Here is a 57,671-nt window from a genome sequence, read left to right on the forward strand (position 1 = left end):
GGGGTTCCGAATACGTCGGAACCCCCGCTTTTCATAAGTCGGGAAAATTTATTGAACTTTTTTGTAATTTAGTCTTGACATTTGGCAAAAAGTCTCCCATAGGCGGTTTCGAGCGGAGCCATCTGAAAGCATAGGGGGCCATGCCGCCCGCAAAACCGAAAACGGCCGCCGGAAGTCGGAGGCCGCTTTTCCATCTCTGTCTGGAGCTATACCCGCGTTTTTCCGGCCAGGATGTTTTTATAATCCGCCAGGTTCTCTTTCAGCAAAGTAGGCGTATCCAGCTCATAGGGGCACCGGCCCTTGCACTGGCCGCATTCCAGGCAGTTTTCAATATTCAGCATCATCTTCTGGGCATCCGGAGTCAGCCAGTTGGCGGAGGGGCTGCGGCGGATGAGCTGGCTCATTCGGGCGCACTGGGGGATGTTGATCCCAGCCGGGCAGGGCAGGCAGTAGCCGCAGGACCGGCAGAAATTCCCGATGAGCTCCGCGCGGTCTTTCTCAATGGCCGCCTTCACGTCCGGGTCCTTCATAGTGGGGGGATTCTCTGTGTAAGAGAGGAACTGGTCCAGCTCCTCCTCCCGCTGGACGCCCCAGATGGGCAGGGCGTTCTCAAACTGGGCTTGCCAGGCGTAGGCTGCGGCGGCGTTGGTGATGAGCCCGCCGGAAAGGCCTTTCATGGAGATGAAGCCCACGTTGTTCTCTCGGCACAGGTTCACCAGGTCGATGTCCCTCTGGGTGGCCAGATAGCAGAAGGGGAACTGGAGGGTCTCGTAGAGGCCGGAGCGCACGGCCTCCTCCGCCACGCCCAGGCGGTGGTTGGTGATGCCGATGTGGCGGATCTTCCCCTGGGCCTTGGCCTCCTCCATGGCCTCATACAGGCCGGTGCCGTCCCCGGGCTTGGGGCAGAAGGCGGGGTTGTGGAATTGGTAGAGGTCGATGTAGTCGGTTTTCAGAAGGCGCAAGCTGGTCTCCAGGTCCTTCCAGAAGCCCTCTGCGGTGGTGGAGGGGGTCTTAGTGGCGATGAAGATTTTCTCCCGCACGTCGGAGAGGGCGAGGCCCATTTTCTCCTCGCTGTCGCTATAGGAGCGGGCGGTGTCGAAGAAATTCACTCCCGCGTCGTAGGCCTTGCGCAGGAGCTTTCCGGCGTACTCCGCGCTGACCCGCTGGATGGGCAGAGCGCCGAAGCCGTTTTTGCAGGCCACAATTCCCGTGCGGCCCAGGGTTACCGTTTTCATGGATATTCCTCCTTGTGGTTGAGATATGGGTCAAAGGGTTGACATTCTCAGAATAGCTGGTATAATAGAGAAAGAAGGGGTGCCACAGCAAGCGGCCAGCTCCGGATGTGAAACAGTTTCAGAAAGAAAACCGTCACTTGTGGGAGTGGCGGTTTTGCTTTTCAAAATTCCGCCTATTGAGCGCAGGCGCACCTAGCCAATCAGGGTAAAAGTTTTGTCCACTTTTTCAAAAGTGGTGGGGTTCTTAGGGGCAACGCCCCTAAGCCGCCGGAGGCCACTCCGTATCACTTCCCCAAAAGTATACCATATGAACCCCGCTCCAAGTCAAGGCGTTTCAAAAAATTTCCCCCAAAATGAGATATTTTTCCCCCAAAAGGGGTATTATGTGTGAAAGGCCTTTTAAAGCACAGCAAAGGGGGCACGAGCTCGATGACAGCCGAGGAATTCTCCGGCTACGTCCGGGAATACGGGGACATGGTGTACCGGGTGGCGCTGAACGCCTGCAAAAATCCCGCCGATGCCGAGGATATCCTCCAGACCGCCCTGCTCAAGCTCTACCGGGAAAAATCCCCCTTCGAGAGCCCAGAGCACGTCCGCCGCTGGCTCATCCGCGTGGCGGTGAACGAGGCCAAAAAACTGGCCCGGTCCGCCTGGTTGCGGAAAACCCTCCCCCTGGAGGACTACGCCGCGACACTGGAATTTCAGGCCCCGGAGGAGAGCGAACTCTTCCTCCAGGTGATGGCCCTGCCCGCCAAGTACCGGACGCCCCTGTACCTCTACTACTACGAGGGCTACCCGGTGAGGGAGGTGGCCGCCCTGTGCGGGCTGAAGGAATCCACCGTGCAGACCCGGCTGCAGAGAGCCCGGCAAGCCCTGAAACAAGCCCTGACCCAAATGGAGGAGGAATCCTGATGGAATTTTACACAGATCTCTATAAGCGCGCGTTTTCCAAGGTGAAGGCCTCCCCGGAAAAAATGCAGGAGGTAATCGCCATGACAGAGAACAAGAGAAAGCCCAGGAGGACCGCCCGGCGGATGCTGGCAGTGGCGGCCATCGCGGCCCTGGCCGTGCTGACGGCCGTGGGGGCCAGCGCGGCCCCGGGAGGGAATATCTTCACCCACGTCACCGCCTTTATGGGGTCCCCCCAGCAGATGCCCGAGACCCAGGGAGCGAAATGCCTGATCCGCATGGAAAACGGCCTGGGGGAAGAAGTGGAGTTCCTGGCGAACCGGGTGGAGTACAACCCGGAGGCCAACACACTGAAGGTCTGGGAGAATACGGTGGATGGAGACGAGATCTGGGTGACCCTCCCCCTGGACGAGAGCTTCCGCCAGTATGACAGCTTCGAGGAGATGCTCCGACGGGAGGGCGCGGTCACCGGCTCCGACCCGGACGGCTCCCGGTATGAGATCACCCCCGAATAGCCCGCAAAAAACCGCCGCTTGGGAAAAGCGGCGGCTTTTCTATACTTTTCTAGAGTGATACTGTGTGGCCTTCGTACGCACAGGTCGCGTCCCACCAACTTGACCTTAAATACCTGAGAAGCGGATTTTTTGAAGTGGTGAACTACCCCGCCTTTTCCAAATCCTTGCGCAGGCGAGTGATGATGCGTTTTTCTAGCCGGGATATGTAAGATTGGGAAATACCCAGTTCGTCGGCTACCTCCTTCTGAGTATGCTCTTTGGTGGACTCCAGCCCAAAGCGCAGCTGCATGATCTTTTTCTCCCGGGGGGACAGGCGGCTGACAGCGCTTAAAAGCATATCCCGTTCCGCTTCCTGCTCAATATCCCGGTTTACCGCATCGGGATCGCTGCCCAGAAGGTCCGAGAGCAGAAGCTCGTTGCCATCCCAGTCTACGTTGAGAGGGTCATCGATGGAGACTTCATTGCGCAGTTGAGAGCTTTTCCTCAGATGCATCAGGATTTCGTTTTCAATGCATCGGGAGGCGTAGGTGGCCAGCTTGATGTTTTTTTCCACCCGGAAGGTGTTTACCGCTTTGATGAGCCCGATGGTGCCAATGGAGATCAGGTCCTCCACGCTGGCGCCTGGGCTCTCAAATTTTTTGGCGATGTAGACCACCAGTCTCAGGTTGTGAGTGATGAGAGGCTCCCGGGCTCCGGGAACATTGTTGCGGATATTTTCCATCACCCGGCGCTCCTCCTCCTTGGTCAAGGGGGGCGGAAGGGTGTCCGGGCCGTTGATATAATGACAGGGGCCAGCCCCCCAATAGAGGAAAAAACGGCGGCAGATAGTTTGAACAAGGAGGATCACGGAAGAGACAAGGGAAGAGAGTATCATTATAGGTCATCCTTTCTCGGGAAGCCGCAGGAAAAAGGCATTCCCATCAGTAAATCATGAGGAGGGCAACAAGACGGTTTTGGGGAGTCTCAAGACAGGTTCTCGTCCGGAAAAAGCTCCGGATTGTACAGCGCGGAAAATTCTCCGGCGGAAAGAGGCGTGTCGGTAACGGCCAGATAGCACTCCAACTCCCGGCCGGTCGGGCACTGGATGATCCTGTCGGGTTTGAAGGCGGGCAGCAGGCCCCGGCCCCCCAGACTTTCGAAGGGTACCAGCCGCAAGCCGGATGGCAGAGGATTGCAAGCCGACAGCTCCCACAGAGAAGGGGGAGAAAGGTCTCCCAGGATCTTCTTTTGACAAACCACTACGGGCAATCCGGAAAAGGGCTCCCGCAGAGCGTTGCCGGTATCAGCTTTGGCAAAGAAGGACACCGTTTTTCCCTGGTGCTCGATCTGAAATTTCGATAGAGGAGGGGAGGAGTCCCTGAGGAAGAACCGTCCCAAAGCCCAGAAGAGAAAATAGGCCAGGCAGGTGGCGAAAAACAGCAGGGGCAGAGAGAGGTTAAGGTAGACGGAGCCGCCTACCAGCGCGAAATATCCGGGCGGGGCGAACTGCGTCACGAACAGCAGAAAGCCCGCCAGCAGGAAGGAAAACAGCCACATACACAGCCAGCACCGGAAAAAAAGACGGGGCTTTGCGGGAGAAAACGCCGCCCCTGCCGCAGCCAGGGCGCAGATCCCGCCCAGTATAGGTCCGGCAAAGCCTGGCAGGGGCAAAAGTCCCGAGAGAGAGCAGAAGGCCCCGGCCAAAGCCCCCAGCACCAGCCTTATCCCTGTGGTTTGCAGCCGGAGAAAGCGGCGGACGCAGCAGAGCAGGATATAGTCTATGTAGAGATTGACAATCACCAAAATGTCCGCGTAAACCGTCATGGCGCTCCCTCCCTGCCCTTCTATTATAGGACGTGCAGAGGGCTTGATTCTGTCATTTTCTGGCAGGCAATAAAAATTCTGTCAAAGAAAAAAGAGGCAGGGTTCTCAAGAACCGGCCTCTCTTTCGATTTCCGCCACAATGATGGACATGGGCACGCCCAAAGCGCCGCTAATGCGGAAAAGGGTTTCCAGAGTAGGCTTTCGTTCGCCGTTTTCGATGGCGCTGAGATGGGTGCGGCCGATGTCGGAAAGGCCGCTGAGCACCTCCTGGGTAAGCCCTTTTTCCCGGCGAAACCGGGCGATCACCTGTCCCACCAGCACCGGATCTAGCTGTGCCGCGCCCATGGCTATCACATTCCTTTCCCGATGTTTCCAGGGAATCCCCCCATTCAAATTGTAGTATACCTGGTGGAGAGGAATGAATACATATGTTGACAAATGAACACAAATGTTGTATATTTAGAAAAAAGACGAAAGGAATGGGAAAATGGATAACTGGCCGGCTTTATGGATGTTGGCAATGGCTTACCGGGGAGCCTTGGGGATTTTTCTGGGCTTTGGGGTCATGTGGCTGGCAAGGCAGGAGGAAAAAGAAAAAGCCGCAGGTCAAATCCGCGACCTGCGGCAAAAAGACGATAGACTGAAATAGAGCGGCGCTTGAAGTTAGAAACTACACCAATAGGCGTTTGTATTCCCCTTTCCAGCAAATTCAGCCGGGGAGAGGCGTTTTGAAAACTTGCCAATCACGAGATTGACGGCACGCAATCTGCACTGTCTGGCAAAAAATCTAACCGTGCCACTCTGCATATGTCCAGAGACGGAACAGGCGACAAGAAATTCAGCCTTTGTGCTCGCCTGTCACTTTCTTCAGGCACAGGACCCAGTCCTCCAGAGCAGAGGGGTCCTGCAGGGCGCGGGTATATCGGGCGAAGGTCTGGGGATAGGCGGTTTCCATCCATTTCAGGGACTTTTTTGGCCCCCAAAAGGGCTGGCCCACACTGTCGCAAAAGATTTCCAAACTGTCCACCAGCAGCCAATGCAGGCGGAACATTCCCTCCGGGTCACCCCGACGGGCGCGCAGTAGCATTTTTTCACACCAGGCAATTTCCTCCCGGACCTGCTCCGGATTTTTTGGGGGCAGATCCGCCGCGTAGGCCCGGATGCCCTCCATCAGCCTTGCGCCCAGTCCCTCCGGGTCGTAAAGCACTCGGCCGTGGAGGATAGGAAGAATCTCTTCCCAGTCCGGCTCCTCCCCGAAATGCTCCTTTGGATATACGAACAGGTCCAGCTGAACCCCGTTCACAAAGCCGGTGTCATGGCCGGCGGGCCCGGCTTCCGTCACCGCCAGGGCGTCGAAATCGCTGTGGATGCCGTAGGTACCGTCCGCGTAAGAGCCGTAGGCGATCACGGCGAGAGGCCGGTATGTTTCCTTAATATAGGCGAGGATTTCTTCCATTGCCGCTCAGAAAGTATAGCTTCCGGCGGTGAGCTTCTCCACCCGCCCGTCTGGCAGGATCAGGTCGGCGATGCAGTCAAAGGGCACGGTGACCGCGTAATGGAGGTCCTCCCCGTCATACCGCCAGCTCACCTCATAGAGCCCGGCGGCGGTGTCCATCTCCATCTCTACGCTGCGGATCCGGGGGTCCGGCATGGGGCAGATGGTGGCCCGCTTGTAGCCGGGGGCCTCCTCGGAGGGGTTCAGACCCGCCATGTTCCGGTACATCCAGTCCACAATGGAGCCGTAGGCGTAGTGGTTCAGGCTGTTCATGCCCGTGCCGCTGATGGAGCCGTCCGGCAGCAGGGAGTTCCACCGCTCCCACACCGTGGTGGCCCCCAGCTTCACCTCGTTGAGCCAGCTGGGGTAGTCGTCGTTGAGGAAGAGGGTGTAGGCCGTGGCGTTGGCGCCGTTGTCAGAGAGGGCCCGGCACAGGAAGGGCGTGCCGCAGAAGCCGGTGTCCAGGTGCCAGTTTTTGGCCTCCAGCCGGGCCATCAGCTGCCGGAGCACCGCATCCTTTTTGCCCTCAGGGTAGATGCCGAAGAACAGGCTGAGCACGCAGGCGGTCTGGGTGCCCTCGATCTTGAAGCTGCCGTCCGGGTTGAAGTATTCTTTTACAATCGCGCCCCGAATCTTCTTCGAGAGGGCGGCGTAATCGCCCGCGTCGCCGGCATAGCCCAGGGCCCTGGCGGCCTTCCCCGTGAGCTCTGTGGAGTAGAAGTAGAAGCAGCTGGCGGTGTACTCCAGGTCCGTGGCCCCGAAGGGATTCTCCGCGTCCTTGGGGTCCGGCTTGTCCAGGGCCAGCCAGTCTCCCAGCTGACGCCCCCGCAGCCAGAGGCCCCGGCCTCCGTCCAGCTCGTCGTCCTGGCGCATCCGCTCCACCCAGGCCTTCATCACCGGATACTCGGCCCGCAGCAGGTTCCGGTCGCCGTAGTTCTCGTAGACCGCCCAGGGCATCATGGTGGCCACGTCGCTCCAGATGGCCGCGCCCTTCCTGTTGCCGTGCTCAAAGCTGAAGTTCTCGCTGATCACCTTCACCGCGAAATCGTTCCGCTCCCCCTCGGGCAGGGCCTCCATGGCGGCCTGGAACTCCGGGTACTTGGCTACAGCGGCGGCAAACGCCTCCATATCCCCCTCCGGCAGGCTGACGAAGTCCGCCGGGTCCACATCAATGCCGGTGGAGCCGGGCTTGGCCTTTTTGGGGGCGGGCACATAGAAGGGCACGGCCCCGTCGTGGTATTCCTGCTCCTCCCGCACGTTCTCCATAAAGTGGTGGAAGAAGGCGGGCATATAGATGTTTTTGCAGGCCGTGGCGGAGATGATGGCCGCGTCGCCGGTCCAGCCCAGGCGCTCGTCCCGCTGGGGGCAGTCCGTGGGCAGATCCAGGAAATTGTCGAACTGGCCCCACATGGCGTTGTGGAACAGCTGATTCACCCGGGGGTTGTCCGTCTCGATGTGGCCGATGGGGTCGATGTCCGAGCGGATGTGGCAGGCGGCGAAGTCCCCGGGGCGCACGACCTCCAGGCCCTCCACCTTCACAAAGCGGAAGCCGTAGAAGGTGAAATGGGGCCGGACCCGCTGTGGTGTCCCATCGGAAACATAGATGTACTCGGCCTTGGCGGTGCGCAGGTTGTCCCGGTAGAAGCAGCCGTTCTGCATCACCTCGCCGTAGGTGAGGGTCACGGTCTGCCCGGCAGGGGCATCCACGGAGAACTCCACCCAGCCGGTCATGTTCTGGCCGAAGTCCAGCACGGTCTCGCCCTTGGGGGTATGGATCACCTCTATGGGGGCGAACTCCTTCTTCTTCACGATCTTGGGGCCCCGCCGCTCCACCAGAGGGGTGGCCTCTTTGCGAACCACCGTCCCGAAGCTCCGGGCGGCGCAGCCAGGGGCGGACCAGCCGGGAACCATCCGGTTGGCGTCGAAGTGCTCGCCGTCGTAGATATTGCTGAAGGTGACGGGGGAGGGGTAGGCCATCCAGGAGCCGTCCGAGGAGATCACCTCTTCGCCCCCATTGGCATAGGTGATGTGCAGCTCGCAGATGGCCTGCATGGTGTCGCCGTACAGGTCGTGGTAGCGGTCAAAGATCATGTCCCCCTTGTACCAGCCGGGGCCCAGGGCCAGGCCCATGGTGTTCTCTCCGGCGCGCAGCAGGTCCGTCACGTCGAAGGTCTGGTATTCCAGGGCGAAGTCGTAGCAGTGGTAGCCGGGCAGCAGGTATTCGTCCCCGGCCTTTTTTCCGTTGACCTCCAGCTCGTAGATGCCCAGGCCGCACACATAGGCCCGGGCGCTGGCGACCTCCCCCCGGAGGGAGAAATCCTTAGCCAGCAGGGGCTGGACCTCCTTGTCGCCGAAGGGGGCCTGGGCGGGGTCCGCGGCGATCCACTCCGCCTGCCAGGGCTCGTCCCGTTTGCCGGTCTCGAACCAGGAGGAGGCGCTGGCGGTGTCTCCGCCGTCTCCCCACACGATGACGGTCCAATCGTAGCGGGTGCGGGGGAGAAGGTCCAGGGGGGCCTCGAAGCCCAGGGAGGAGAGATCCTCCCTGCGGCCGCTGTCGTAGACGGTTTCGTCCCCAACGGAGACGGTGATCTGGGCGGCGGCCTGGACCTTGTCCGGGGTATCGGAGGCGGTCCAGGAGAACACGGGGCGGTCCATGGCGAGTCCCAGGGGCTGGACAACGTGGTTGGTGCGCAGATGGGTGAGTTTCATGGCTATCGTCCTTTCTTGGAGGAGACTTTCTTATAGTTTACACGAAACTGACGGAAAAGGGAAGAGCTTTTTTGGGGGATAGGAGGCTTTTTGGGAACGTGTTTTTTGAGTATGGGAAGGCCTTCGGCACACCGCGCCAAGCGAGGCGAAATGAGTAGGCTGGGTTTCGCGGTGGTGTCAAAAAGATAGACGCTCGCGCGGCTCGGTCTATCTTTCCGTTTCCGCCCCAGCCGTGAGACAGCTGTCTTTTGCTGCGCAAAAGTGCGGCGAAAACTCGGCCAAGCTGGGTGCGAACGCTCGCCGCTGGCTGGTTCCGGTACTAGGGGTGCTTTTTATTCTTGCAAAAAGCACCCCTCTTGGCGGACTCCGTCCGCCAATTCACCCTGCAAAAATTGCGCTTCTCAGGTGTTTAAGGTCAAGACCTTGGAGGCGCTGCCTCCAAACCACCGCACCCTTTGAAAAGGTTGACGAAACTTTTACGGTGGTTCGGTTAGCTCGTCAAAAAAACGTAAAACGTTCACGACGAACGAAGTGAGGAGTGGGTAAAAGTTTGCGGGGTGTGGGGCGGCGCCCCACGCTCTTAGCGCTGGCCGGTTTTCCGCTTCTGGATGCGCACGTCCCGCCCCCTGAACTCCAGCTTGCCGTAGCTCCCGGCGATCCGGGAGGCGAAGCGGGGGGAGTAGCGCCCCTCCAGCTCCTTGAGGGTCAGGTTGGTGGAAATGATGGTGGGGCACCCCGCTAGCATCCGGCTGTTCACCACGTCATAGAGGGCGGCGTTCACATAGGCCGAGGGGAACTCGGTGCCCAGGTCGTCCAGAATCAGCAGGTCGCAGGACTTCATCTGGTCCCCGGCGCCCTCCCCCTCCTGGCGGAAGCGCTCCTTCTCCAGGGCCATGGCAAAGCTCTGGGCGGAGCCGTAGACCACGCCGAAGCCCTTCTCCAGGGCCTCGTTGGCAATAGCCAGGGAGAGATGGGTTTTCCCCAGGCCCGTGCCCCCCTTGAAGAGCAGGCTGGGGGAGTCTCCCCGGAAGCGCTGGGCGTAGGTCTGGCAGGCCCGCAGAATCTCCGTCATCTGCCGGAGGGCCTCCGGGTCCTCCCGGTAATAGCCCAGGGAGAAGCTCTCAAAGGTGCTCTCCGCCAGGGGCAGCTTGCCGCTGAGCTGGCGGTAGGCCAGATTCTTCCGCAGCTGCTTGAGGCACCGGCACATGCGGCCGTCCACAAAGCCGGTGTCCTTGCAGTCTGGGCAGGCGTATCTGGGGGCCACGTCCTGGGGGGTGAGGCCGCAGGAGGCCAGAAGCTCCTCATATTCCCGGCTAAGGGTCAGCCCCCGCTCCTTGCGCTTCTCCAGGGCGGCGCGCACGTCCCCGCCGGAGACCACGTCCCGGCCCGCCTGGGCGGCGTTGGAGGCCATCTGGCGCTTCACCTCCAGGGCCCGGGGGCACCGGGCGTAGAAATCCTCCAAAGCGGCGGCGGCGGCGCTTTCCGCGGACTGCCTGCGCTGCTCTAGCTGGGCCCATGCCGCCTCGTTCACTTTTTTGTCGTATCCCATCCTTCGGCCTCCTTACAGATTCTCGGGAATGTCCAGCACGCTCATGCGCTCCAGCTCGTCAATGTCATAGCTCTGCTGGGAGGAAGCGGCCTTTTCCTTTTCCGCAGCGGCTTTCTGTCGGTGCGTTTCCAGGTCCTGCAGATTGCTGATCCCCAGGCTGTGCCAGCCGGAGAGGACCTTGTCCATATAGGAGGCGCTGAACTTCCCGGTATGGTCCGCGCAGGCCTCGTAGGCGGCCCCCAACATGTCCTGGCTGAACTCCCATTCGTACACCCAGCGGCAGGCCTTTTCCCCCTCGGACTTGCTGGGAGAGCGCTTGATGAGCCCGGCGGCGGCGGAAACCTTTCCCCAGGCCAGACGGCGGCGGCTGAGCTCCTGGAGCTTTTCCTCGGCGGCTTCAATGGAGAAAATCCCGCTTTCGGCCCAGTCCCGGGCCACGGAATCGATGTAGCTGGTGCCGGTGCGGCCCGCCTCCTGGGCGTAGTGCAGAAGCATGACGGTGACCTCCGGGGGCAGGCCATAGTCGTCGGTAATGGTGAGCAGCAGGGCGCTCATGGCGGGGGAGAGAGTCTTGCCCAGGGTGGCCTCCGCCTCCTGAAAGAGAAAACGGACCCCTTCCGACTCTTCCAGCCGGGCGGTGAGGTGGCCGCTGTCCGGGCGGAGGAGGCGCTGCCGGGGGGGCAGGGGCCTGGGCTCCGGATTCCCGCCGTTGGGGGCGGCGGGCTCCCCTTCTTGCATTTTTATAGGGGGGACGGGAGGCTCCCCTGGGCTCTGTAGGGGCTCCGGGAGCTTTCCGGCCTCTGGAGGCTGGAGCGCCGGCCCCTGGGGTTCCGGCTGGGGCATGGGGCGCAGGTCGCCCCCGCTGGCGGAGAGCAGGCCCCTGTCGCACCAGTAGTCCAGGGCGTCCAGGGCCCGGTCCAGGGGCATGTCCAGGCTTCCCGCGAGCTCTTCGGGGGAGAAGCCCTGACCGGCGTGGCGCAGGATCCAGAGGATGGCCTGCAGCTGCTCCTTGCCCGCCAATTTGATATGCTGGTCCACCAGCGCGCAGGGCACGGCGAACACCTGATTCCACATGCCCACGTCCAAACGATACTCCATCCTGGCTCCTCCATCCATTTCCTTTGCCTCCATTATAGTCAGATTGCGGGAGAATGTCAAATGGGGAAAAGGGGGGCAAAAGCCTTCCTTCCAGAAGCGAAACACCGTCAAAAAAGACATGCGGTTTGGATACTCTCTAAAATTTCTATTGCATTTTGAACAGAAAAGAGATATAATGATATTGTACAAAAATCTTCTGACTGTGAGGAGGGAAGTCCGGTGGAAATGATGGAGTATGTCTGGCTGGGCGTGACCATAGTGGCCGCTGTTGTGGAGGCCGCAGTGCCCGCGCTGGTGTCTATCTGGTTTGTGCCGGGAGGAATTCTGGCTCTGATTGCCAGCCTCTGCGGAGGTTCGGTTTTGCTCCAGTGCCTGCTGTTTTTAGGAGGTTCGGTGGCGGCCCTGGCCGTTACCAGGCCCCTGGCCAGGCGGCTGCATAAAGGCGGCGGAACCTCTACCAACGCGGACCGGGTGCTGGGCGAGGTGGCCGTGGTCACCGAAGAGGTGGATAACCTGCGGGAGGCCGGCCGGGTGTCCGTCCTGGGCAACAGCTGGGCTGCTCGCAGTCAAACTCCCGAGGAGGTCATTCCCTTGGGAGAAAAGGTAACCGTGGCGCGGATCGAGGGTGTAAAGCTCATCGTCGCGCCCCAAACAGAGGAGGGGAAATAGAATGAACATGCTGATGACTTTGGATATGCTCGCTGGAGGGTTCGACTTTGCCGCTTTGGGCGGAGCCCTGGTAGGGATTATTTTGATTGTGTTCTTGCTGCTTGTGGTGATTTCCAATATCAAAATCGTGCCTCAGGCCAACGCATACGTAGTGGAGCGGTTGGGGGCTTTCCATGCGGCCTGGAGCACGGGCCTGCACTTTAAGGTTCCCTTTATCGACCGCATTGCCAAAAAGGTTAGCCTGAAGGAGCAGGTAATCGACTTCCCGCCCCAGCCGGTGATCACCAAGGACAACGTGACCATGCAGATCGACACGGTGGTGTATTTTCAGATCACCGACCCCAAGCTCTATGCCTACGGGGTGGAGAAGCCTATCTCTGCCATTGAGAACCTATCCGCTACCACCCTCCGGAACATCATCGGCGACATGGAGCTGGACCACACTCTCACCTCCCGGGACGTGATCAACTCCAAGATCCGGGTGATCCTGGACGAGGCCACCGACGCCTGGGGCATCAAGGTAAACCGGGTGGAGCTGAAAAACATCATCCCTCCGGCGGAGATTCAGGACTCCATGGAGAAGCAGATGAAGGCCGAGCGGGAACGCCGGGCCAAGATTCTGGACGCCGAGGGCGAGAAGCGCAGTGCCATCCTGATCGCCGAGGGCCAGAAGGAGTCGGCGGTGCTTCGGGCAGACGCGGTGAAGGAGACCAAAATCCGGGAGGCCCAGGGCGAGGCGGAGGCCATCCTCTCCGTGCAGCGGGCCCTGGCGGACGCCATCAAGCTGATGAACGAGGCCAACCCCAGCGAGCGGGTCATCGCCCTGAAGAGCCTGGAGGCCTTCCAGGCGGCGGCGGACGGCCAGGCCACCAAGATCATCATCCCCTCCAATATCCAGGGCTTGGCGGGCTTAGCTGCTTCCATGAAGGAGATGTTCACAGACTTGCCTCAAGACCAAGACTAATCTAGGAAATCCCCGGTTCGCCGGGGATTTTTGCCTTTCCTGCCAAATCTTGACTTTCCCCGCGCCCTGTGCTATAGTTGAGGGCATTGGGACTCCGAGGTGCCCGCAGTACCGCTGCGGCCGAACACAGGAACAGGAGGACGCAGGTCCTCGGCCGGGGAATATCATAATCGCGTTGGCGGCTTGGCAGATGCCGGGCCGGCAGCAGGGATCGACTTGCCTGCGCGGTAATGACGCCCGCTTTCCCCGGCAGGTGAAAATCCCTGGCGAACCCGTCGCCGTGATGACGGAGCCCGTCCCCGCATCAGTAGCACAGCGCAAGACAATTCCATGATTCTTTGGGGCTGTTTTGAAGCTCAGGTCTTGAAATTCGGCTTTGTCGGATTCAAGGGTGCTTACGACAATCCACTGGCAGGGGCAGTATCTTTTTGCCGGGAAGGAGGGGACAGGCGCAGGGCCGTTTTTTGTGAAGCGCGCCCCTATGTCTAAGCCGAAAGACTTGCCCGGAGGGCCGGAGGATAGCTGCGGGTTCTCAGCGATTCCTCCAAGGGTCGGATTCGCCGGCCCCTTTGTCCGCCCCTTATCGGCGGACAGGCCGCCCCTAAAAATTTTTTAGGAGGCATTCTAGTATGGAGAAAACGCAAAAACCACAGATTCGGACCCTGGCCCTGCTGCTTGCTCTGCTGTTCAGCGCCGTGGTATTCGCGGGCTGCGGCAACGACGCAAAGTCCGGCCAGGAGTCCTCCGGCAGTGTTGGTTCCGCCGGAAAAACCATTGCCCTGACGGTTACCCACAAGGACGGCTCCACCAAGGAGTTCAACCTGGAAACCACAGAGGAAAACCTGGGCGCGGCCTTGCTGAACGAAGGCATCATCTCCGGCAGCGACGGCGAATACGGGCTGTTTGTCACCACCGTGGACGGGGAAACCGCCGATGAGGGCAATCAGGAGTGGTGGTGCTTGACTATCGCGGGGGAAACCGCTACCAGCGGCGTGGATTCCACCCCCATTGAGGACGGCGGAGTCTATGAACTCACTTTGACGGTGGGCTACTGATGAAACGGCTTCGGGGCCTGTGCGCCATGGCGATGATGGGCGTGGTGCTGGCTGTGTCCAAAGAGGCCCTGGCAGCTCTGCCCAATTTTGAGGCGGTAAGCCTCTTGACGGTCCTTTTCACCTTGAGTTTTGGCGGATGGGTGGTGGGGGCCCTGGGTGTGTTTCTGCTGCTGGAGGGCCTGCTCTACGGCTTTGGCATGTGGTGGATCATGTACCTGTATATTTGGCCCCTGTTGGCGGCGCTTACCTGGCTGCTTCGCCGGATGGACCGGGCATGGCAGTGGGCGATTTTCTCCGGGCTGTACGGCCTGGCCTTTGGAAGCCTCTGCTCGCTGGTCTATCTGCCGGTGGGGGGGGTGAAAATGATGTTCGCCTGGGTGGCAAGCGGGCTTCCCTTTGACCTGCTCCATGGGGGTGGCAACTTCCTGCTGATGCTGGTGCTGTACCGGCCCCTGCGCACGGCGCTGGGCAGACTGGACAGATTGATCTGATTTTATGGGGGCGTGGGCTCGCGGGCGGGCTTGCGCCCCCTTCTTTTTACTTGCAGGGCGTTGAAGCGGTCCGCCCGGGCGGGGCCGGGGCTTTCCGGCTTTTGGACGCTTTCTCCAAAAGTTTGGCTTTACAAATTTAGGAATATCATGTACAATGGGGATAATCACAGGGAAGGAGGGACCGGCGGAATGCATTCCTATTGCGGCATCGACTGCGGCCAGTGCTGGCGCGCGGACCAGTGTGCGGGCTGCCTCGCCACAGAGGGGAAGCCCTTTGCGGACGCGGGGGTCTGTCCCCTGGCGGCCTGCTGCCGGGAGAAGGGACAGGAGCGCTGCGGCCAGTGCGACGCCTGCCAGCTCAAGGACCGGCTGATCCGGGAGTTCAACGATCTAGGCATCCAGGATATGGAGGTGATCACCGGGCTGAACACCCTGCCCGGCAGCTACATCAACCTGGAATACACCCTGCCCGGCGGGCAGAAAGTAAAGCTCTTGGATGATAGCAAGGTCTATATGGGAAACCAGGTCTGTAAAGCGGGCAGCAAACGATGCTATGGCCTGGCGGCAGACGAGGACCATCTCCTGGTCTGTGAGTACGGCGAAAACGGTTCCGATCCCGAGATCATTATTTATAAGAAACGGAGTGTGGTAGGATGGCGCTGAAATACAAGCGGGTGCTCCTGAAGCTTAGCGGGGAGGCCCTGGCCGGGGACGCGGGCCACGGCATTGACTTCGACACTGTGGTGGAGATCTGCCGCCCGGTCAAGGCCCTCTGCGACATGGGCGCGCAGGTAGCCATTGTGGTGGGCGGCGGCAACTTCTGGCGGGGCCGCAGCAGCGGCAATATGGACCGCACTCGGGCCGACCATATGGGGATGCTGGCCACGGTGATCAACGCCCTGGGAGTGGCTGACGGGCTGGAGCAGCTGGGTCTCAGCGTGCGGGTGCAGACGGCTATCGCCATGCAGGAGCTGGCGGAGCCCTATATCCGCAACCGGGCGGTGCGCCACCTGGAGAAGGGCCGGGTAGTGGTGTTCGGCTGCGGCACGGGGAACCCCTTCTTCTCCACGGACACCGGCGCGGCCCTGCGGGCGGCGGAGATCGAGGCGGATATCATCCTGAAGGCTACCATGGTGGATGGCGTCTACGACCGGGACCCCAAGAAATACAACAACGCCCACAAGTATGAGACTCTGACCTTTATGGAGGTTCTGAACCAGAATCTTGCGGTGATGGACATGACCGCCGCCTCCTTCTGCAAGGACCGGGGGATCCCTTGGCTGGTGTTCAGCATAGAGGACCCGGAGAACATCGTGCGGGCCGTCACCGGAGAAGCCGTAGGCACACTGGTGCGGTAAGGTCGTGGGACGTAAGGTCTTGGGGACTCTGTCTCGCCTGCCGGCTCGGTCGGCTCGCAGCATGTCTGCCACTGGCAGACGCTCACCCCCAAACCCCTGCAACCTTTGATAAAGGTAAGACTTCGTAGAACGAAGTCTACGAAACTTTTACCCACTCCTCGCTTTGCTCGTCGTGAACGTTTTAAATGTTTTGACGAGCTAACCTAACAACCGTAAAAGTTTTGGCCGAGCTTTTTCAAAAGCTCGCAGGGTGTGGGACGGAGTCCCACGGTGTTGCCCTTGACCTTAACGCCTGAGAAGCGCATTTTTTGAAGGTGAATTGGCGCGCAGCGCCAAGAGGGAACTTTTTGCAAGAAAAAAAGTTCCCTAGTTCCGGAGTAAGCCAGCGGCAAACGTTCGCACCCAGCTTTGCAGAGTTTTGCGGAGCAAAACTCATGTCACACGGCGAAAACCGGCTAGCTCCTTACGCCAATGGTCGCGCCGTGTGCCCCGCTCGCATTTTGCGGCTCGCCGCAAAATGGCCGTGGGCAAACGGGCCTTGCCCGTTTGCCCGGCGGTTCGTCCTACGGACGAACCCGAGCGGGGTGGATGCGGAGAAAGCCATCTGAGCGCACGGGCGTACCAGACTTGGCAGAGTTTTCCGTAGGAAAACTCATGACACACCGAGAAACCCAGCTTGTGCCTCGCACATATTAGGCGCGGTGTGCTGAAATCTGGACGCACTAGTGCGCCCCAAAAACCCCCATATAAAATAATTAAAAGGAAAATAAATATAAAGAAAGGAAGAGAACCATGCCGGAAATGAAAGAAGTATTCGAGAAAGCGGAGAGCAAGATGAAGAAGGCCATCGGCCATTTGCAGGAGGAGTACGCGGCCATTCGGGCGGGGCGGGCCAATCCCGCCGTGCTGGACCGGATTATGGTGAACTACTACGACACCCCCACGCCCATCAACCAGCTGGCCGCCGTAGCGGTGACGGAGGCCCGGGTGCTCACCATCCAGCCCTGGGACGCCTCTGTGCTGCGAGGCATCGAGAAGGCTATCCAGACCTCCGACCTGGGTGTGAACCCCCAGAATGACGGCAAAATCATCCGCCTGGTGTTCCCCCCGCTGAATGAGGAGCGCCGCCGGGAGCTGGTGAAGGAGACCAGCAAGCTGGCCGAGGAGGCCAAGGTCGCGGTGCGCTCCATCCGCCGGGACGCCATTGAGAAGCTGAAGGATATGAAGAAAAAGTCCGAGATTACGGAGGATGACCTGAAACAGGCGGAGAAAAAGACCCAGGATCTTACGGATAAATACGTGAAGAACGCCGACGCCTGCGCTGCGGACAAGGAAAAGGAAATTCTGGAAATCTGACCGGAAAGGGCGGAAACCACCATGCCAGAGAGAGAAATCCCCGCCCATGTGGGAATCATCATGGACGGAAACGGCCGCTGGGCCAAAAAGCATTTTCAGCCCCGGTCCATGGGCCACCGGGCGGGAGCCCAAAATTTCCGCACCATCACCCGCTACGCCTCCAAGATCGGGGTGAAGCACCTGACCCTCTACGCCTTCTCCACGGAGAACTGGTCCCGTCCGGCGGAAGAGGTGGGGGCCCTGATGGGCCTCTTCAAGGACTACCTGCGGGAGGCCCTGCGGGATTTTATGGACGAGAACATCCGGGTGCGGTTCATCGGGGACGTGGAGGGCTTCGCCCCGGACCTTCAGGAGCTGATCCGGGAGGTGGAGGAGGCCTCGGCCCCCAAAACGGGCATGGTGCTGAACCTGGCAATGAATTATGGGGGCCGGGCGGAGATCGTGCGGGCGGCGGCCGCCTTCGCCCGAGATGCCCAGGCTGGCCGGGTAGCTCCCAGCCAGCTGGACGAGGGCCTCTTCTCCCGATACCTGTACACGGCGGGCCAGCCGGACCCGGACCTGATCATCCGCCCCAGCGGAGAGCAGCGGATTTCTAATTTTCTGCTGTGGCAGTGCGCCTACGCGGAATTCGTTTATTTTGACATTCTCTGGCCAGATTTCAAGCCCCAGGACCTGGACCGGGCCATTGACATCTATAACTCCCGCCAGCGGCGGTTCGGCGGGGTGTAGCTGGTTTGGGAAGAAAGGAGGAATTCGCTTGAAAAATCAGTCCTTGCTGCAGCGGGTTCTGTCCGGCATTGTGCTGGGCCTGTTCGCGGTGGCTGTCATTGTCTTTGACCGGATCTTTCCCCTGGCGCTGAATATTGCCGTGGCATTGATTTCCCTGGCGGCGGTGGAGGAGCTGGCAAGGGCCCTGGGCCTGCAACGCAAGTGGTTTTTGTATTTGCCCTCTTTGGCGGCATCGGCGGTAGTTCCTTTTTGCAGCGATGAAATCCAGTTCCTCGTGTACGCGATTTATACTCTGATTCTGTTCTCCGCTATGATCGTGTATCACAGCGAGACTTCTTTCAAGGAGGTCGCCGTGCTCTACAGCATGGCGGTGATGATCCCCTGCGCCCTGAACACTCTGGTGGCCCTGCGGGAGTTGAACCGGGCCCACGGTATGTTCTATGTGCTCATCGCGGTGCTGGCGGCCTGGGTGGCGGACATGGGGGCCTTCTTCGCCGGAAGCCTCTTCGGAAAGCACAAGCTCTGCCCGGAGATCAGCCCCAAAAAGACGGTGGAGGGGGCCGTCGGCGGCATGGCGGCGGACGTGGCGGTGATGCTGCTGTGCGGGGTCTGGTTTTCCATGGTGTTCTACCAGGGCCAGGTGGGGGTGAACTATCTGGCGCTGTTTATCATCGGCTTCTTTGGCTCGGTGATCTCCATTTTGGGGGACCTGAGCTTTTCCCTCATCAAGCGCAGCTGCCATATCAAGGATTTCGGCCAGGTGATCCCCGGCCACGGAGGCATTCTGGACCGGTTCGACAGCGTCATATTCACCGCGCCTTTCGTATATCTATTGGTGAGCTTCCTGCCCTTGGCAGGGGCTTAGAGAGAAATAACCATGGATATTAAGGCCCTGGTTCCCGGCATGGCGGGGGAGTTCTTCCGGTATTTCGAGGAGAGCGCGTTCCTGCCAGGGGACCCTCGGGCCAACTGCTATTGCCTGGAGAGCCATCTTTCCGACGAGGCCCGGTATGTGGAGGTCTTTGAGCGGCGCTGGGCGGCGAAACAGCTGATCGATTCCGGGCGGATGACCGGCTACCTCCTGTACGACGGGGAGCGGCCCGTGGGCTGGTGCAACGGGGGAGACAAGATGGACTACCGGCCCATCCGGGAGAACCCGGCCTTTTTTACCGGCGGACAGGGGCGGGGCCGGATCAGGATCCTCTACTGCCTGGATATCGCGGAGGGATATCAGGGAAAGGGCCTGGCCGGTCTTGTCATGGAGCGGTTTCTGATGGACGCCGAAGCCCAGGGCTACCGCTGGGCCGAGGGCTATCCCTTTGTCAACCGGGATTACCCCTGGCAGTACCGGGGGCCTGTGGGTTTGTACGAGAAATTCGGCTTCACCCGCTTTCAGGAGCGGCCGGGGTTTTACGTATACCGAAAGGAATTGGGCAGAAGGGAAGGGGACGCGGAATGAAAATGATTTCGATTTTAGGCTCCACAGGCTCTATCGGCACCCAGGCTCTGGAGGTGCTGGAGGGGTTGAAGGGCACGGAATGGGAGTGCCGGGTCGCCGTGCTGGCGGCTCATTCCAATGTGGAGCTTTTAGAGCGGCAGATCCGAGCGGTCCGGCCGCAGGCCGCGGCCCTTTTTGACCCCGCCGCCGCTAAGGACCTCCGGGAACGCACCCGGGACCTGGGCCTGCCGGTGCTCTCCGGGATGGAAGGGCTCTGCCAGGCGGCTTCTTGGGAAGGGGCGGACCTGGTGCTGAACGCCGTGGTGGGCATGGTGGGCCTGGAACCCACATTGAACGCTATCGCCGCAGGAAAGGACGTGGCTCTGGCCAATAAGGAGACGCTGGTGGCGGGGGGCGCGCTGGTAATGGAAGCGGCGCGGAAGCATTCCGTGTCCATTCTGCCGGTGGACAGCGAGCACTCGGCCATATTTCAGTGCCTGCGGGGGAACAATGAAAATCAGGTGGAGAAAATTCTGCTCACCGCCTCGGGCGGACCCTTCTTTGGCCGTAGCCGCAGGGAGCTGGAATCGGTGACGCCCAAAGAGGCCCTGGCCCACCCCAACTGGTCCATGGGGGCCAAGGTGACCATCGATTCCGCCACCATGATGAACAAGGGCCTGGAGGTCATGGAGGCTTCCTGGCTTTTTGCCGTACCGCCGGAGAAAATCCAGGTGGTGGTCCACCGGGAGAGCATCGTCCACTCCATGGTGGAATTTCTGGACCACGGGATCATTGCCCAGCTGGGCACGCCGGATATGCGCCTGCCCATCCAGTACGCCCTGACCTATCCCCGCCGGGTCCCCGGCCCTATGAAGGAGCTGGACCTGTTCGCCCTGGGAAAGCTCACCTTCTATCCCCCGGAGCGGGAGGCGTTCCCCTGCCTGGACATCGCGGTGGAGGCATTGAAGCGGGGCGGGCTGGTCCCTGCCGCCGTGAACGGGGCCAACGAGCAGGCCGTGGGGGCGTTCCTGCGGGGGGAGATCGGATTTTTGGAGATCCCGGCTCTGGTAGAGGAGGCCTCGGTGCGCCAGAAGGCGGATTCCCCTGTTAGTCTGGAGGCAGTCCTAGAGGCGGACCGGGCTGCACGAGAATTTGTGGATTCGAAACGAAGGAGATGATTGCTTGCAGGTGTTAAGCACAGCCCTATTGATAGTCATTGCCGTTCTGCTCTTTGGATTTCTGATCTTTTTTCACGAGTTGGGCCATTTCTTATTGGCGAAGCTCTCCGGAATCCGGGTAAACGAATTTGCTCTGGGTATGGGGCCAAGGCTGTTTGGATTCCGCCGGGGTGAGACGGAGTATGCCCTGCGTCTTTTGCCTATCGGCGGCTTCTGCGCCATGGAGGGGGAGGACGAGGCCAGCGGAGACGAACGGGCCTTTGGCAATAAGCCCGTGTGGAAGCGGATTTTGGTTGTGGCGGCGGGAGGAATTTTTAATATTTTCTTGGGTTTTGTGCTGATGCTTGGGGTGCTAGCTCCTCAAAAAATTTATGCTACCACCGTCATTTCCCAGTTTACAGAGGATTCGGCCACATCCGCCGCCGGGGCTCAGGCCGGGGACCGGATCGTGGAGATCGATGGTTACGCCATCTACACCGACCGGGATCTGTCCTTCGCTATGGCCTTGGCCGACCCGAAAGCCATTGGCATGGTGGTGGAGCGGGACGGCCGGCGGATTGGTCTGGGGCAGTTTGCCATGAACACCCAGACCCTGGAGGACGGCACGGAGGTGGTGGCCCTGGACTTTTACGTCCGGCCGGAGGAGCGGAGCTTTTTCGGCTTGCTGGGCCGGGCCGGGGCGGACACCTTCTCCATGGCTCGGATGGTGGTGGAGAGCCTGAAGGGGCTGCTCACCGGGCGCTTTGGGCTCAATGAGGTGGCAGGCCCGGTAGGAACGGCCCAGGCAATTTCCCAGGTGGCGGGAGCGGGGCTCAGCCAGGGCTTCGGCCAGGCTGTGAGCAATATTGTGGTAATGATGATTATGATTACGGTTAATCTGGGGATCATCAACCTGCTCCCCCTGCCCGCTCTGGACGGGGGGCGGCTGCTCTTCCTCATCTGGGAGGGCTTAACCCGTAAGCCGGTGCCCCCCAAATACGAAGGATACGTCCACGCGGCGGGATTTGCCCTGTTGTTGGGGCTGATGGTGCTGGTCACTTTCCATGATGTTTGGAGGATTATTACAGGGTAACGTGGATTCTACCTGGCCCCGCCCCGTCTGGCAGGAAATTTTTCCTGCCAGACCAAGGAGCGGACAGGCCGGCTTGCCGGTCCGTTCGCTCCTTGCAAACGCTTTGCGTTTGGGGGCGGGGAAAGGGATGTATTCCCACAGAAAGGAACATGCAGATGGATAGAAGAAATTCCCGGCAGATAATAGCTGGCGGGGTGAGAATCGGAGGCGGCGCGCCGGTGACGGTCCAGTCTATGCTTAGTACTCCCTCCACGGATCTTCCGGGCAGCGTGGCCCAGGCCAAGGCCCTGGAGCGGGCTGGGTGCCAGATCCTGCGTATCGCCATCCCGGACATGGCGGCGGTACGGGAGCTGATCCCCGCCGTGAAGGAGGCCGTGAACATTCCCGTGGTGGCGGACATCCACTTTGACTATAAGCTAGCCCTGGAGTCCGCTGCGGCGGGCATCGACAAGATCCGCATCAACCCAGGCAATATCGGGGATGACAGCCGGGTGAAGGCCGTGGCCCAGGCCTGCCGCCAGCGGGGCATCCCCATCCGGGTGGGAGTGAACGACGGCTCCTTGGAAAAGCACATCCTGGCCAAATATGGACACCCCACTCCAGAGGCCTTGTGCGAGAGCGCCCTCTACCATGTCTCCCTTCTGGAAAAATTCGACTTCTCGGACATCGTCATCTCCATGAAGGCCTCCTCCGTGTACTTCACCATGCGGGCCTATGAGCTGGTGGCGGAGCGTTGCGGCTACCCCCTGCACCTGGGCATTACCCACGCGGGCACGGCCCGGATGGGCGTGGTCAAGTCCGCCATCGGCATCGGCGGGCTTCTGCGGCAGGGCATCGGGGACACCCTGCGGGTCTCTTTGGCGGCGGACCCCGTGGAGGAGGTCCGGGCGGGGAGCGATATCCTCCGGGCCCTGGGCCTGCGCCGGGGCGTGCGGCTCATCGCCTGCCCCACCTGCGGCCGCACCCGCATCGACCTCATCCCCCTGGCAAACCGGGTGGAGGAGGCCCTCTCCCGTTGCGAAAAGGACATCACCGTGGCGGTGATGGGCTGTGCGGTAAACGGCCCCGGCGAGGCCAGAGAGGCCGACGTGGGCATCGCCGGAGGCAAAGGGGAGGGCCTGATCTTCCGGAAGGGGGAAATTCTGCGCAAGGTGCCGGAGAACCGCCTGCTGGACGAGCTCCTGGCGGAGATCGAGAAGCTATGAGGAGCATGGAAGAAAAGATCCTCTCCACGCCGGCGGGAGAGATCCACTATTGGACCAGCCGGACAGAGGAGGACCGCTCCTGGCTGGTGATGCTGCCGGGGCTCACGGCGGACCATCGCCTCTTTGACAAGCAGATCGAGGGCTTTCAGGGGGACTACCGCTGCATGGTCTGGGACGCCCCCGCCCACGGAAGCTCCCGGCCTTTCCCCCTGGATTTCCTGATGGACGATCTGACCGGCTTTCTGGACCGGATTTTCCAGAAGGAGGGGATCCAGAATCCCCTTCTGATCGGCCAGTCCATGGGCGGCTACATCGCCCAGGCATTTATCCGGCGGTTCCCCGGCAGGGCGGCGGGCTTTGTCTCCATCGATTCCGCGCCCCTGAGCCGAAGCTATTTTTCCGGCTGGGAGCTGGCGCTTTTGAAGCACGCCACATGGATGTACCGCAGCATTCCCTGGCGTCTCCTGGTAAAAATCGGGTCGGAGGGCACGGCCACCTCCCCCTATGGGCGGGCGCTAATGGGGGAGATGATGGAATCCTACGAGAAGGGGGAGTACTGCGCCCTGGCGGGCCACGGCTACCGGCTGCTGGCGCTGGCGGTGGAGGCTCACGGGGACAGGGAGCCGGACTGCTCCACCCTTCTGCTCTGCGGGGAGAGGGACGGGGCCGGATCCTCCCGGCGCTACAACCGGGCCTGGACAAAGCGCACGGGCTTCCCCCTGGTCTGGCTGAAGGGCGCGGGGCACAACTCCAACACCGACGCGCCCGAGGAGGTAAACCGCCGGATCGACGGCTTTGCCCGGGAAATTTTCGCCCGGAGATAAGAAGAGAGGGGATTCCCATGAAGCAGATCATCACCATCCAGCACTGCCAGTCGGAGCAGCACGTGAACGGCATGATGGGGCCCCTCACGGACCTGGGCCGGGAGCAGGCCGGGCGGCTGGGAGAGCGGCTGGGGGTGGAGCTGGCGGGCCAGTCCGTGAAGCTCTATTCCTCGGACCTGAAGCGGGCCGCTGAGACCGTCGCGCCTCTGGGGGAGAGGCTGGGCGTTTTGGTGGAGTACCGCCGGGAGCTGCGGGAGAAGAACTTCGGGCCGCTGGTAGACGGGAAAACCAAGGAATGGTATCGGGAACACTGCGACAATTTCGGAAACGGGATTGACGACCGGTGCATTTCCGGCGCGGAGACCAAGCGGGAGATGTACGAGCGCCTCATGCCCTTCTGCCGGGAGGTCCTGGACCGCCCGGAGGACACGGTGGTTCTGGTGTCCCACGGCGGGCTTCTGAGCGTGTGGAACATCCTGTGGCTGGGCCTGCCCACGGAGGCCATGAACCGCTGCGGCATCTTCGGCAGGGCCGGGGCCGTGGGAGTGTTCGATGTGTTCGAGGGCTGGGAGCGGCGCATTCTGCGCATCGGGGATCTGTCCTATATCAATTGACACGGGGAGGGCGGCGGCTTGACCACCATCGGAGCGTTTTTTCAAAAGGAGCTGAACGGCGAGACCTTCCCCCAAGCCCTTCTGGCCGGGGAGATCACGGGCATGGCCATCAGCCGGGCGGACCGGTCCATCCAGGTATCCGCCCGGTTTTCTCAGTTTGTGGAGTACGAGGATATCCAGCGCCTGGGGCGGAAGCTCCAGGGGCCGGGATTGAGCCGCCTGATTCTGCGCCCCAGCTTTCCGGCGGACTGCTTCTCCCCGGAAAAACTTCCCTACTTTGCGGCGGCCTTAAAAGAGGAGGATGCCAGCCTCAACGGCAGCCTGCTGGGGGCACAGGCCCGGCTGAAGGACGGCAGGCTGGTGGTCGCCCTGGCCCACGGGGGATACGAGCTGCTGGAGGCCCGGGGCACCGCCGGAAAGATGGCAGGGCTGATCCGGGACTGGTTTGGCGTGGACTGTCTGGTGGAATTCGCCGGAAAGCTCACCGTAAAGGAGGGGGATGGCTCTCTGCTGGAGCAGGTCCACCATGAGGAAACCTTACGCCGCCGGGAGGCTGTGATCCAGGAGATGGAGGAATATGAGGAGGCCATGGCGGACCAGAACGCCAAGAGGAAGATCGAGGTGCGGGAGGGAGCTAGCCTTTTGCCCCAGATTATTCCCGAAACCGCCCGGCCGGTGATGGGGTCCCTGCCCAAGGGCAAGCCCATCCCCCTGAGGGATCTGACCTTAGAAACCGGCAACGCTGTAGTGTGGGGAGAGATTTTTGATGTCCAATCCAAGGAAACCCGGGATGGTTCCAAAAAAATCTATTCCATCGATATCACCGACTATACCAGCTCCACCACCCTGAAAATCATCCAGGAGGCAAGCCTCTGCAAGGACCTGGATCAGAAGCTGAAAAAGGGTCAGACCATTCTGGTGCGGGGCGCGCTGGAATATGATAAGTATGACCGGGAAAACGTGCTGCGGCCTCGGGCCATTGCCACAGTGGACCAGGTAGAAGTGGTGGACAACGCCCGGGAAAAGCGGGTAGAGCTCCATCTGCACAGCAGCATGTCGGAGCTGGACGGCATTACCCCCGCCGGGGAGCTGATCCGCCAGGCCGCGAAATGGGGCCAGAAGGCCGTGGCTATCACCGACCATGGAGTAGCTCAGGCCTTCCCGGAGGTAATGAACGCCCAGGAGGCCATCAACAAAGAGGACCCGGAATTCAAGGTAATCTATGGGGTGGAGGCCTACTTCGTCAACGATCTGGTGCCCGCCGCCGTGGGGGAGACGAACCATCCCCTGGACGGGGAGTTCATCTGCTTTGACCTGGAAACCACCGGCCTCTCCGCCAAAAAGGACCGGATTACGGAAATTGGTGCGGTACGGATCCGGGACGGCCGGGTTACTGACCATTTTGACACCTTCGTGAACCCGGAGAGGCCCATTCCCCCCAAGATCACCCAGCTCACCGGCATCACGGATGAGATGGTGAAGGACGCTCCCGGCGAGAGAAAGGCGCTGTCTCAATTCTATGATTTTTGCGGGGAGGGCGCGGTGCTGGTGGCACACAACGCGGGCTTTGACACCAGCTTCCTCCGGGCGGCGGGCGAGCGCGCGGGCAGACCTTTCGCCTCCCCCTATATCGACACCGTGCCCATGTGCCGTTCCCTTTTGAAGGACATCAAGGACTGCAAGCTGGATACCGTGGCCAGATACCTGAAGCTGGGGGATTTCAACCACCACCGGGCGGACGACGACGCCGCTATGCTGGGAGAAATCTTCCTGGACCTGGTCCGCCGTCTGCGGGAGCAGGGGGCCAAAACCGTGGCCCAGGTGAACACTGCCCTGGCCGGGGGGGACCCGAAAAAGCTCCGGTCCTATCATCAGATTATTCTGGTGAAGAATCATACTGGTCTAAAAAATCTCTACCGCCTCATCTCCGCCGGGCATCTGGACTATTTCTACCGTCACCCCCGGATTCCCAAAAGCCTTTTGAACAAGCACCGGGAAGGGCTCCTCATCGGAAGCGCCTGTGAGGCCGGGGAGCTGTTCCGGGCCATGGTCCAGGGGGAGAGCTTCGAGAACCTGTGCAAAATCGCGGAGTATTACGATTACCTGGAGATCCAGCCCATTGGCAACAACATGTTTATGGTGCGAAACGGCGATACCGATGAAGAGGGCCTGCGGGAGTACAACCGCACCATTATAAAAATCGGCGAGAAGCTGGGCAAGCCGGTGGTTGCCACCGGCGACGTGCATTTCAAGGACCCAAAGGACGCGGATTTCCGCCGGGTTATCATGAAAAACTTCGCCGATGGCGACCAGCAGGCCCCCCTCTATATGCGGACTACCGCCGAGATGCTCAGGGAATTCGAATACCTTGGGAAGGAGAAAGCCTACGAGGTGGTAGTGGAAAATCCCAACAAGATCGCGGACATGGTGGACCGGGTGCGCCCAGTGCCCAACGGCAATTTCCCGCCCTTCATCGAGGGGGCCCAGGAGCAGCTGGTGGAGATCACCTGGCGGCGAGCAAAGGAGCGCTACGGCGACCCCCTGCCGGAGATCGTGGAGGCGCGGCTGAACAAGGAGCTGGGCTCCATCATCAAACACGGCTTCTCCGTGCTCTACATGACCGCCCAGAAGCTGGTGGCGGACAGCGAGTCCCACGGGTATCTGGTGGGGTCCCGGGGGTCCGTGGGGTCCTCCTTCGTGGCCAGCATGTCGGGCATCTCCGAGGTGAACCCCCTGGAGCCCCACTATATCTGCCCCAAATGCAGGCACAGCGAGTTCATCACTGACGGCAGCTACGACTCCGGCTTCGACCTGCCCCCCAAGAACTGCCCCGTCTGCGGGGAGCCCATGGACCGAGACGGCCACACCATCCCCTTCGAGACCTTCCTGGGCTTTGACGGGGACAAGGTGCCGGACATCGACCTGAACTTCTCCGGGGAGCAGCAGAGCGAGTCCCACCGGTATACAGAGGTGCTCTTTGGCCGGGACAATGTGTTCAAGGCGGGGACCATCTCCACCGTGGCGGAAAAGACCGCCTACGGCTATGTGAAGAGCTACGCGGAGGAGCGGGACCGCACCCTCCACAACGCGGAGATGAAGCGGCTGGCCCTGGGGTGCACCGGCGTGAAGCGCACCACGGGCCAGCATCCCGGCGGCATGATCGTCATCCCCCGGGGCATGGAGGTCTACGATTTCTGCCCGGTGCAGCACCCGGCCAACGACCAGAAATCCCCCAACATCACCACCCACTTCGACTTCCACTCCATCCACGACAATGTGTGCAAGCTGGACGAGCTGGGCCATGATGTGCCCACCATCTACCACTATCTGGAGGAGTACACCGGCATCCCGGTGATGAAGGTCTCCATGAGCGACCCGGAGGTGATGAGCCTGTTCAGCTCCCCGGCGGCCCTGGGCATCACCCCGGAGGACATCGGCGGGGTGAAAACAGGAACCCTCTCCCTGCCCGAGCTGGGCACGCCCTTTGTCCGGGGGATGCTGGAGGAGTGCAAGCCCACCCGCTTCTCCGACTTTCTACAGATTTCCGGCCTGTCTCACGGCACGGACGTGTGGCTGGGCAACGCCCAGGAGCTGATCCAGGAAGGTACCTGTACCATTTCCGAGGTCATCGGCACTCGAGACCAGATTATGGTTTACCTCTTGAATAAGGGCCTGGACCCCAAGATGGCCTTTAAGATCATGGAGATCGTGCGAAAGGGTAAGGCGGGCAAGTTGCTCACAGAGGAGCATATCGCGGCCATGAAGGACCACGACGTGCCTCAGTGGTACATCGACTCCTGCTTCAAGATCAAGTACATGTTCCCCAAGGCCCACGCTGCAGCCTATATGATCGCGGCTCTGCGCCTGGGTTGGTACAAGGTGCACAGGCCCATTGAGTTCTACGCGGCCTACTTCACCGTGCGCAGCACGGACTTCGACGGGGCTACGGCCTTGGGCGGACCGGATCAGGTGCGGATGCGGATGCAGGACCTGGACCAGAGGATCAAAAACCGGGAGGCCAGCGCCAAGGAGGAGTCCGAGTTTGAAACCCTACAGATCATTAACGAGATGATGGCTAGAAAAATTCAGCTGCTGCCGGTGGACCTGTACAAATCCTCCGCCAGCCAATTTTTGGTGGAGGAGGGGAAAATCCGCCTGCCCTTCTCCAGCCTGAAGGGCGTGGGGGAGGCCGCCGCGGCCAGCCTGGAGGAGGCCCGGAAAAGCGGCGGGGAGTACATCTCTGTGGACGACGTGCAGGCCCGGGCGAAGGTCTCCACTGCGGTGATCGACACCCTGCGGGGCGTGGGGGCTTTGAGCGGCCTGCCAGAGAGCAACCAGATCACTCTATTCTAGGGCGTGTTCACATAAGCGTTCGCACACACCTTTTTGGCAGATTTTCGTCATCTTCCGCGTTAAAAATTCTTGTAGTACGGCAAGTACGTCTGGGGATTTTTGCCTTGAATCTGACAAAAATCTGCTCAAAAATCCGCATACTCAGCATATGGGAACACGCCCTAAAAAATCACAGGGAGGCAGACAGTATGAGAGAACTGATAAAACCCCAACGTATTCATCCAGGTGACACCGTCGCCACGATTTCGATATCCGGCGGCAGAGCAGGCGACAAGGACATGATCTGGCGCTACGAGCTGGGCAAGCGGCGGCTTCAGGAGGTCTTCGGCCTGAAGGTAGTGGAAACGCCCCACGCCCTGGCTGGCAACGAGTACACCTATCAGCACCCGGAGTCCCGGGCATCTGACCTCCATTGGGCGCTGGAAAACCCGGAGGTCAAAGCCATCATCGCGAACATGGGCGGGGACGATTCCTACCGTCTGTTCCCTTACTTGGACTACGACCTTATACGCTCCCATCCCAAGATATTCGTGGGATTCTCAGATATAACCACCACATGTTGCATATTTGCCTATGCCGGGGTCATGAGCTACTACGGCCCCAACCTGCTCACGCCCATCGCCCAGCCGGGACATTTGGACAGCTACACAGAGAATGCCGTGCGCCGGGCGCTCTTTTCCGGCGAGGCCATCGGCCCGATAGTTCCCTGCCCGAAATACACGCCTATCGAGTGGCAGGACAAGCCGGAAGAAGATATAGTTTGGCATGACAACCCGGGTTACCAGCTTATCCAGGGCAGGGGAAAGGTACAGGGTAGGCTCATTGGAGGCTGCCTGGGCCCGTTACAGCAGATAATGGGCACAAATATCTTCCCCGGCAGAGAGCTCTGGGAGGGGAGCATCCTGTTTGTGGAAAACGGCTCCCCCTATGGCAGTGCTCTGGCCGGGCTCCACGGCTGGCGGGCCCTGGCGGCCTGCGGCGCGCTGGGCGCCTGCGCGGGTCTGCTCACCCCCGCCATGACAGAAGAGGAAACCCGGATCTTGCGAAAGATTCTGAAATATGAAGTGGGCCGGGAGGATCTTCCCGTGCTGGCCAACGTGGACTTCGGCCACCGCACGCCCATGACGGTCCTGCCGGTGGGCGCTCTGGCGGAGATCGACTGCGAAATCGGCGGCTTTGCCATCCTGGAGAGCGGCGTGAGCTGATGGAAAGGTCGTGGGACTCTGTCCCACACCCTGCAAACTTTTTGAAAAGAAGTTTAAGACGTTACCTTCGGTAAGTCTCAAAAACTTTTACCCACTCCTCACTTCGTTCGTCGTGAACGATTCTATTGACAAGCATTGACCGGTCCAGCTGGTCTTAAGCTGGTCGTCGTGTGGGGGCGAAACCCCACGATCTTGCCGGAATGCGCGTTTCTGTGCGCATGGAGGCCACTCCGTATGACTCCCGAAAAACTTTCCCTCTTGACAAAAGCTCTTTATTAGTTTATTATAGTAGCACAGTAAATTGCAAGGAGATCAAAACCCATGAGAGAGTATAGCAAGCTCACGCCGGAGGGGGTCCGGGACGTGCTCTTCGAGGAGTGCCGGGCCCACCGGGAGGCCCAGCGGCGGCTGGAGGCCATCTTCCGCTGCCGGGGATACCGGGAGGTGGTCACCCCCGGGCTGGAGTATTACGATGTGTTCAGTCTGGCGGCGATCCCCCAGGAGGAGATGTACAAGTCCACCGACGGGGCCGGGCGGCTGCTGGTCTTCCGGCCGGACTCCACCCTGCCCATCGCCCGCATGGCCGCCGCCCGCCTCCAGGGCCACAGCCGCCCCATCCGCCTGTACTATAGCCAGAGCGTGTTCCGCACCTGGCCGGCCCTGTCCGGCCACAGCCACGAGTCCGCCCAGATGGGGGTGGAGCTGCTGGGCGCGGACGGAATCCAGGCGGACCTGGAGGTGATCTGTACGGCGGTGGAGGCCCTGCGCACCGTGAGCCAGGACTTCCGCCTGGAGCTGGGCTACGCGGGGCTGTTTCAGCTTCTGGCCGGACGGCTGGAGGTGTCCCCGGCCAAGCGGGAGGAGATCCGGGCCACCATCGAGGCCAAGAATTACGGCGCTCTGGGGGAGCTGCTGGACCCCCTGGGGGACTGCCCGGAGGCCCAGGCCATCCGCCGCCTGCCCCGGCTGTTCGGCGGGGAGGAGGCCCTGGCCGAGGCGGAGAGCTGGGAGCTGGACGGAGAGGCCGCCCGCACCCTGGAGTATCTGCGGGGCCTGTATGGCGCCCTGAACAAGCTGGGGCTGGGCCACCGTCTCATGGTGGACCTGGGCCTTGTGCAGCGGAACGACTACTACACCGGGGTGGTGTTCAGCGGGTATGTCCAGGACCAGGGCAGGCCCGTGCTCACCGGCGGGCGCTACGACCGGCTCTGCGGGATGTTCGGCCCGGACATGCCCGCGGCGGGATTTGCCATGGATATGGAGGCTGCGGCGCGGCTGCTGGCCCCCCGGCTGGACCCGGAGGAGCCCCCCCAGGTGCTGGTGCACGGGGAGCCGGGCTGGGAGCTGGAGGCCCAGAAGATGGTGATGGAGCTGACCTCCCTGGGCATTGCCTGCGAGTGCTCTGTGTGGGACGCCCGTTCCAGGGCTCTGGAGCGGGCCAGAGAGGCGGGGATTCCCAAGGTGCTCTGCGTGGGAGAGGAAGCCATAGAAATCAATGTGGGAGGCGGGGAGACATGAGGCCGCTGCGGATTGCCCTGACGAAGGGCCGGTTGGAGACCTCCACCGTGAAGCTGATGGAGAGGGCCGGGCTGGACTGCTCCGCCCTGAGAGACAAGGGCCGCAAGCTGATCCTGCCGGTGGAGGACAGCCTGGAGGCGGTGCTGGCAAAGGCCGGGGACGTGATCACCTATCTGGAGCACGGGGTCTGCGACCTGGGCGTGGTGGGCAAGGACGTGATCATGGAGCGGGGCGGCCAGTTCTTCGAGATTCTGGACCTGCGCTTCGGCCAGTGCGCCTTTGCCCTGGCGGCCCCGGCCGGGGCGGATTTTTACGGGGGCTACCAGGGCAAGACCATTGCCACCAAGTACCCCAACGTGGCCCGGCGGTTTTTCCAGAGCAAGGCCATGGACGTGCGGGTGATCAAGATCGAGGGCTCGGTGGAGCTGGCCCCCCTTCTGGGCCTGGCGGACGGCATCGTGGACCTTGTGGAGACGGGTTCCACCCTGCGGGAAAACGGCCTTGCGGTGGTGGAGCCGGTGGCCCAGGTCTCGGCCCGGCTGATCGTGAACGCCGCCAGCCTGAAGCTGCGCAAGGGGGAGATCGAGGACTTCGCCGCCCGGCTGGAGGCGCAGCTCTAGGAGACGGATGATGATATGGGCGCGTGAGTGCGCGCGGAGGCTCGTTGCGGAGCACAGGTCCGGGCGGGCGTTTTGGCTGGGAAGCTGCGCCCAGAGCTGGCGGTTCCGGTTTCCAGGGGTGCTTTTTATTCTTGCAAAAAGCACCCCTCTTGCCAGGCTTCGCCTGTCAATTCACCCCGCAAAAATTGCGTTTCTCAGGAGTTTAAGGACAAAGACCTTGAGGGCTGCGCGAGTCTCGCCTGCCGGCTCGGTCGGTTCGCGGCGTGTCTGCCACTGGCAGACGCTCACCCCTCAAACTCCCCGCCAGCTTAAGACCAGCTGGACCGGTCAATGTTGTTCCGTAAGACGTTCACGACGAGCAAAGCGAGGAGTGGGTAAAAGTTTTTGAGACTTACCGAAGGTAACGTCTTAAACTTCTTTTCAAAAAGTTTGTGGGGTTTGGGGGCGACAATCGCCTGTGGCGATTTCCCGTCGCCGACCGAAGCGGCAGCTGAGACAACCCCAAGGTCTTAAAAAAATTTAAGGAGATATTGCCATGATAAAGACAGTCAGCGCCGGCCCCCAGGAGCGGCGGGAGTTTGTGGCCGGGCTCAAGGCTCGGGCGGGCCGCACGGATCCCCAAATCGAGAGGGTCGTGGCGGAGATCATCGAGAACGTGCGCACCGGCGGCGACAGCGCCGTGAAAGACTATTCGAAAAAATTCGACGGCTGGACCCCCGACGCCCTGGAGATGGGTCGGGAGGAGATGGAGCGGCTGGCAGCGGAGTGTGCCCCCCCCTTTCTGGCGGCGCTGGACCGGGCCGCCGTCAATATCCACGACTTCCACAGCAGGCAGAAACAGCAGAGCCGCATCGACCCCCAGGGCAGCGGCGTGGTCACCGGCCAGAGGGTGCGGGGGCTCCACCGGGCCGGGGTCTATGTGCCCGGCGGCACGGCGGGGTACCCCTCCTCCGTGCTGATGAACGTGATCCCCGCCAAGGTGGCCGGGGTGGGCGAGATCGTCATGGCCACACCTCCTGGCCGGGCGGGTCGTCCCGACGCCAACATCATCGCCGCCGCCCTTGCCGCCGGGGTGGACCGGGTGTTCCTCATGGGCGGGGCCCAGGCGGTGGCGGCCCTGGCCTTCGGTACCGAGACGGTCCCCAAGGTAGACAAGATCGTGGGCCCGGGCAATATCTACGTTGCCACGGCCAAAAAGCAGCTCTACGGCACGGTGGACATCGACATGATCGCCGGGCCCAGCGAGATCCTCATCATCGCCGACGATTCCGCCAACCCGGAGTTCCTGGCCGCTGACCTGATGAGCCAGGCCGAGCATGACCCCCTGGCCTCCGCCGCGCTGATTACCGACAGCCCGGCGCTGGCCCGGAAAACCGTGGAGGTCCTCTACCGGCAGCTGGAGACCCTCTCCCGCCGGGAGATCATTGAGAAGTCCCTGGACGCCTTCGGCGCGGTGATCGTCTGCGACACCATGGACGAGGCCGTGGACTTCGCCAACGAGCTGGCCCCGGAGCACCTGGAGGTCTGCTGCAAAAATCCCTTCGAGTATCTGGGCAGGCTGGACAACGCTGGCTCGGTGTTCCTGGGGGACTACTCCCCCGAGCCCTTGGGGGACTACTACGCCGGGGCCAACCATGTGCTGCCCACCGGGGGCACGGCCCGGTTTTTCTCCCCCCTCTCCGTGGACGATTTCGTGAAGAAGTCCAGCTTCATCTACTATCCCAAGGACGCCCTGCTCCGGGCGGCGGACGACATCATCCTGCTGGCGGAGACCGAGGAGCTCACCGCCCACGCAAACTCCATCCGGGTGCGCAAGGCGGAGGAGTAGCGGTGGACACGCTGGAAGAGGTGTATAGCGCCCTGCGGGGCCAGGGGGAGCTGGAGTGGATCGGCCAGGGGAGAGCCGCCGTCCTCTATTTTAACAACGGGAAGAGGCGGTACAAGATCTTCTTCGACGACAGCAACGTGGAAATATCGGAGAAAAAGCGCTTTTTCAAACAGGAATATTGGGAGAGCCTGGGAAGCCGCCATTACTGTAACCCGGAGGATTCCATTGAGGACGTATACGACACGGTGATGTACTGCCTGCGAACGTGGAAGTACGGAGAGAGGGAAGGGGAGGCATAAAATGTATCAGCTGAACGGAAAACTGCGGGCCCTGCGGGCCTATGAGCCGGTGGACGGGGGAGACTGCGTCCACCTGGACGCCAACGAGTCCTTTCTGGAGCTGCCGGAGGAGGTGGCGGCAGAGTCCAAGGCCTTGATTGACCGGCTGGCGTTCAACCGCTATCCGGATCCCGCCGCCGGGGAGCTCTGCGGGGCCTTTGCCCGGTATTACGGGGTGGACCCCCGGCTGGTGACGGCGGGGAACGGCTCCGATGAGCTGATCTCCGTGCTCTTCTCCGGGTTCCTCATGCGGGGGGAGACCTTCGCCACTCTGGAGCCGGATTTCTCTATGTACGCCCAGGGAGGCGCTCTGGCGGAGGCACGGCATGTCCCCATCCAGAAGCGGGACTTCCGCGTGGATGTGGACGAGGTGATCGAGACCTGCCGCCGGGAGGGGGTCCGGATGCTGATCTTCAGCAACCCCTGCAATCCCACCTCCATTGTGCTGCCCAGAGAGGAGGTCCACCGCCTGATCCGGGGGGTGGAGGGCCTGGTGGTCCTGGACGAGGCCTACATGGACTTCTCCGGCCAGAGCCTGCTGGACGAGGCGGAGGACTATGAAAATCTCATCATCCTGCGCACCTGCTCCAAGGCCATGGGCATGGCGGCGCTGCGGCTGGGGTTCGCGGTGTGCCGGGAGGAGCTGGCCCAGGCCCTGCGGGCGGCGAAATCCCCCTACAACGTGAACGCCCTCTCCCAGGGGATCGGCGCGGCGGCGCTGAACCGGCCCCAGCTGCTGCGCTCCGCTCTGGAGACGGTGCTGGCCTCCCGGCGGGACCTGCTGGCCGGGCTGGAGGAGTTGGGCAGGAAATACCCGGGGCGCTTCCGATTGCTGCCCTGCGATACCAATTTCGCCGCCCTGGACATGCCGGGGGCTAAGGAGGCCCAGGAGGCGCTTCTGAGCCGGGGGGTGGCGGTGCGCTTCACCGGCGGGCTGCTGCGGGTCACCTGCGGAAAGCCCCAGGAAAACCGCCTGTTCTTGCAGAAATTCCAGGAGATTTTGGAGGGAACGCCATGAGCCGCACGGGAAAGATCAGCCGGAAAACGGCGGAGACGGACATCGCCCTGGAGCTCTGCCTGGAGGGCGGGGAGCGGGAGATTTCCACGGGGATCGGCTTTTTCGACCATATGCTCACGGCCCTGGCGGTGCACGGGGGCCTGGGGCTCAGAGTCCGGGTCCAGGGGGACCTGGAGGTGGACTGCCATCACACTGTGGAGGACGTGGGCATTGTGCTGGGGCAGGCTCTGGGGCAGGCCCTGGGGGACAAGGGGGGCATCCGCCGGTACGGCCACGCCTTCATCCCCATGGACGAGGCCCTGGCGGAGTGCGCCCTGGACATCAGCGGCCGGCCCTTTCTGGTGTTCCGGGGGGAGTTCCCCCAGGAGCGCTGCGGGGGCTTCGACTGCTGCATGGCGGAGGAGTTTTTCCGGGCCCTGGCCGTGCACGCCGGGCTCACCCTCCACCTGGACTGCCGCTACGGGAAGAACTCCCACCATATGATCGAGGCCCTGTTCAAGGCCTTCGCCCACGCCCTGCGGGACGGCGCGGAGCCGTCGGGCCAGGGTGCGCTCTCCTCAAAAGGAGCCCTGTGAGGGGATAAGACCTTGGGGCGTTGCCCCAAACCCCACCAGGGGCCTAACGCCCCTGGACCGCGAACGTTACTCCTCATTACATTCGTCGTGAAGGTTTTATGTTGTTTGACGAGCTAACCGAACAACCGTAAAAGTTTTGGTCGAGCTTTTTCAAAAGCTCGTGGGAGTTTGAGGGGTGAGCGTCTGCCAGTGGCAGACAAGCTGCGAACCGACCGAAGCGGCAGCTGAGACTCAACGCCCTCAAGGTCTTTCCCTTGATCTTAACACCTGAGAAGCGTATTTTTGAAGGTGAATTGCCGCGAAGCGGCAAGAGGAAACTTTTTACAAGAGAAAAAGTTTCCTGAAAATCGGAATCAGCCAGCTCTAAGCGCAGTATCCCAGCCAAAAGTTCCCGCCAGACCTCGTGCTCCGCAATCAGACGGCGCGCGCACTCACGCGCCCATATACCACTCAAAAAAGTCCGGACGACAGGAAAGGAACCAATATGCCAAACTATCAAAAAATCGACGTGGTGCTGGACATGCTGGGCTGTCCAAACCGCTGCCGCCACTGCTTTGTGGGGTGGCGGCCCAATCCCCGGCTCGATGAGGCTGACCTGCGGTTCGCGGCGGAGGCCTTCCGGCCCTATGCCCAGGACATCACCGTCTACGACTGGAACAGGGAGCCGGATTTCGGCGAGGATTACCGGGAAAAATGGGCCCTCTGCCAGGAGCTCTCCACCGTCCCGCCGGAGCGTTTCGAGCTGGCCAGCGTCTGGCGTCTGGCCCGGGACCCCTCCTACGCCCCCTGGCTGAAATCCCTGGGGGTGCGTTGCGTGCAGCTCACCCTGTTCGGCGGGGAGGCGCTCACCGACTGGTTCACCGGGCGGGAGGGGGCCTACCGGGATATCCTGAGAGCCATAGACGCCCTGATGGAGGCCGGTATTGCCCCCCGGCTGCAGGCCTTCGTCAACAAAAAGACCGTGGACGAGCTGCCAGAGGTGACAAGGCTCGCAGAGGCCCTGGACCTGGAGCGGCGCTGCGGGGAGATCGGGCCCCCCTTCGTCATGTTCGCCCACCAGGGCGCCTGCGACGGCGAGGCCGAGAACCTCTATCCCATCTGGCCCACGTCGGAGGACCTGGAGAAGATCCCCCAAAAGCTAGTGGAGCACACCCTGCGGCACTTCGGGGCCTCCAGCCTGGAGGAGGCGTTCGGCCAGGAGGAGCGGCTGCTCTGCCAGGAGCTGCTGGAGGACGGGAGCACGGCCAGCCTGGGCCAGACGGAATCCCCGGTGCTCTATGTGGACGGCGAGTGGAACGTGTCGCCCAATTTCGGCGTGCCCAAAGGGCCCTGGCTGCTGGGGAACCTGAAAACCCACGGCCCGGAGGAGATCCTGCGCCGTCTGGCGGCGGACGAGAGCCCCGCCCAGCGGGTCCGGGCCACGGTGCCGCTGAGGGAACTGGCCCGTGCCTGCGGCAGTCTTGAGAGCCGGAGGCTCTTCGGCCGGGGGGACTATATCGAGTACCTGCTGAACCGCTATTGCGAGAAATTGGAACAGGAGGCGAGCAGATGATTATTTTACCTGCCATTGATATCCACGAGGGGAAATGCGTGCGGCTGTTCCGGGGGGACTACGCCACGGCCCAGGTGGTGGCCGGAGACCCGGCGGAGACCGCCCGGAGCTTTCAGGAACAGGGGGCCTGCTGGCTCCATATGGTGGACCTGGACGGGGCCAAGGCCGGAAAGCCCGTGAACCGGGACCTGATCCTCCGCACGGCCCAGAGCGTGAACATGAGCGTGGAGCTGGGGGGCGGCATCCGGGACATGGCCGCGGTGGAGGACTATCTGTCCCACGGAATTGCCCGGGTGATCCTGGGCTCCGCCGCCTTAGAGAATCCGGAGTTCGTCCGGGAGGCGGTGAAGGCCTATGGCAGGCAGATTGCCGTGGGCATCGACGCCTTGGGGGGAAAGGCTGCGGCCCAGGGCTGGACCCAGCAGAGCGAAACCAATTATCTGGATCTGGCCCGCCGGGTGGAGGATATGGGAGTGCAGTACATTATCTGCACGGACATCCACAAGGACGGCACCCAGGACGGCCCCAATCTTGAAATGCTGGACAGGCTGAACCGGGCGGTGGGGTGCAATATCATTGCCAGCGGCGGAGTGAGCAGTCTGCTGGACATGATCGATCTCTATGACCTGGGCCTCTACGGGGCCATCGCGGGGAAGGCCCTCTACGCCGGAACCCTGGACCTGAAGGCGGCGGTGCGGGCCTGCCACAAGTTCTCCGGCAGAAAGTCCAAGACAGCGGAGGCCGTGGAGGACGAGCTGGCCCGGTTTTTCCGCAAGTCCCCGCTGATCCCGGCGGTGGTTCAGGACGCGGACACCAATCAGGTGCTGATGCTGGCCTATATGAACCAGGAGGCATTGGCGGAAACGCTGAAAACCGGGTATACCTGGTTCTATAGCCGCAGCCGCAAGACCCTGTGGAACAAGGGCGAGACCTCCGGAAACACCCAGCGGGTAGTGGGCATTGCCGCCGATTGCGACGATGACACCCTGCTGGTGCGGGTGCGCCCTAATGGCCCCGCCTGCCATACCGGAAGCACCAGCTGCTTCTACAAGGAAATCTTTGGAGAGAGCCAGGAGGAGAAAAAGAAATGAGCGCTTTAGACGAGCTGTATCAAGTGGTGGCAGGCCGGAAGAAGTCTGCGGCGGAAGGATCTTATACTGGCTATCTGTTCCAGCAGGGACTGGATAAAATCCTGAAAAAATGCGCGGAGGAGTGCGGAGAGGTGATCATCGCCGGGAAAAATGGAGACAACCAGGAGACTGTGCTGGAGATCAGCGACCTGCTCTATCATTTGACCGTGCTCATGGTAAACCAAGGCATCCCCTGGGAGGACGTGGAGGCGGAGCTCCACCGGCGGGCCCAGAAGCAGGGGAACCTCAAGCAGTTCCATCAAGTAGACAAGGACACCTAAAATGGACTGGAAATCACAGTGGCAAAGGGAAGAGCGGGAGGCCATGAAGGGCTGGGACTTTTCCCGGCTGGCCGGGCGCTGGCAAGAGGGGTCTCCCCCCTGGGACTACCAGGCCAAGGTAAGGGAGTTCCTTCGCCAGGGGGTGCGCCTGCTGGACCTGGGCACCGGGGGCGGGGAGGTGCTGCTGAGCCTGGGCCATCCCCCGGAGCTCACCTGGGCCACCGAGGGCTGGGAGCCCAACTACCGCCTCTGCCTGAAGCGGCTGGCCCCCATGGGCATCCATGTGGAGAAGTACGACAGCGAGACGGACCCCCGCCTGCCCTTTCCGGACGGGGCCTTTGATCTGGTGATCGACCGCCACGAGAGCTACGACCTCCCGGAGGTGCGCCGGGTTCTGCGCAAGGGGGGCTTTTTCCTCACCCAGCAGGTGGGAGGCATGAACAGCCGCGCCCTGAGCCGCCGTCTGGTGCCGGAGTTCCAGCGAGGGATGCTGGATTTCAACCTGGAAAACGAGGCCCCCAGATTCCAGGCGGCGGGGTTTCGAATTATGCAGCAAAATCAGGCATATTATGAGAATCGGTTTCTGGACGTAGGGGCGTTGTGCTGGTATGCAAAAACGTCTCCCTGGGAGTTCGGAGATTTTTCGGTGGAGGGTTGCTATCCTCAGCTTTTGCGCCTGCAAGAGGAACTGGAGTCTCAGGGCTTCATCCGGGATTTGCAGCACCGGTTCCTGATTGTAGCGAAGAAGCAGTAAAAAGGATATGCGGTAAACGTAGAAAGACGGGCATTTTGCAAATTGCGAAATACCCGTCTTTTCTGGCTGATTTCCGTTTGAAACCGAAAGCTGTGCCTTTCCTGGCGATAGGCCCCACAGGCCAGAATCGAGGAAAACCTGCTTAGATCTCTTCTATGTGAATTTCCACCTCATGACCACACTGGCAGGAGCGGATAATGCCGTCAATAATCGCCTGGTTATAGATGATCTGGCTGGTGGGAACCGGTGCGGGGAGGCCCTGTTCTACCGCGTCAACGAAAGCCCGGCACTTCTGATAGAAGCAGTCAGATTTGTCGCCTCGAGGCGCAGGCAGAGGAATAGGCGTATGGGTAGGCTGGCCGAACTCGTCATGGAATAAGGTGACGTTTCCGCAGCTGCCGTCCCAGGCGCCGCCCCACAGAGACTCCGGATTGGCCGGTTCTACCTTCAGGCCGGCGTCTGTGCCCAGGAAGATCGTGCTGCCGGTGGTGTCCATGTGCATGGCCCAGGACATGCGGAAGTCCAGCGTGACGCCTCCTTCCAGGCGGATAAAGGCTCCGCAGAAGTCGTCTACAGAGAAACGGGCCGCATCCTCAGGTGGGGTGTATTTGGGATTCTTGCCAAAGAAATCATAGCTGACGGCGGAAACGGTCAGGGGCTTGGGGTAGCCCAGCGCGTTGAGCACCATGTCCAGTGAATAGCAGCCGATATCCGCTAAAGCACCCACGCCGGCATAGCGCTTCTCAATAAAAGTGCTGCCGGGGATGCCTCGCCGTCGTCCGCCGCCGGTCTGGATATAATAGACCTGGCCCAGCCGACCGCTCTGCACCACCTCTTTAATCTTCTGCATTCTTGCGTCGTACCGGGGCTGGAAACCAATGGTAAGGACCTTGCCGGTTTTTTTCTCCACCCGGCGCAGCTCCTGGGCGTCGCCCAGGGTGACGGTCATGGGCTTTTCCAGCAGTACATGACAGCCAGCCTCCAAAGCGGCAATAGCGCATTCAGCGTGAGTAGAGTTGTATGTACACACGCTGACCGCGTCCAGCTGCTCTTTTTCCAGCATTTCGGCGGCGGTTTCATAGGCGCGGGCTTCTGGAAACTCCCAGCGGTCCAGGGCCTTTCGGGCCTTGCCGGGGACGATGTCGGCCCCAGCCACGATTTCTACGTCCTCCATCTGCTTGTAGGCACGCACATGGGAATTGGAAATTCCACCGGTGCCGATGATGCCGATTTTAACTTTTTCCATAGCAAAACTGCTCCTTTTCCGGTCAAAATAATATAGAAGTTTTCGGCTTCTGCGGGTTATTATAGCCGGACTAGCAAAGGAAGTCAAGAGGGACAGAAGAATTTTTGATCTAGTTTACGATTCGCTGGGTTCGCCCAGGCCAATAGCCGTGTCGATAGGCAAAGAAGCCACAATGCCTTGAGCCTCGCTGCGCATTCCACACTCCTCTGTGATCGCTTTCATAATGCCCAGCCGGGCCTCTATGGTGGAAATTATCAGAATAATCTCCTTCTCCTCCTGGACCTGGAAGCCCCAGAAACTCATGGCCTCCAGATTATTTCCATCCATCACATGACGGCTGTGGAGCACAGAGCCTCCGCTGGCTCCGGCAGCCCGGGCCGCGTCCATTACTTTTTCGCTGTAGCCCTGATTCACCACCGCGGCGATGAGGGAGTGCTTGCAGTTCAGCATAATGTTCTCTTCCTTTCCATTGGCGCTTTCCCCGCTGACGGTAGGCTGAAGCATCTTAAAAATCACGGTGCTGGCACTGGAAAGCGGCAGGGTAAAGGCTACGCCGCTGCCAGGCATTCCCAAGCCGAGTTGGTCGTGGAGCTTGTGGAGCATTTTGTCTGCCAAAACTTTGGGCATGGCGCTGACCAGCACACCTTTGTCAATGCTTCCCAGCCCCAGAATGTCCATCATTTCGCTGGAGGCCGTGCCCACGGCATGAAGCCTGTACAGCAGGGGCAGGTGGCCATGATGAAACAGCATTTCTGCCTTGTCGGCCAGCTTTTTGGTAGAAATCAGCAGCAGAACGCGAAGGGAATAGGTTTTTTCAGCGGGATTCATCTGTGCGCTCTTTCCTTTCCCGCAAAGCCATTATCCGGCTTTGCGTCAGAGATCAATTCCAACCATCTGGTCATAATAATTATTTGGGAACCTACGCCCATAATTGGCTTTTCCGCTCTCAGGGAGTTTTTCTATGTTAGCTGAGCACACGGAAGCCAAACACATGCCGGGCCCAGGGACGGATAGTGTCCGGCGTGACGTGAAGCGGAGCATTACGTCTTATAGTGGCCTGCTTTTGGGGCCGGATCATTCCATCTCGATTTCTACGATATCGTCGGTTTCCTCAGGCATAATCATAGCAGACTGGGCCTCCTTTTGCAAGCGGGAAAGTTTCCGCTTATACTGGAGCCCCATAATCTGTACGGCGATCAAGGGAGTAAGGGCCACTAAAGCGATGGCCCCGAAAGCGTCTGTCATCACATTGCCGCCCAAGGTCTGGCAGGCTCCCAGGCAGAGGGGAAGCAAAAAAGTGGATGTCATGGGGCCACTGGCCACACCGCCGGAGTCAAAGGCAATGCCCACAAAGATTTTGGGAACAAACCAAGACAGGGCCAGAGCCAGTCCGTATCCCGGAATAATGATATAGTGGATGGGCAGGCCGGTGAGCACCCGCAGCATGGAGAGCCCCACGCTCACGGACACACCCACAGACAGGCAACGGTTCATAGAGGAGGCGGACACTGTGCCGTTGGTGACGGACTGCACCTGATGGTTCAAGATCTGTATGGCGGGTTCGGCCTTGACGATAAAATAGCCGATCAGCACACCGATAGGCACCAGCAGCCATTTTCCGTGGCCAGCGGCCAGTTGGGAGCCCAGCTGGGTTCCCACTGGGGCGAAGCCTACGTTGACCCCGCATAGAAACAGTACCAATCCCAGGGCCGTATAGCCAAAGCCTACGGCAATGCGCAGCTTCTGCCGGTGCTGATAGCGGTGGGTGATCAGATGAAAAGCCAGGCACATCCCTAGAATGGGCACAATGGAGAGGAAAACCTCTTTGGCATAGCGGGGTAGCTCAAAGGCAAAGGCCTGGGCTACGTCCCGCATTGTGTCAACCACGACCAAATCCCCGGCGGCATAGGCGGCTTCTTGAGGATTGAAAAAACAGCCTAAAAGCAGTACTGCCAGAACAGGCCCCACGCTGGACAAGGCCACGAGGCCAAAGCTGTCGCTGGAAGCGTTTTTGTCTCCCCGGACAGAGGAGAGGCCCACGCCCATAGCCATAATAAAGGGAACCGTGATTGGGCCGGTGGTGACGCCGCCGGAGTCAAATGCTACCGGCAGAAAATCTTTTGGCACAAAGAAGGAAAGCGCCAGCAGGCATGCGTAAAGACCTGTGAGAAGAACGGAGAGGCTAACCTTCAGCACGATTCGCACCACTGCCAGAGCCAGAAAGATGCCTACGCCTACCGCAACGGTAACAATCAGCGTAGAGTTGGGGATGGAGGGCACTTGATTGGAAAGCACTTGCAGATCCGGCTCGGCCAAAGTAATTAGCGCGCCCATGAGAAAGCTCACCGGCAGAATGACAATCGCCCGTTTTCGCTTGGCGATTTCCACGCCTACGCCCTCGCCTAATGGACTCATGGCCATTTCGGCGCCCAGCTGAAACATTCCCATGCCCACGATAAGCATGAGCGCGCCCACAAAGAACATCACTACCGTGCCAGTGTCCATGGGCACCAAGAAAACGCTGACAGCTAATACAATAAAAGTGATAGGGAGGACGGCGGAAAGAGACTCCAGAATTTTTTCTTTTAATTTGGGATTCATATCCGCCTCCTTTCGCGAAAAGCAGGGCTGAAATATTTTTACTATGGAAATGTCTTTCTTCTATTTTACCTGAATTAGCTGAAAAAGTAAAGAAGAATTGAGAGATTTTGCAGAACGGGAAATTGCAATGCTATTTTCCTAAATGAATTTTAAAAGCGAGTGGATTTCACAAAATGAGGCTTGCTTGGGGGAAAAAAGGGAGAAAATGCAATAAACTTTAAAGAGCTATGCAAAATCTTCTTGACAATTCAGGAAAAAGCGATATACTGGTACTATAAACAGGTGAGAGCAAAGGCGTTCTACCCCGAGGGGGAGGAGCGCCTTTTTTCTGTAAACGCCGCAGACAAAGAAAGGGGAACTTATTATGGCTTACACCAAAGATGACATCGTCCGCATCGTGAAAGAAGAGGATGTGAAATTTATCCGGATGCAGTTTACGGATATTTTCGGACAGCTGAAGAACGTGGCCATTACCGCGTCGCAGGTGGAAAAAGCTGTCAACAATCAAATCATGATTGACGGTTCGTCCATTGAAGGATTTGTTCGTATCAACGAGTCCGACCAATACCTCTACCCCGACCTGGATAGCTTTGTAATATTTCCATGGAGGCCCCAGCACGGTAAAGTGGCCCGGCTGATCTGCGACGTGTACAACCCGGACGGCACCCCCTTTGTGGGCGACCCCCGGGGCGTACTCCACCGGGCCCTGGAAAAGGCCAAGGCCATGGGCTACGACGAGTTCAACGTGGGCCCGGAGGCGGAGTTCTTTCTGTTCCAGACCGACGAGGACGGCAAGCCTACCACCCAGACCAACGACGAGGCTGGCTACTTCGACCTGGGCCCCCTGGACCACGGGGAGTCCACCCGCCGGGAGATCTGCCTGGCCCTGGAGAATATGGGCTACGAGATCGAGGCCAGCCATCACGAGGTGGCGGTGGGCCAGCATGAGATCGACTTCAAGTACGCCGACGCCCTCCAGTGTGCCGACAAGGTGATGACCTTCAAGCTGGCGGTGAAGGTGCTGGCCCAGAAGAACGGCCTGCACGCCACATTTATGCCCAAGCCCATCTTCGGCATCAACGGCTCCGGGATGCACACCAACATGTCCCTGTTCCGCCAGGGGAGGAACGCGTTCTACGACGAGAGCGACCCCAAGGGCCTCTCCAAGGAGGCCTACGCCTTCATCGCCGGGATTCTGGCCCATATGAAGGGCATGGCCGCCATCACCAACCCTCTGGTGAACTCCTACAAGCGGCTGGTTCCCGGCTACGAGGCCCCCTGTTACATGGCCTGGTCCGCCTCCAACCGCTCCGCCCTGATTCGCATCCCCGCCGCCAGGGGCCAGGCCACCCGCGTGGAGCTGCGCTGCCCGGACCCGGCCTGCAACCCCTACCTGTCTCTGGCGGTGTGCCTTGCCGCCGGGCTGGACGGCATTGAGAAGGGCATGACCCCGCCCCCGGAAATCACGGAGAACATCTTTGCCATGACCCCGGCGGAGCGCACGGCCAGGGGCATCGAGAGCCTGCCGGGCTCTCTGGAGGAGGCTCTCGTGAGCCTCAAGCAGGACCAGCTGGTGCTGGATACCCTGGGGGCCCACGTGGCCGGGCAGTACATCGCCGGAAAAGAGGCCGAGTGGGACGAGTACCGCACCCGGGTGTCCAGCTGGGAGCGGGATAAGTACATGATCAACTACTAGAGCTTTTGGGGATTTTATTTTTAAGTGTTACACGGCCTTCGCCGCAAAGGACGCGGCTACGGCAAGGTCGTGGGACGCTGTCCCACACCCTGCAACCTTTGAAAAGGTTGACGAAACTTTTACACTGGTCAGCTTTGCGCGCCCAATGAACCATTTGCGCGGTCCAGGGGCGTTAGGCCCCTGGTGGGGTTCTTAGGGGCAACGCCCCTAAGCCGCCGGAGGCCTTCCAATACTCAAGAAAGACGGGCATTTCACCGGGAATGTGGAATGCCCATCTCTCGCTATCTGCAAATACAGCCGAAAAGAGGGTTTTCTATGACGAACAATCGGAGCAATCCCCATGCCGCTCCGCTGTATGATCCCCGTTTTGAGCATGACGCCTGCGGGATTGGGGCGGTGGTAGACATCAGGGGTCGGGCCAGCCACCAGACTGTGGACGACGCCCTGAAAATTGTGGAGAAGCTGGAGCACCGCGCAGGAAAGGACGCCGAGGGAAAAACCGGCGATGGCGTGGGTATTCTGCTGCAAATTTCCCATAAATTTTTTGAGAAGGCCACGAAGAGCCTGGGCTTCTCCCTGGGCGGGCCCAGGGACTATGGGGTGGGCATGTTTTTCTTTCCCCAGAATGTCCTGCGGCGAAACCGGGCCAAGAAAATGTTCGAAATCATCGTGGAGAAAGAGGGAATGGAATTCCTGGGGTGGCGCACAGTGCCGGTGGAAACCAGCGCCCTGGGCCACAAGGCGCTGGCGAAAATGCCCTGTATCCAGCAGGCCTTTGTAAAGCGTCCGGAGGGTGTGAAACGGGGGCTGGATTTTGACCGCAGGCTTTACGTGGTCCGCCGGGTATTTGAGCAGTCCAATGACAACAGCTATGTGCCCTCGCTGTCCAGCAGGACAATTGTATATAAAGGGATGTTTTTGGTGGAGCAGCTGCGGCGCTTCTACCTGGATCTGCAAGACCCGGATTACGAATCCGCTATCGCTCTGGTGCACTCCCGCTTTTCCACCAATACCAACCCCTCCTGGGAGCGGGCCCATCCCAACCGATTCATTCTCCATAACGGGGAGATCAACACGATTCGGGGAAACGTGGACCGAATGCTGGCCCGGGAGGAAACCATGCATGCCGCTGTGTGGGAGGACGATATGGACAAGGTGCTTCCGGTGGTGAACGTGGCTGGGTCCGATTCCGCCATGCTGGACAATACCTTGGAATTTCTGGTGATGAGCGGCATGGACCTGCCCTTGGCGGTGATGGTGGCCATTCCAGAGCCCTGGCAGAATAACCAAACCATCACCCGGGCCCGCCGGGATCTGTACCAATATTATGCCGTGATGATGGAGCCTTGGGACGGCCCGGCCTCAATTCTTTTTTCTGACGGCGATCAGGTGGGCGCGGTACTGGACCGCAGCGGCCTGCGGCCTTCCCGATACTATATCACCGATGATGGTCGACTGATCCTTGCCTCTGAGGTAGGGGTGCTGGACATTTCCCCGGAGCATATTATAAAAAAATCCCGGCTGGAGCCAGGGAAAATGCTGCTGATAGACACGGTTCAGGGGCGGATCCTGGATGATGAAGAAATCAAAGAAGCCTATGCCGCCCGGAACCCTTATGGCGAGTGGCTGGACCGAAACCTGGTGCGCCTGCGGGATCTACCCATTCCCAACAAGCGGGTGGAGGGGTATGGGCCCGGTGAGATCGCCCGGCTGCAAAAGGCTTTCGGCTATACTTATGAGGACGTGAAATCCGCCATCCTGCCCATGGCCTTGACCGGGGCGGAGAGCACGGCTTCCATGGGCGTGGATGTTCCTCTGGCAGTGCTTTCGGGGCATAACCAGCCTTTGTTCAATTACTTCAAGCAGATGTTTGCCCAGGTAACAAATCCGCCCATTGACGCCATTCGAGAAGAGATTGTCACAGACACGACGGTGTATATTGGGGATGACGGGAATCTCCTGGAAGAGCAGGGGGAGAACTGCCGGGTGCTCCAGGTGGGAAATCCCATTCTCACCTCTGTGGACTTGATGAAGATCCGCGCCATGAATCGACCGGGCTTTCGAGTGGAGACAGTATCCATCCTGTACTATAAGAATACGCCCTTGAAGCGGGCTCTGGACCAGATGCTCATCGCCGGGGACCGGGCCTACCGGAGCGGGGCCAATATTATCATTCTCTCGGACAAAGGCGTGGACGAGAACCATGTGGCGATTCCCTCTCTGCTGGCGGTATCCGCCATGGAGCAGCATCTGGTGCGGACGAAAAAGCGCACGGCGGTTTCCGTAATTCTGGAGTCCGCCGAGCCCCGGGACGTGCACCATTTCGCCACCCTTTTGGGCTATGGGGCCCGGGCCATCAACCCTTATCTGGCCCAGGCCACCATCGAGTCTCTCATCAGCCAGGGACTTTTGGATAAGGATCCCCATGCCGCAATAGACGACTACAATTCCGCCATCCTCCATGGCATTGTGAAGATCGCCTCCAAAATGGGCATTTCTACCGTGCAGTCCTACCAGTCTGCCCAGATTTTTGAGGCGGTGGGCATTGACAGAGCAGTGATCGACGAGTACTTCACCAACACCGTCTCCCGGGTGGGGGGTATCGGTCTAAAGCAAATCGAGGAGCTGGTAGACAGCAGCCATTCTCGGGCCTTCGATCCCCTGGGACTTGCTGCGGACGAAACCCTGGATTCTGTTGGAATGCACAAGGCCCGGGCGGGACAGGAGGATCACCTTTACAATCCCCAGACCATCCACCTGCTTCAGGAATCCACCCGCCGGGGGGATTACGCCCTCTTCAAGGAGTACACCGCCCTGGTGGACGACGAGACCCGGCCCCACACCCTGCGGGGGCTGCTGGAGATGCGCTACGCTGAGACGCCTCTGCCTCTCGATGAGGTGGAAAGCGTGGATTCCATTGTGAAGCGCTTTAAAACCGGGGCCATGAGCTACGGCTCGATTTCAGAGGAGGCCCACGAGTGCCTGGCAAAAGCCATGAATCGATTGGGAGGAAAGTCCAATTCGGGAGAGGGAGGCGAACGGCCCGAGCGGCTGAAATCCGACGCCTGTTCCGCCATCAAGCAGGTGGCTTCCGGAAGATTTGGCGTTACCAGCGAATATCTGACCTCCGCACAGGAAATCCAGATCAAAATGGCGCAAGGCGCCAAGCCAGGCGAGGGAGGGCATCTGCCGGGGAAAAAGGTATACCCCTGGATTGCCCAAACCCGCTACTCCACTCCGGGCGTCTCCCTGATCTCCCCGCCGCCCCATCACGATATCTATTCCATCGAGGATCTGGCCCAGCTGATCTACGACTTGAAAAACGCCAACCGGCGCGCCAGGATTTCCGTAAAGCTGGTGAGCGAGGCGGGGGTAGGCACCATCGCGGCGGGTGTGGCCAAGGCCGGAGCCCAGGTGGTGCTAATTTCCGGCTATGACGGCGGTACTGGCGCCGCGCCCCGCACCTCTATCCATCACGCGGGTCTGCCCTGGGAGCTGGGACTGGCGGAAGCTCATCAGACCTTGATTCAGAACGAGCTGCGTTCCCGGGTGGCGCTGGAAGCTGACGGCAAACTCATGAGCGGCCGGGACGTAGCCATAGCCTGTATGCTGGGGGCAGAGGAATTCGGATTTGCCACGGCTCCCCTGGTCACCATGGGCTGCGTGATGATGCGGGTGTGCAACCTGGATACCTGCCCGGTGGGAATTGCCACCCAGAATCCGGAGCTGCGCAAACGATTTCGGGGCAAGCCGGAATATGTGATGAACTTTATGCGTTTTATCGCCCAGGAGCTGCGGGAGCATATGGCGAAGCTGGGCGTGCGCACTGTGGAAGAGCTGGTGGGTCGTACTGATCTTTTAGAGATGCGGGAGCACGCGGTAAACGCGCGGGACGCGCTGGTGGATTTGTCTGCCATTTTGGAGAATCCCTATGCGGGCGAGGAATGCAAAAGGCATTTCGACCCCCAGGATGCCTATGATTTCCAACTGGAAAGGACCGCGGATTTGCGGACATTGGAGAAAGAGCTGGAATCCGCCCTGGAAAAGGGAGAGAAGGCGGAGCTCCATCTGCGAATTACATCTACAGACCGGAGCTTAGGAACCATTTTGGGCTCGGATATCACCCGCCTTCATGGAAGCACACTGCCGGAGGACACCTTTACGGTGAAATGCGCCGGCGGCGGGGGGCAGTCCTTCGGAGCGTTTATTCCCAAGGGGCTCACCCTGGAACTGGAGGGCGACGCCAACGACTATTTTGGCAAAGGCCTTTCCGGCGGGAAATTAGTGGTATATCCGCCGAAGGACTCTCTCTTTCCGGCGGAAGAAAATATCATCATCGGCAACGTAGCCCTTTATGGAGCCACTTCTGGCAGGGCTTTTATCAATGGTATGGCGGGAGAACGGTTTGCCGTACGGAATTCTGGGGCGGTTGCCGTGGTGGAAGGCGTGGGCGGCCACGGCTGTGAGTATATGACCGGAGGCCGGGTAGTGGTTCTGGGGCCCATCGGACATAATTTTGCCGCAGGCATGAGCGGGGGTGTAGCCTATGTGTGGGATGAAAACAGAGACCTCTATCTAAGGGTGAATAAAGCTTTGGTAGCTATAGAGCCTGTAGCTGAAAAGCATGATATGGAAGAGCTGCGGGATCTGATTGCCCAGCACTTTAGCACGACAGGATCTCCCAGAGCGGGGAAAATACTGGCGGACTTCTCCGCTAACGTCCGGCATTTCAAGAAGATCCTGCCCTATGACTATGACCGGATGCTGCGTACGGCCGCCCAGTTTGAGGAGCGTGGCATGAGCCGCGTTGAGGCGGAAGAAGAGGCGTTCTACGCCATCACAAAAGGAGGGATTTGATCATGGGAAAGCCCACCGGATTTTTGGAGTATGTCCGCAGGGGAAACCCGGCGCAGGCCCCGGCGGATCGGGTAAAGCACTGGAAGGAGTTCCACCCGCCGCTGCCCCAGGAGGAGCGCCGCCGCCAGGGCGGTCGGTGCATGGAGTGCGGCGTGCCTTTCTGTCAGTCCGGCGTACAGTTGGCGGGCATGTTCACCGGGTGCCCTCTCCACAATTTAATTCCAGAGTGGAATGATCTGATCTATACAGGCAGTCTGGATCTAGCCTATGAACGCCTGCGAAAGACCAACAATTTTCCGGAGTTCACAGGGCGGGTGTGCCCGGCGCTGTGTGAAGCGGCCTGCACCTGTGGTTTACACGGAGATCCGGTGACGGTTCGGGAAAACGAACTGGGCGTGGCAGAGGATGCCTGGGAGCGGGGTAGAATGATGCCCCGGCCGCCTCAAGTCCACACAGGAAAGCGGGTAGCGGTTGTGGGGTCTGGCCCGGCCGGACTTGCCGCAGCCGATCAGCTGAACCGCCGGGGGCACAGCGTCACGGTGTTTGAACGGGATGACCGCCCCGGTGGGCTCCTCATGTACGGTATTCCCAATATGAAGCTGGAAAAGGAAGTCGTGAGCCGCCGGATAAACCTGATGACGGAGGAGGGGGTGGAATTTCACACGGGCGTGGATGTGGGCAGGACCATGGACGCCAAGGAGCTGCTGGAGAGCTTTGACGCTATCGTTCTTTGCTGTGGGGCCAGGCAGCCTCGGGATCTTGACGTGGCCAACCGAGAGGCCGAGGGAGTGTATTTCGCGGTGGAGTACCTCTCCGCCGTGACCCGCAACCTGCTGGACTCCGGCCTCAAGGACGACAGATGTCCCAGCGCCAAAGGCAAGCGCGTGGTGGTTGTTGGCGGAGGGGATACCGGTAATGATTGTGTGGGCACGGCCATTCGTCAGGGATGCAGGTCTGTGGTCCAGCTGGAAATGATGCCCAAGCCGCCGGACAGGAGAGGAGAGGACAATCCCTGGCCCCAGTGGCCTAGGATCTCCAAAACCGATTACGGCCAGGAAGAGGCGGCTGCCCTGTTTGGTCAGGATCCCCGGCAATATCAAACCACTGTGAAAGAGCTGAAAACGGACGCCGAAGGCCGTCTGAGGTCGGCGATTACCGTCAAAATGAAAGTGAAAATGGAAAATGGCCGTGTGGCGGTAAGCGAAATTGCCGGAACAGAAGAAGAGCTGCCCTGCGAGATGCTGCTGATTGCGGCAGGATTCTTGGGATGCGAGGACTATGTGCCCCAAGCCTTTGGCGTGGAAACCAGCGCCCGCTCTGTGGTAGATACTGTTTCCGGGAGCTATGCCACCAAGGTGGAGAAGGTGTTCGCCGCAGGCGATATGCGCCGGGGCCAGTCCTTGGTGGTGTGGGGAATTGCCGAAGGCCGGGGTGTAGCCCGCCAGGTGGACGAATATCTCATGGGATATACCAACTTGTAGGGAAGTGCTCATTCCAAAAGGAAAGGCGCCTTAGAGTGCAGACTCGAAGGCGCCTTTTGTCCGTCCTAAAGCACTTGTCCAGAGCTGCGCAAACGCCGGGCCGCCCCAACGCGGCATGACGTGTGCTGAGCGTGTCAGGGCCGTACCCCCAGAATAAATCCCCTGGTTCTGCCAGAAGAATTTTCGGGGCAAGGGCAAATATACACCCGAAGGATGGAATTCTCAACTTCTAAAAAAGTGCGCTTCAACTTCCGCGCACAGATAATGGTATACGGGCAGATGGAGCTCCTGGATCAGGAAAGTTTCCGTTTGGGGCACACAGATGCAGAGATCCGCCAGCGCCTTCAGACGGCCGCCGTTTTGCCCGGTAAGGCCAAGAACCGTCAGCCCCAGGCCTTTGGCTACTTGAACAGCGGCGGCAACATTTTTGGAATTGCCGGAGGTGCTGATACCCACTAAGATGTCCTCCGGCCGTCCCAGACCCATCACCGCCTGAGCATAGACCAGACTTGGATCCACATCGTTGCTGAAAGCGCTGTTCAGAGCCGGAAAGCCGGACAGAGAGACGGCGGGCAACCCGCCCTGCAGTTTGTCCAGAAAGGCTTCCTCAAGAGAAGGGCAGCGGGTTTTCATCGCTTCTCTTTGAGAGGAAGAGAGGGGGCGCTTCCTCAAAAATCCTTTCATCAGCTCTCCCACAATATGGTCCCCGTCCGCGCAGCTTCCCCCATTTCCGCAGACCAGCAGTTTGCCGCCCCGTTCATAGCAGCGGGTCCAGGCCTCGGCTGCCAGGCCGATTTCTTTTTCGCAGGCTTTCAGGGCCGGATAGCGGCGGATTAAATCCTGTAGCATTCGTCTTTTCCTCCTTTTGAGAACAGCGCCACAGCAATGGCGGCATAGTCCCCGATTTCCTCTCCCAATGCAGCGCCGCGCACGCGGCAGCACGCCGCAGCGGCGCTCAGCGCCTCCCCCTGGATGGCCTGCTCCATGGCCGGGCGGAGCAAGTCCTCGCAGCGGGTGAAAATTCCGCCCAGGACAATCCGTTCTGGGTTTATCAGGTCGATCAATATGGAAAGGCCCCTGCCCAGATATTCGCCGCAGACCGCATAGACTCTTTGGGCGGTTCTGTCTCCCTGTCGGGCGGCATCCGCGATGGTTTTGGCGGTGATTTCGTGCTTTGACGTGCCCTCGGGAAAATAAGCAGGCCGGGTTCCCTGCTGCACCTGCTCCAGAGCCAGGGTGTATCCTAGCTGGGCCAACCCGCCGCCGCTGCAAAATCCCTCGAAGGACCCGGCCTTTCCATAGCCTGAAGGGCCGAAGCGTTCCAGGCGGATATGCCCGCATTCCCCGGCATTGTCATTGGCTCCCGCGTAAAGCCTGCCGTCCAGGACCAGGCCTGCCCCCAGTCCGGTGCCAAAGGTGAGAAAAATCATGTTTTTAGAGCCTTTTCCCGCGCCAAATTTCCATTCCGCCAGGGCGCAGGCATTGGCGTCGTTTTGCAGATAGGCAGGGGAGGCGAAACGGGCGCTGGCCAGCCGGACAATGTCCACCCGGTCCCAGCCGGGAAGATTAGGGGGGCCTAAAATGACGCCCTTCTGGGAGTCTAAGGGTCCGCCGCAGGAGATTCCGATGGCTTCTGGCTGTTCCCCGGCAATCTCTTCCCCCAGGTCCATCAGCCGGCGTATCATCTTCTCTGGCCCGCAGGCGAGATCGGTCGGAATTTTCCGTTTGTCCTGGATGTGGATGGTTTCCCCATCCCACCGGGCGGCAATGGCTGCGCATTTGGTCCCGCCAATATCAAATCCTAAGAGCATTGCTAAGCCCCCTCACAAAATTTTTTACCTTTTGAAAAGAAGTATAAGATGTTGCTTTCGGTAAGTCCCAGAAATATTTCCCGCCCTTCGCTCCTCTCATCGCGCATGACGTCAATATAGACACTCGCGCGGCTTGACCATCTTTCCGTATTGCAGACTTTGCTTTGCGAAGCCTTAGAAGCTGTACCGATAGGATTTGCGTTAACTATACTTTCTGAGAGACAAGTGGCTGCGCACACGATCTCTCAAAAAGTATACGATTTTCGAGCAAATACAGTTAGGAGCAGCAATATGGCGATTGGCCAGTTTTCACAACGCCGCTTCCCGGCTGAATTTGCCGGAAAGGGGAATACAAACGCCTATTGGTACAGCTTCTTAACTCTCTTCAAAAGGTGGCAGGGCGTGGGACGGAGGCCGAAACGTGCTCCCCCAATATTTTTTAATTATATTCCGCTGAGAGCGTGAAAGCAATGGGGGTCAAGAAAAAACTCCGCGGAATCTCGGGTAATTTTTCCCAAAGCCTTGATTTTCTTTCCCTATATAGTATAATGCCAATCAAGAACCAGAAAGGACTTGATGGATATGAAAAAGAAAACCCGGCTCTTTCTTGTTGGAAACGCTCATCTGGACTCTGTGTGGCAATGGCGCTGGCAAGAGGGCAGCGCGGAAGCCAAGGCAACCATCCGGTCGGCCTTGGACCGCATGAAGGAGTTCCCAGAGTTCCGCTTTGTGTGCTCCTCGGCCTCGGTGTTCCAATGGGTGCAGGAATTTGCGCCGGATATGTTCCAAGAGGTCCGCCAGCGGGTGAAGGAAGGACGGCTGATTGTGGTAGGAGGCTGGCAGGTTCAGCCCGACTGTAACCTCCCCTCTGGCGAGGCTTTTGCCCGGCAGTCTCTCTACGCCCAGCGGTATTTTCAAGAGCAGCTGGGGGTTACCGCGAAAGCAGGCTATTGCGTGGACAGCTTCGGTCACAACGGAATGCTTCCCCAAATCCTGCGCAAAAGTGGAATGGATTCCTATGTGTTCATGCGTCCCGCGCCCCACGAAAAGTCAATGGACAGCGACCTGTTCCGCTGGGTTTCTCCCGATGGTTCTGCTGTTACTACCTACCGGATTCCGGACCCCTACTGCTTCAACTTCCAAAGTGAGGAAGAGCTTCAGGTACGGCTGGACTATCTGGAAGAGCACACCGCGGCGGACACCGAGCTTCTTCCCTTCTTCTATGGCGTGGGAAACCACGGGGGAGGCCCCACTATCCGCAACCTGGAGGTGTTGGAAGCGTACCAGAAGGCACATCCCGAGCTGGAAATGATATATTCCGATCTATCGGATTTTTTCCGGGAACTGGAGAGCTCTTGCAGGGAGATTCCAGAATATCGCGGCGATTTGCAGCATCACGCCAGCGGATGTTATTCTACGGTTCCCCAGATGAAAAACGGAATCCGCCGCAGCGAGTGTGAGCTTTTAGCGGCGGAACGGTATGCGGTATTGGCGGGAAAGCTCTGTAGAAAGCCTGCCAAGACAGAGCGTTTTCGGGAGGCTTGGAAAACCGTTGGCTTCCTCCATTTTCATGATCTGATGGGGGGCTGCTCTATTCGAGAGGTGTATGATGACGCGGCCTATCAGTATGGCATGGCTTTGCATACCGCCGCTGTGGAGGAGAACAACGCCCTGCAAAGCATTTCCTGGGCCATTGATACTTCCCAGCCCTCCAAAGGGCTCCCCGTGGTAGTGTTCAACCCTAACGGTTTTCCGGTTACCGAGAGCATAGCGGTCAACATGCAGAGCAAAGGCGTAACGGACAGCGCGGGAAACAGCGTCCTCTCCCAGCTGGTTCATTCCACTGCGGCAGAGTGCTACTGGCGCAGGGACACCTTGTTCCAGGCGCAAATTCCCGCTTTGGGCTATGGAGTATACTATCTGCAAAATCCCATCCGCACCGCAAACCCGGAGGATTATCAGAAAAACCAGCCGAAGCCGGCAGGCGGAGCGGTGACCGCTGTGGAGTTTGCCGGGGTGCGCACTGCCAACGAGCGCCGGGGTACAGTGCTGGAAAATCAAGTTTACCGGGTGGAATTCGACCTGCACAGCGGCTATATCGTCTCCTTCTTGGATAAGGAAACCCAGAAAGAACTAATCTCCGGTCCCGCCGCTGTTCCTGTGGTGATCGACGAATACTACCACGACACTTGGAGCCATGGGAAGAACTTCTTCTCTGAGGAGATGGCCCGGTTTGGGGACGCCCAGGTGGAGGCGGTAGAGTTCGGCCCAATTCGGGCTACGGTGAAAGTGGTAAGCCAGTACAACCGCTCTGCCTTGGTCCAGTATTTCTCTCTGGAATCTGGCTGCGGCAGGCTGAAAATCCGCGCTTGGGTGGACTGGCAGGAGCGACATAAAATGCTGAAACTGATCTGGCCCATGAAGGTGGACAAGCCGGAAGCCGTCTATGAGATTCCCTTCGGAGTCATCCGCCGCCCGGCGGACGGGGAGGAGGAGCCCGGCCAGACCTGGACCGCCGTGGTAGGCGGCGGGGAGGGGTTCGCTCTGCTGAACAATAATACCTATAGCTCTAGCGTGAAAGAGAGCACCCTCTGCCAGACGGTGGTGCGCAGCCCCATCTTTGGCGACCATGGCGGCCCAAGGACAGGTGAAAGCGAATTTACGGGCCAGGGCCGGTTTGAGTTCGCCAGTGAGCTTATGCCAGTCCGGGATGGAAACTGGGCTCCGGTGATTCAGGCGGCCCGGCAGCTGAACAAGCCGGTTTCCCAGATTATAGAAAGCTGGCATCCGGGAACTCTGCCAGACGCCAGCTATGCGGGAATTCAAATTGATCAAGAGAACGTCATGCTTTCCGCCCTGAAACCAAGCGAGGACGGGAAGGGACTGGTGATCCGTCTCTACGAGACGAACGGCGTGGAGACAGATGTCCGGGTTTCCGGCGGGCTGCTTCCTGTGGCCTTAAAAGCCAGGTTCACGCCCTATTCTGTAAACACCTACTATCTGGCGGAGGGAAGCGGGTCCTGGAAAGAGGTTCTGCTCACCGAGTATGACCTTTAGGATCCGAATTAACCGGCATTTTCCGGTTAAAAACGGACTCTAGTCCAGAAAATAGGCGTTGGTGCCGGCATAGAGGCCCTTCTGATCCCGGACCTCTATCCGGACCCAGCCTTCCCGGCCGGTGAGGGGGAATTCTCCGTGGGTGAGGGCCTTGCTGGGTTCCGCCAGTTTTTTATAGCAGTCCCGGCCCTCCTGAATCACGTAGATCTTTTCCACCGGGGAAGTGTCCACTGAAAGAGTTCCATCACAAACGCGGACGTCCTTCAGCTCAGGCCCCATGGACCAGTAGAACCTTCCGGCTTTCAGCGCGCTCATAACGGCGGGATAGGTAAGGCTTTCGGCGGCAATCTGGATGAAGCCCCCAAAAGAATCGTTTTCCGCCGTGCCAATGGGAGAGTGATCGTGGTTGTCATCAGTGGAAAGGGCGAAAAGCCGCTGTCCGGCCCGGAGCATCTCGTCATAGGATTGGGGGTGGAAGCCGTAGAGGCCGTCCAGTTCACAGCCGTGATTGTAGATTTCCATGGCAAACAGCCCTTGAAGGCCCTTATAGTCCTCATAGTTTTGCAGCGACCAATAGGGGTGATTGTAACACACCAGAAACCCCAACGCATTCATCCGGGCGATATATCGGTTCATAGCGGCCGCGTCCTCATAAGAAAAGGAGGGAAGCAGGTCCAGGCCTTCCCGGCTTTGGGTGGGGTCCGTATCGAACAGATTGAGGTGGTAGGTTTTCAGCCGGGGCCAGTCCGTACCGGATTGGGTAAGATCCACCTCCAGCGCGGCCAGGGAGAGGAAATTCTCATCGTCCAGCTCTTTGTGCCAGGCGTAGTGCCGGTGGTCAGTAAAGGCCACAATGGAATATCCCTGGCCCTGGTAGGCCTTCTTGGTTTGCTCTGGGGTAAGCTCCCCGTCAGAAAGGGTAGTGTGGCAGTGGAGATTGGCCTTGTAATAGCCGGTCTCCGGCAGCAGGATTTGATCTTTTTGCATGTTTGTTCCTCCTAGCTAATAATAGTATGTTTTAGAGTCTGTTTGAAAACCGGGCCGGATTTTGACCAAGGGCGATACCACATAAAGGCTGTGCGCAAGTGGTCCAAGGTTTTCGGAGGTTTAAAACAGGCTTTAGGGCTCTATTGACTTTACTCTTCCCGCTGGAACTGTTTCCAGGGAGTCGCCCACAGCAGACAGACCGCCATGCCTGCCAGCGAAATTACAGGCCAGGAGGCAATGACTGTTCTCCAGCCGGACAGCTCTGCTGCGGCGGCGAAGCCATAAGTGGACAGAGCGCTGCCCACATAACTGAAGGTGTTCAGCAGCCCGGAAAACAAGGAGACGCGGCCGAACCGCTGAAAATGCGCGGGAAGCACGCAAATTAGGATGAGGTTGACTCCGTGCATGCAGCCGGTGAGCAGCGCGCATAGTCCTACGGAAAGGGCAAAATGGGAACTTGGGAACAGGAACAGCAGCAGCCCAAACAGCGCTCCTGA

Annotated in this window: 49 protein-coding genes (1 of these 49 running past the window's edge); 34 read left to right on the forward strand and 15 right to left on the reverse strand. The window is 59.9% G+C overall.

Annotation, left to right across the window (positions count from 1 at the left end):
• Positions 1-206 precede the first annotated feature (206 nt).
• A complete protein-coding gene (locus tag D7X94_RS06310) occupies positions 207-1,235 on the reverse strand; it encodes an aldo/keto reductase (protein WP_120426887.1) in 1,029 nt (342 codons plus the stop codon).
• Positions 1,236-1,664: 429 nt separating this feature from the next.
• Here D7X94_RS06310 and D7X94_RS06315 point away from each other — a divergent pair, with 429 nt between their 5' ends.
• Together D7X94_RS06315 and D7X94_RS06320 are read left to right on the forward strand one after the other, a co-directional pair.
• Positions 1,665-2,147, forward strand: coding sequence for an RNA polymerase sigma factor (locus tag D7X94_RS06315; protein ID WP_120426888.1), 483 nt, complete (start codon positions 1,665-1,667; stop codon positions 2,145-2,147).
• Positions 2,147-2,659 (forward strand): hypothetical protein, encoded by a 513-nt coding sequence (locus D7X94_RS06320; protein WP_120426889.1) that lies wholly within the window; start codon positions 2,147-2,149, stop codon positions 2,657-2,659. Before D7X94_RS06315 ends, D7X94_RS06320 begins: the two co-directional genes overlap by 1 nt.
• Before the next feature lie 142 nt (positions 2,660-2,801).
• Here the strand turns inward: D7X94_RS06320 and sigE are convergent, their stop codons facing one another.
• The 3 genes from sigE to D7X94_RS06335 form a co-directional block, all read right to left on the reverse strand.
• The gene (gene sigE / locus D7X94_RS06325; RefSeq protein WP_120426890.1) at positions 2,802-3,533 is read right to left on the reverse strand and encodes an RNA polymerase sporulation sigma factor SigE; all 732 of its coding nucleotides are present in this window, start codon (positions 3,531-3,533) and stop codon (positions 2,802-2,804) included.
• A gap of 89 nt (positions 3,534-3,622) precedes the next feature.
• Positions 3,623-4,462, reverse strand: coding sequence for a sigma-E processing peptidase SpoIIGA (locus D7X94_RS06330; RefSeq protein WP_120426891.1), 840 nt, complete (start codon positions 4,460-4,462; stop codon positions 3,623-3,625).
• A 105-nt stretch (positions 4,463-4,567) separates the two neighbouring features.
• Positions 4,568-4,807, reverse strand: a complete 240-nt coding sequence (locus D7X94_RS06335; protein ID WP_120426892.1) for a helix-turn-helix domain-containing protein — start codon at positions 4,805-4,807, stop codon at positions 4,568-4,570.
• Positions 4,808-4,949: 142 nt separating this feature from the next.
• Between D7X94_RS06335 and D7X94_RS18365 the strand changes: the two genes are divergently transcribed.
• Positions 4,950-5,111 (forward strand): hypothetical protein, encoded by a 162-nt coding sequence (locus D7X94_RS18365; protein WP_158590918.1) that lies wholly within the window; start codon positions 4,950-4,952, stop codon positions 5,109-5,111.
• A 189-nt stretch (positions 5,112-5,300) separates the two neighbouring features.
• Here D7X94_RS18365 and D7X94_RS06340 read toward each other — a convergent pair whose 3' ends face one another.
• The 4 genes from D7X94_RS06340 to D7X94_RS06355 all read right to left on the reverse strand — a co-directional run bounded on the left by D7X94_RS06340 (position 5,301) and on the right by D7X94_RS06355 (position 11,313).
• A complete protein-coding gene (locus D7X94_RS06340) occupies positions 5,301-5,918 on the reverse strand; it encodes a nucleotidyltransferase domain-containing protein (RefSeq protein ID WP_120426893.1) in 618 nt (205 codons plus the stop codon).
• Between the two features lie 6 nt (positions 5,919-5,924).
• Positions 5,925-8,666 carry an alpha-L-rhamnosidase gene (locus tag D7X94_RS06345; protein WP_120426894.1) on the reverse strand — a complete coding sequence of 914 codons (2,742 nt, stop codon included), beginning with the start codon at positions 8,664-8,666 and terminating at the stop codon, positions 5,925-5,927.
• Positions 8,667-9,246: 580 nt separating this feature from the next.
• Entirely contained in the window at positions 9,247-10,215 is a 969-nt protein-coding gene (locus tag D7X94_RS06350) for an ATP-binding protein (RefSeq protein WP_120426895.1), read from the reverse strand.
• 12 nt (positions 10,216-10,227) lie between these two features.
• Positions 10,228-11,313 carry a DnaD domain protein gene (locus tag D7X94_RS06355; protein WP_147401672.1) on the reverse strand — a complete coding sequence of 362 codons (1,086 nt, stop codon included), beginning with the start codon at positions 11,311-11,313 and terminating at the stop codon, positions 10,228-10,230.
• Positions 11,314-11,538: 225 nt separating this feature from the next.
• Between D7X94_RS06355 and D7X94_RS06360 the strand changes: the two genes are divergently transcribed.
• From D7X94_RS06360 to D7X94_RS06495, 27 genes are all read left to right on the forward strand, one after another.
• The gene (locus D7X94_RS06360; protein ID WP_243111218.1) at positions 11,539-11,982 is read left to right on the forward strand and encodes an NfeD family protein; all 444 of its coding nucleotides are present in this window, start codon (positions 11,539-11,541) and stop codon (positions 11,980-11,982) included.
• 7 nt (positions 11,983-11,989) lie between these two features.
• Positions 11,990-12,946: an SPFH domain-containing protein gene (locus D7X94_RS06365; RefSeq protein ID WP_442857888.1), complete on the forward strand. Its 957-nt coding sequence runs from the start codon at positions 11,990-11,992 to the stop codon at positions 12,944-12,946.
• Between the two features lie 629 nt (positions 12,947-13,575).
• Positions 13,576-14,001, forward strand: coding sequence for a DUF4430 domain-containing protein (locus D7X94_RS06370; protein WP_120426898.1), 426 nt, complete (start codon positions 13,576-13,578; stop codon positions 13,999-14,001).
• Positions 14,001-14,492, forward strand: coding sequence for a hypothetical protein (locus tag D7X94_RS06375; protein WP_120426899.1), 492 nt, complete (start codon positions 14,001-14,003; stop codon positions 14,490-14,492). The genes D7X94_RS06370 and D7X94_RS06375 overlap by 1 nt, the downstream gene beginning before the upstream one ends.
• A gap of 189 nt (positions 14,493-14,681) precedes the next feature.
• The gene (locus tag D7X94_RS19040; RefSeq protein WP_243111211.1) at positions 14,682-15,155 is read left to right on the forward strand and encodes a DUF3795 domain-containing protein; all 474 of its coding nucleotides are present in this window, start codon (positions 14,682-14,684) and stop codon (positions 15,153-15,155) included.
• A complete protein-coding gene (gene pyrH / locus D7X94_RS06385) occupies positions 15,146-15,850 on the forward strand; it encodes a UMP kinase (protein ID WP_120426900.1) in 705 nt (234 codons plus the stop codon). Before D7X94_RS19040 ends, pyrH begins: the two co-directional genes overlap by 10 nt.
• An 801-nt stretch (positions 15,851-16,651) precedes the next feature.
• Positions 16,652-17,206, forward strand: a complete 555-nt coding sequence (gene frr / locus D7X94_RS06395) for a ribosome recycling factor (RefSeq protein ID WP_120427028.1) — start codon at positions 16,652-16,654, stop codon at positions 17,204-17,206.
• Between the two features lie 21 nt (positions 17,207-17,227).
• Positions 17,228-17,935, forward strand: a complete 708-nt coding sequence (locus tag D7X94_RS06400) for an isoprenyl transferase (protein ID WP_120426902.1) — start codon at positions 17,228-17,230, stop codon at positions 17,933-17,935.
• A gap of 28 nt (positions 17,936-17,963) precedes the next feature.
• Positions 17,964-18,800, forward strand: a complete 837-nt coding sequence (locus tag D7X94_RS06405) for a phosphatidate cytidylyltransferase (protein ID WP_243111212.1) — start codon at positions 17,964-17,966, stop codon at positions 18,798-18,800.
• 12 nt (positions 18,801-18,812) lie between these two features.
• Complete coding sequence (locus D7X94_RS06410; RefSeq protein WP_120426903.1) at positions 18,813-19,394, forward strand: GNAT family N-acetyltransferase; 582 nt, start codon at positions 18,813-18,815, stop codon at positions 19,392-19,394.
• A complete protein-coding gene (locus D7X94_RS06415; RefSeq protein ID WP_120426904.1) occupies positions 19,391-20,551 on the forward strand; it encodes a 1-deoxy-D-xylulose-5-phosphate reductoisomerase in 1,161 nt (386 codons plus the stop codon). The genes D7X94_RS06410 and D7X94_RS06415 overlap by 4 nt, the downstream gene beginning before the upstream one ends.
• A gap of 10 nt (positions 20,552-20,561) precedes the next feature.
• Entirely contained in the window at positions 20,562-21,623 is a 1,062-nt protein-coding gene (locus D7X94_RS06420) for a M50 family metallopeptidase (RefSeq protein WP_120427030.1), read from the forward strand.
• Positions 21,624-21,778: 155 nt separating this feature from the next.
• Positions 21,779-22,828: a flavodoxin-dependent (E)-4-hydroxy-3-methylbut-2-enyl-diphosphate synthase gene (ispG, locus tag D7X94_RS06425; RefSeq protein ID WP_120426905.1), complete on the forward strand. Its 1,050-nt coding sequence runs from the start codon at positions 21,779-21,781 to the stop codon at positions 22,826-22,828.
• Positions 22,825-23,652 carry an alpha/beta fold hydrolase gene (locus tag D7X94_RS06430; RefSeq protein WP_243111213.1) on the forward strand — a complete coding sequence of 276 codons (828 nt, stop codon included), beginning with the start codon at positions 22,825-22,827 and terminating at the stop codon, positions 23,650-23,652. The genes ispG and D7X94_RS06430 overlap by 4 nt, the downstream gene beginning before the upstream one ends.
• Before the next feature lie 17 nt (positions 23,653-23,669).
• Positions 23,670-24,266, forward strand: a complete 597-nt coding sequence (locus D7X94_RS06435; RefSeq protein ID WP_120426907.1) for a histidine phosphatase family protein — start codon at positions 23,670-23,672, stop codon at positions 24,264-24,266.
• An 18-nt stretch (positions 24,267-24,284) separates the two neighbouring features.
• Positions 24,285-28,619, forward strand: a complete 4,335-nt coding sequence (locus D7X94_RS06440; RefSeq protein ID WP_330558177.1) for a PolC-type DNA polymerase III — start codon at positions 24,285-24,287, stop codon at positions 28,617-28,619.
• Between the two features lie 188 nt (positions 28,620-28,807).
• On the forward strand, positions 28,808-29,824 hold the full coding sequence (locus tag D7X94_RS06445; protein WP_120426908.1) for a S66 family peptidase: 1,017 nt from the start codon (positions 28,808-28,810) through the stop codon (positions 29,822-29,824).
• A gap of 321 nt (positions 29,825-30,145) precedes the next feature.
• Entirely contained in the window at positions 30,146-31,342 is a 1,197-nt protein-coding gene (hisZ, locus tag D7X94_RS06450) for an ATP phosphoribosyltransferase regulatory subunit (RefSeq protein ID WP_120426909.1), read from the forward strand.
• On the forward strand, positions 31,339-31,962 hold the full coding sequence (gene hisG, locus D7X94_RS06455; RefSeq protein WP_120426910.1) for an ATP phosphoribosyltransferase: 624 nt from the start codon (positions 31,339-31,341) through the stop codon (positions 31,960-31,962). Before hisZ ends, hisG begins: the two co-directional genes overlap by 4 nt.
• 535 nt (positions 31,963-32,497) lie before the next feature.
• On the forward strand, positions 32,498-33,790 hold the full coding sequence (gene hisD, locus D7X94_RS06460) for a histidinol dehydrogenase (protein WP_120426911.1): 1,293 nt from the start codon (positions 32,498-32,500) through the stop codon (positions 33,788-33,790).
• A gap of 2 nt (positions 33,791-33,792) precedes the next feature.
• Positions 33,793-34,089, forward strand: coding sequence for a hypothetical protein (locus D7X94_RS06465; RefSeq protein WP_120426912.1), 297 nt, complete (start codon positions 33,793-33,795; stop codon positions 34,087-34,089).
• 1 nt (position 34,090) lies between these two features.
• Positions 34,091-35,146 (forward strand): pyridoxal phosphate-dependent aminotransferase, encoded by a 1,056-nt coding sequence (locus D7X94_RS06470; protein ID WP_120426913.1) that lies wholly within the window; start codon positions 34,091-34,093, stop codon positions 35,144-35,146.
• Positions 35,143-35,721, forward strand: a complete 579-nt coding sequence (hisB, locus tag D7X94_RS06475; protein WP_120426914.1) for an imidazoleglycerol-phosphate dehydratase HisB — start codon at positions 35,143-35,145, stop codon at positions 35,719-35,721. The genes D7X94_RS06470 and hisB overlap by 4 nt, the downstream gene beginning before the upstream one ends.
• Positions 35,722-36,205: 484 nt before the next feature.
• Positions 36,206-37,273 (forward strand): radical SAM protein, encoded by a 1,068-nt coding sequence (locus tag D7X94_RS06480; RefSeq protein WP_120426915.1) that lies wholly within the window; start codon positions 36,206-36,208, stop codon positions 37,271-37,273.
• Positions 37,270-38,364, forward strand: coding sequence for a 1-(5-phosphoribosyl)-5-[(5-phosphoribosylamino)methylideneamino]imidazole-4-carboxamide isomerase (hisA, locus tag D7X94_RS19645; protein WP_158590919.1), 1,095 nt, complete (start codon positions 37,270-37,272; stop codon positions 38,362-38,364). Before D7X94_RS06480 ends, hisA begins: the two co-directional genes overlap by 4 nt.
• Positions 38,361-38,684, forward strand: coding sequence for a phosphoribosyl-ATP diphosphatase (hisE, locus tag D7X94_RS06490; RefSeq protein ID WP_120426916.1), 324 nt, complete (start codon positions 38,361-38,363; stop codon positions 38,682-38,684). Before hisA ends, hisE begins: the two co-directional genes overlap by 4 nt.
• Before the next feature lies 1 nt (position 38,685).
• Entirely contained in the window at positions 38,686-39,438 is a 753-nt protein-coding gene (locus D7X94_RS06495; RefSeq protein WP_120426917.1) for a class I SAM-dependent methyltransferase, read from the forward strand.
• 142 nt (positions 39,439-39,580) lie between these two features.
• Here D7X94_RS06495 and D7X94_RS06500 read toward each other — a convergent pair whose 3' ends face one another.
• The 3 genes from D7X94_RS06500 to D7X94_RS06510 form a co-directional block, all read right to left on the reverse strand.
• On the reverse strand, positions 39,581-40,684 hold the full coding sequence (locus D7X94_RS06500; protein WP_120426918.1) for a Gfo/Idh/MocA family protein: 1,104 nt from the start codon (positions 40,682-40,684) through the stop codon (positions 39,581-39,583).
• A gap of 114 nt (positions 40,685-40,798) precedes the next feature.
• Complete coding sequence (locus tag D7X94_RS06505; protein ID WP_120426919.1) at positions 40,799-41,512, reverse strand: transposase; 714 nt, start codon at positions 41,510-41,512, stop codon at positions 40,799-40,801.
• Between the two features lie 246 nt (positions 41,513-41,758).
• The gene (locus tag D7X94_RS06510; protein WP_120426920.1) at positions 41,759-43,285 is read right to left on the reverse strand and encodes a DUF1538 domain-containing protein; all 1,527 of its coding nucleotides are present in this window, start codon (positions 43,283-43,285) and stop codon (positions 41,759-41,761) included.
• A gap of 364 nt (positions 43,286-43,649) precedes the next feature.
• On the opposite strand from D7X94_RS06510, the gene glnA reads away from it, so the two are divergent.
• The 3 genes from glnA to D7X94_RS06530 all read left to right on the forward strand — a co-directional run bounded on the left by glnA (position 43,650) and on the right by D7X94_RS06530 (position 51,319).
• Entirely contained in the window at positions 43,650-44,981 is a 1,332-nt protein-coding gene (gene glnA / locus D7X94_RS06520; protein ID WP_120426922.1) for a type I glutamate--ammonia ligase, read from the forward strand.
• 315 nt (positions 44,982-45,296) lie between these two features.
• Positions 45,297-49,838, forward strand: coding sequence for a glutamate synthase large subunit (gene gltB, locus D7X94_RS06525; RefSeq protein WP_120426923.1), 4,542 nt, complete (start codon positions 45,297-45,299; stop codon positions 49,836-49,838).
• 2 nt (positions 49,839-49,840) lie between these two features.
• The gene (locus tag D7X94_RS06530; protein WP_120426924.1) at positions 49,841-51,319 is read left to right on the forward strand and encodes a glutamate synthase subunit beta; all 1,479 of its coding nucleotides are present in this window, start codon (positions 49,841-49,843) and stop codon (positions 51,317-51,319) included.
• Positions 51,320-51,541: 222 nt separating this feature from the next.
• On the opposite strand, the gene D7X94_RS06535 is transcribed toward D7X94_RS06530, so the two are convergent.
• Positions 51,542-52,168, reverse strand: a complete 627-nt coding sequence (locus tag D7X94_RS06535) for a D-sedoheptulose-7-phosphate isomerase (RefSeq protein ID WP_120426925.1) — start codon at positions 52,166-52,168, stop codon at positions 51,542-51,544.
• On the reverse strand, positions 52,153-53,130 hold the full coding sequence (locus D7X94_RS06540; protein ID WP_120426926.1) for an ROK family protein: 978 nt from the start codon (positions 53,128-53,130) through the stop codon (positions 52,153-52,155). Before D7X94_RS06540 ends, D7X94_RS06535 begins: the two co-directional genes overlap by 16 nt.
• Before the next feature lie 582 nt (positions 53,131-53,712).
• On the opposite strand from D7X94_RS06540, the gene D7X94_RS06545 reads away from it, so the two are divergent.
• A complete protein-coding gene (locus D7X94_RS06545) occupies positions 53,713-56,187 on the forward strand; it encodes an alpha-mannosidase (protein ID WP_158590920.1) in 2,475 nt (824 codons plus the stop codon).
• A gap of 39 nt (positions 56,188-56,226) precedes the next feature.
• On the opposite strand, the gene D7X94_RS06550 is transcribed toward D7X94_RS06545, so the two are convergent.
• Positions 56,227-57,174, reverse strand: a complete 948-nt coding sequence (locus D7X94_RS06550) for a CehA/McbA family metallohydrolase (RefSeq protein WP_120426928.1) — start codon at positions 57,172-57,174, stop codon at positions 56,227-56,229.
• Between the two features lie 149 nt (positions 57,175-57,323).
• Positions 57,324-57,671, reverse strand: partial view of an MFS transporter gene (locus D7X94_RS06555; protein ID WP_120426929.1) — the 3' portion only. 912 nt of this gene lie beyond the right edge of the window; the window shows 348 of its 1,260 coding nt (coding positions 913-1,260); its start codon lies beyond the right edge, outside the window; its stop codon occupies positions 57,324-57,326.

This window comes from Acutalibacter sp. 1XD8-33 (assembly GCF_003612555.1).
Taxonomy (GTDB): Bacteria; Bacillota; Clostridia; order Oscillospirales; family Acutalibacteraceae; genus Acutalibacter.

Coding starts and splice junctions, on each gene's coding strand:
- D7X94_RS06400 (WP_120426902.1), top strand. CDS start 17,228: ATGCCAGAGAGAGAAATCCCCGCCCATGTGGGAATCATCATGGACGGA.
- sigE (WP_120426890.1), bottom strand. CDS start 3,533: ATGATACTCTCTTCCCTTGTCTCTTCCGTGATCCTCCTTGTTCAAACT.
- D7X94_RS18365 (WP_158590918.1), top strand. CDS start 4,950: ATGGATAACTGGCCGGCTTTATGGATGTTGGCAATGGCTTACCGGGGA.
- D7X94_RS06495 (WP_120426917.1), top strand. CDS start 38,686: ATGGACTGGAAATCACAGTGGCAAAGGGAAGAGCGGGAGGCCATGAAG.
- D7X94_RS06500 (WP_120426918.1), bottom strand. CDS start 40,684: ATGGAAAAAGTTAAAATCGGCATCATCGGCACCGGTGGAATTTCCAAT.
- D7X94_RS06315 (WP_120426888.1), top strand. CDS start 1,665: ATGACAGCCGAGGAATTCTCCGGCTACGTCCGGGAATACGGGGACATG.
- D7X94_RS06310 (WP_120426887.1), bottom strand. CDS start 1,235: ATGAAAACGGTAACCCTGGGCCGCACGGGAATTGTGGCCTGCAAAAAC.
- glnA (WP_120426922.1), top strand. CDS start 43,650: ATGGCTTACACCAAAGATGACATCGTCCGCATCGTGAAAGAAGAGGAT.
- D7X94_RS06355 (WP_147401672.1), bottom strand. CDS start 11,313: ATGGAGTATCGTTTGGACGTGGGCATGTGGAATCAGGTGTTCGCCGTG.
- hisG (WP_120426910.1), top strand. CDS start 31,339: ATGAGGCCGCTGCGGATTGCCCTGACGAAGGGCCGGTTGGAGACCTCC.
- D7X94_RS06410 (WP_120426903.1), top strand. CDS start 18,813: ATGGATATTAAGGCCCTGGTTCCCGGCATGGCGGGGGAGTTCTTCCGG.
- D7X94_RS06350 (WP_120426895.1), bottom strand. CDS start 10,215: ATGGGATACGACAAAAAAGTGAACGAGGCGGCATGGGCCCAGCTAGAG.
- ispG (WP_120426905.1), top strand. CDS start 21,779: ATGGATAGAAGAAATTCCCGGCAGATAATAGCTGGCGGGGTGAGAATC.
- D7X94_RS06365 (WP_442857888.1), top strand. CDS start 11,990: ATGCTGATGACTTTGGATATGCTCGCTGGAGGGTTCGACTTTGCCGCT.
- D7X94_RS06540 (WP_120426926.1), bottom strand. CDS start 53,130: ATGCTCTTAGGATTTGATATTGGCGGGACCAAATGCGCAGCCATTGCC.
- D7X94_RS06335 (WP_120426892.1), bottom strand. CDS start 4,807: ATGGGCGCGGCACAGCTAGATCCGGTGCTGGTGGGACAGGTGATCGCC.
- D7X94_RS06505 (WP_120426919.1), bottom strand. CDS start 41,512: ATGAATCCCGCTGAAAAAACCTATTCCCTTCGCGTTCTGCTGCTGATT.
- D7X94_RS06320 (WP_120426889.1), top strand. CDS start 2,147: ATGGAATTTTACACAGATCTCTATAAGCGCGCGTTTTCCAAGGTGAAG.
- D7X94_RS06545 (WP_158590920.1), top strand. CDS start 53,713: ATGAAAAAGAAAACCCGGCTCTTTCTTGTTGGAAACGCTCATCTGGAC.
- D7X94_RS06430 (WP_243111213.1), top strand. CDS start 22,825: ATGAGGAGCATGGAAGAAAAGATCCTCTCCACGCCGGCGGGAGAGATC.
- D7X94_RS06375 (WP_120426899.1), top strand. CDS start 14,001: ATGAAACGGCTTCGGGGCCTGTGCGCCATGGCGATGATGGGCGTGGTG.
- D7X94_RS06330 (WP_120426891.1), bottom strand. CDS start 4,462: ATGACGGTTTACGCGGACATTTTGGTGATTGTCAATCTCTACATAGAC.
- D7X94_RS06445 (WP_120426908.1), top strand. CDS start 28,808: ATGAGAGAACTGATAAAACCCCAACGTATTCATCCAGGTGACACCGTC.
- hisE (WP_120426916.1), top strand. CDS start 38,361: ATGAGCGCTTTAGACGAGCTGTATCAAGTGGTGGCAGGCCGGAAGAAG.
- D7X94_RS06470 (WP_120426913.1), top strand. CDS start 34,091: ATGTATCAGCTGAACGGAAAACTGCGGGCCCTGCGGGCCTATGAGCCG.
- hisA (WP_158590919.1), top strand. CDS start 37,270: ATGATTATTTTACCTGCCATTGATATCCACGAGGGGAAATGCGTGCGG.
- hisZ (WP_120426909.1), top strand. CDS start 30,146: ATGAGAGAGTATAGCAAGCTCACGCCGGAGGGGGTCCGGGACGTGCTC.
- D7X94_RS06535 (WP_120426925.1), bottom strand. CDS start 52,168: ATGCTACAGGATTTAATCCGCCGCTATCCGGCCCTGAAAGCCTGCGAA.
- pyrH (WP_120426900.1), top strand. CDS start 15,146: ATGGCGCTGAAATACAAGCGGGTGCTCCTGAAGCTTAGCGGGGAGGCC.
- D7X94_RS06340 (WP_120426893.1), bottom strand. CDS start 5,918: ATGGAAGAAATCCTCGCCTATATTAAGGAAACATACCGGCCTCTCGCC.
- D7X94_RS19040 (WP_243111211.1), top strand. CDS start 14,682: ATGCATTCCTATTGCGGCATCGACTGCGGCCAGTGCTGGCGCGCGGAC.
- D7X94_RS06360 (WP_243111218.1), top strand. CDS start 11,539: ATGATGGAGTATGTCTGGCTGGGCGTGACCATAGTGGCCGCTGTTGTG.
- frr (WP_120427028.1), top strand. CDS start 16,652: ATGAAAGAAGTATTCGAGAAAGCGGAGAGCAAGATGAAGAAGGCCATC.
- D7X94_RS06480 (WP_120426915.1), top strand. CDS start 36,206: ATGCCAAACTATCAAAAAATCGACGTGGTGCTGGACATGCTGGGCTGT.
- D7X94_RS06530 (WP_120426924.1), top strand. CDS start 49,841: ATGGGAAAGCCCACCGGATTTTTGGAGTATGTCCGCAGGGGAAACCCG.
- D7X94_RS06510 (WP_120426920.1), bottom strand. CDS start 43,285: ATGAATCCCAAATTAAAAGAAAAAATTCTGGAGTCTCTTTCCGCCGTC.
- D7X94_RS06435 (WP_120426907.1), top strand. CDS start 23,670: ATGAAGCAGATCATCACCATCCAGCACTGCCAGTCGGAGCAGCACGTG.
- D7X94_RS06550 (WP_120426928.1), bottom strand. CDS start 57,174: ATGCAAAAAGATCAAATCCTGCTGCCGGAGACCGGCTATTACAAGGCC.
- D7X94_RS06415 (WP_120426904.1), top strand. CDS start 19,391: ATGAAAATGATTTCGATTTTAGGCTCCACAGGCTCTATCGGCACCCAG.
- D7X94_RS06370 (WP_120426898.1), top strand. CDS start 13,576: ATGGAGAAAACGCAAAAACCACAGATTCGGACCCTGGCCCTGCTGCTT.
- hisD (WP_120426911.1), top strand. CDS start 32,498: ATGATAAAGACAGTCAGCGCCGGCCCCCAGGAGCGGCGGGAGTTTGTG.
- hisB (WP_120426914.1), top strand. CDS start 35,143: ATGAGCCGCACGGGAAAGATCAGCCGGAAAACGGCGGAGACGGACATC.
- gltB (WP_120426923.1), top strand. CDS start 45,297: ATGACGAACAATCGGAGCAATCCCCATGCCGCTCCGCTGTATGATCCC.
- D7X94_RS06345 (WP_120426894.1), bottom strand. CDS start 8,666: ATGAAACTCACCCATCTGCGCACCAACCACGTTGTCCAGCCCCTGGGA.